General features: G+C 50.6%; 47 protein-coding genes (1 of these 47 only partly in view). 21 read left to right on the top strand and 26 right to left on the bottom strand.

All coding sequences use genetic code 11. The features are described from left to right. From CGZ75_RS11595 to CGZ75_RS11535, 13 genes are all read right to left on the bottom strand, one after another. Window positions 1–660, bottom strand: partial view of a hypothetical protein gene (locus CGZ75_RS11595; RefSeq protein WP_089524296.1) — the beginning only. The gene continues 921 nt to the left of window position 1, outside the view; 660 of the gene's 1,581 nt are visible here — the first part of the coding sequence; its start codon is at window positions 658–660; its stop codon lies off the left edge, out of view. A 210-nt stretch (window positions 661–870) separates the two neighbouring features. Further along, entirely contained in the window at window positions 871–2,445 is a 1,575-nt protein-coding gene (locus CGZ75_RS11590) for a hypothetical protein (RefSeq protein ID WP_089524295.1), read from the bottom strand. A 24-nt stretch (window positions 2,446–2,469) separates the two neighbouring features. Continuing rightward, on the bottom strand, window positions 2,470–3,999 hold the full coding sequence (locus CGZ75_RS11585; protein WP_089524294.1) for a hypothetical protein: 1,530 nt from the start codon (window positions 3,997–3,999) through the stop codon (window positions 2,470–2,472). 138 nt (window positions 4,000–4,137) lie between these two features. Next, a complete protein-coding gene (locus tag CGZ75_RS11580) occupies window positions 4,138–5,706 on the bottom strand; it encodes a hypothetical protein (protein WP_089524293.1) in 1,569 nt (522 codons plus the stop codon). 235 nt (window positions 5,707–5,941) lie between these two features. Then, the gene (locus CGZ75_RS11575) at window positions 5,942–7,495 is read right to left on the bottom strand and encodes a hypothetical protein (RefSeq protein ID WP_089524292.1); all 1,554 of its coding nucleotides are present in this window, start codon (window positions 7,493–7,495) and stop codon (window positions 5,942–5,944) included. A 44-nt stretch (window positions 7,496–7,539) separates the two neighbouring features. Beyond that, complete coding sequence (locus CGZ75_RS11570; RefSeq protein WP_089524291.1) at window positions 7,540–9,090, bottom strand: hypothetical protein; 1,551 nt, start codon at window positions 9,088–9,090, stop codon at window positions 7,540–7,542. A 45-nt stretch (window positions 9,091–9,135) separates the two neighbouring features. After that, window positions 9,136–10,659 (bottom strand): hypothetical protein, encoded by a 1,524-nt coding sequence (locus CGZ75_RS11565; RefSeq protein WP_089524290.1) that lies wholly within the window; start codon window positions 10,657–10,659, stop codon window positions 9,136–9,138. Window positions 10,660–10,679: 20 nt separating this feature from the next. Next, on the bottom strand, window positions 10,680–12,236 hold the full coding sequence (locus CGZ75_RS11560; RefSeq protein ID WP_089524289.1) for a hypothetical protein: 1,557 nt from the start codon (window positions 12,234–12,236) through the stop codon (window positions 10,680–10,682). A gap of 49 nt (window positions 12,237–12,285) precedes the next feature. Beyond that, the gene (locus CGZ75_RS11555; protein ID WP_089524288.1) at window positions 12,286–13,794 is read right to left on the bottom strand and encodes a hypothetical protein; all 1,509 of its coding nucleotides are present in this window, start codon (window positions 13,792–13,794) and stop codon (window positions 12,286–12,288) included. Between the two features lie 30 nt (window positions 13,795–13,824). Further along, window positions 13,825–15,408 carry a hypothetical protein gene (locus CGZ75_RS11550; protein WP_089524287.1) on the bottom strand — a complete coding sequence of 528 codons (1,584 nt, stop codon included), beginning with the start codon at window positions 15,406–15,408 and terminating at the stop codon, window positions 13,825–13,827. A gap of 252 nt (window positions 15,409–15,660) precedes the next feature. Next, on the bottom strand, window positions 15,661–17,244 hold the full coding sequence (locus tag CGZ75_RS11545; RefSeq protein ID WP_089524286.1) for a hypothetical protein: 1,584 nt from the start codon (window positions 17,242–17,244) through the stop codon (window positions 15,661–15,663). 48 nt (window positions 17,245–17,292) lie between these two features. Then, complete coding sequence (locus CGZ75_RS11540; protein ID WP_089524285.1) at window positions 17,293–18,864, bottom strand: hypothetical protein; 1,572 nt, start codon at window positions 18,862–18,864, stop codon at window positions 17,293–17,295. Beyond that, entirely contained in the window at window positions 18,861–20,609 is a 1,749-nt protein-coding gene (locus tag CGZ75_RS11535) for a hypothetical protein (protein ID WP_089524284.1), read from the bottom strand. The genes CGZ75_RS11540 and CGZ75_RS11535 overlap by 4 nt, the downstream gene beginning before the upstream one ends. A 199-nt stretch (window positions 20,610–20,808) precedes the next feature. On the opposite strand from CGZ75_RS11535, the gene CGZ75_RS11530 reads away from it, so the two are divergent. From CGZ75_RS11530 to CGZ75_RS11495, 9 genes are all read left to right on the top strand, one after another. Next, entirely contained in the window at window positions 20,809–22,482 is a 1,674-nt protein-coding gene (locus CGZ75_RS11530) for a response regulator (protein ID WP_089524283.1), read from the top strand. Next, a complete protein-coding gene (locus CGZ75_RS11525) occupies window positions 22,479–24,296 on the top strand; it encodes a sensor histidine kinase (protein ID WP_342745662.1) in 1,818 nt (605 codons plus the stop codon). The genes CGZ75_RS11530 and CGZ75_RS11525 overlap by 4 nt, the downstream gene beginning before the upstream one ends. Further along, window positions 24,293–25,246, top strand: a complete 954-nt coding sequence (locus tag CGZ75_RS11520; RefSeq protein WP_176444775.1) for a substrate-binding domain-containing protein — start codon at window positions 24,293–24,295, stop codon at window positions 25,244–25,246. Before CGZ75_RS11525 ends, CGZ75_RS11520 begins: the two co-directional genes overlap by 4 nt. Before the next feature lie 219 nt (window positions 25,247–25,465). Continuing rightward, entirely contained in the window at window positions 25,466–26,527 is a 1,062-nt protein-coding gene (locus CGZ75_RS11515; RefSeq protein WP_089524280.1) for a galactose ABC transporter substrate-binding protein, read from the top strand. Window positions 26,528–26,652: 125 nt separating this feature from the next. Further along, the gene (locus tag CGZ75_RS11510) at window positions 26,653–28,146 is read left to right on the top strand and encodes a sugar ABC transporter ATP-binding protein (protein WP_089524678.1); all 1,494 of its coding nucleotides are present in this window, start codon (window positions 26,653–26,655) and stop codon (window positions 28,144–28,146) included. Window positions 28,147–28,164: 18 nt separating this feature from the next. Then, entirely contained in the window at window positions 28,165–29,208 is a 1,044-nt protein-coding gene (gene mglC / locus CGZ75_RS11505; RefSeq protein ID WP_089524279.1) for a galactose/methyl galactoside ABC transporter permease MglC, read from the top strand. A gap of 775 nt (window positions 29,209–29,983) precedes the next feature. Then, complete coding sequence (locus CGZ75_RS24550) at window positions 29,984–30,247, top strand: hypothetical protein (protein WP_141136725.1); 264 nt, start codon at window positions 29,984–29,986, stop codon at window positions 30,245–30,247. Window positions 30,248–30,451: 204 nt separating this feature from the next. Next, on the top strand, window positions 30,452–31,372 hold the full coding sequence (locus CGZ75_RS11500; protein ID WP_089524278.1) for an amidoligase family protein: 921 nt from the start codon (window positions 30,452–30,454) through the stop codon (window positions 31,370–31,372). Window positions 31,373–31,426: 54 nt separating this feature from the next. Next, entirely contained in the window at window positions 31,427–32,026 is a 600-nt protein-coding gene (locus tag CGZ75_RS11495) for a hypothetical protein (protein WP_089524277.1), read from the top strand. 38 nt (window positions 32,027–32,064) lie between these two features. On the opposite strand, the gene CGZ75_RS11490 is transcribed toward CGZ75_RS11495, so the two are convergent. After that, window positions 32,065–32,367 (bottom strand): hypothetical protein, encoded by a 303-nt coding sequence (locus CGZ75_RS11490; RefSeq protein ID WP_089524276.1) that lies wholly within the window; start codon window positions 32,365–32,367, stop codon window positions 32,065–32,067. A gap of 175 nt (window positions 32,368–32,542) precedes the next feature. On the opposite strand from CGZ75_RS11490, the gene CGZ75_RS11485 reads away from it, so the two are divergent. Beyond that, window positions 32,543–34,177, top strand: a complete 1,635-nt coding sequence (locus tag CGZ75_RS11485; RefSeq protein ID WP_089524275.1) for a VWA domain-containing protein — start codon at window positions 32,543–32,545, stop codon at window positions 34,175–34,177. 126 nt (window positions 34,178–34,303) lie between these two features. On the opposite strand, the gene CGZ75_RS11480 is transcribed toward CGZ75_RS11485, so the two are convergent. Further along, the gene (locus tag CGZ75_RS11480) at window positions 34,304–35,458 is read right to left on the bottom strand and encodes an MFS transporter (RefSeq protein WP_089524677.1); all 1,155 of its coding nucleotides are present in this window, start codon (window positions 35,456–35,458) and stop codon (window positions 34,304–34,306) included. 288 nt (window positions 35,459–35,746) lie between these two features. Between CGZ75_RS11480 and CGZ75_RS11475 the strand changes: the two genes are divergently transcribed. The 4 genes from CGZ75_RS11475 to CGZ75_RS11460 all read left to right on the top strand — a co-directional run bounded on the left by CGZ75_RS11475 (window position 35,747) and on the right by CGZ75_RS11460 (window position 40,097). Beyond that, window positions 35,747–36,328, top strand: coding sequence for a TetR/AcrR family transcriptional regulator (locus tag CGZ75_RS11475; protein WP_089524274.1), 582 nt, complete (start codon window positions 35,747–35,749; stop codon window positions 36,326–36,328). A gap of 319 nt (window positions 36,329–36,647) precedes the next feature. Then, entirely contained in the window at window positions 36,648–37,445 is a 798-nt protein-coding gene (locus tag CGZ75_RS11470; RefSeq protein ID WP_217900052.1) for a helix-turn-helix domain-containing protein, read from the top strand. 277 nt (window positions 37,446–37,722) lie between these two features. Further along, a complete protein-coding gene (locus CGZ75_RS11465; RefSeq protein WP_089522625.1) occupies window positions 37,723–38,871 on the top strand; it encodes an IS4 family transposase in 1,149 nt (382 codons plus the stop codon). Between the two features lie 629 nt (window positions 38,872–39,500). Further along, window positions 39,501–40,097 carry a TetR/AcrR family transcriptional regulator gene (locus tag CGZ75_RS11460; protein WP_089524273.1) on the top strand — a complete coding sequence of 199 codons (597 nt, stop codon included), beginning with the start codon at window positions 39,501–39,503 and terminating at the stop codon, window positions 40,095–40,097. An 80-nt stretch (window positions 40,098–40,177) separates the two neighbouring features. Here the strand turns inward: CGZ75_RS11460 and CGZ75_RS11455 are convergent, their stop codons facing one another. The 4 genes from CGZ75_RS11455 to CGZ75_RS11440 all read right to left on the bottom strand — a co-directional run bounded on the left by CGZ75_RS11455 (window position 40,178) and on the right by CGZ75_RS11440 (window position 43,987). Continuing rightward, window positions 40,178–41,044, bottom strand: a complete 867-nt coding sequence (locus CGZ75_RS11455) for an NmrA family NAD(P)-binding protein (protein WP_089524272.1) — start codon at window positions 41,042–41,044, stop codon at window positions 40,178–40,180. 36 nt (window positions 41,045–41,080) lie between these two features. Continuing rightward, on the bottom strand, window positions 41,081–41,476 hold the full coding sequence (locus tag CGZ75_RS11450) for a nuclear transport factor 2 family protein (protein WP_089524271.1): 396 nt from the start codon (window positions 41,474–41,476) through the stop codon (window positions 41,081–41,083). Window positions 41,477–41,903: 427 nt separating this feature from the next. Beyond that, window positions 41,904–42,542 carry a nitroreductase family protein gene (locus CGZ75_RS11445; protein ID WP_089524270.1) on the bottom strand — a complete coding sequence of 213 codons (639 nt, stop codon included), beginning with the start codon at window positions 42,540–42,542 and terminating at the stop codon, window positions 41,904–41,906. A 296-nt stretch (window positions 42,543–42,838) separates the two neighbouring features. Continuing rightward, window positions 42,839–43,987 carry an IS4 family transposase gene (locus CGZ75_RS11440; protein ID WP_089522625.1) on the bottom strand — a complete coding sequence of 383 codons (1,149 nt, stop codon included), beginning with the start codon at window positions 43,985–43,987 and terminating at the stop codon, window positions 42,839–42,841. 131 nt (window positions 43,988–44,118) lie between these two features. Between CGZ75_RS11440 and CGZ75_RS26340 the strand changes: the two genes are divergently transcribed. Both CGZ75_RS26340 and CGZ75_RS11430 read left to right on the top strand, forming a co-directional pair. Beyond that, window positions 44,119–44,202 carry a MerR family DNA-binding transcriptional regulator gene (locus CGZ75_RS26340; protein ID WP_342745671.1) on the top strand — a complete coding sequence of 28 codons (84 nt, stop codon included), beginning with the start codon at window positions 44,119–44,121 and terminating at the stop codon, window positions 44,200–44,202. A 259-nt stretch (window positions 44,203–44,461) separates the two neighbouring features. Continuing rightward, the gene (locus CGZ75_RS11430) at window positions 44,462–44,932 is read left to right on the top strand and encodes a GNAT family N-acetyltransferase (protein ID WP_176444774.1); all 471 of its coding nucleotides are present in this window, start codon (window positions 44,462–44,464) and stop codon (window positions 44,930–44,932) included. 545 nt (window positions 44,933–45,477) lie between these two features. Here the strand turns inward: CGZ75_RS11430 and CGZ75_RS11425 are convergent. Genes CGZ75_RS11425 through CGZ75_RS11405 form a run of 5 tightly spaced genes read right to left on the bottom strand, consistent with a single transcriptional unit; the run spans window position 45,478 to window position 50,890 of the window. Then, window positions 45,478–46,329 carry an ATP-binding cassette domain-containing protein gene (locus CGZ75_RS11425; RefSeq protein WP_089524268.1) on the bottom strand — a complete coding sequence of 284 codons (852 nt, stop codon included), beginning with the start codon at window positions 46,327–46,329 and terminating at the stop codon, window positions 45,478–45,480. A gap of 12 nt (window positions 46,330–46,341) precedes the next feature. Then, on the bottom strand, window positions 46,342–47,187 hold the full coding sequence (locus CGZ75_RS11420; RefSeq protein WP_089524267.1) for a hypothetical protein: 846 nt from the start codon (window positions 47,185–47,187) through the stop codon (window positions 46,342–46,344). After that, window positions 47,168–47,758 carry an RNA polymerase sigma factor gene (locus tag CGZ75_RS11415; RefSeq protein ID WP_089524266.1) on the bottom strand — a complete coding sequence of 197 codons (591 nt, stop codon included), beginning with the start codon at window positions 47,756–47,758 and terminating at the stop codon, window positions 47,168–47,170. The genes CGZ75_RS11420 and CGZ75_RS11415 overlap by 20 nt, the downstream gene beginning before the upstream one ends. Window positions 47,759–47,762: 4 nt before the next feature. Next, complete coding sequence (locus CGZ75_RS11410; RefSeq protein ID WP_089524265.1) at window positions 47,763–50,006, bottom strand: hypothetical protein; 2,244 nt, start codon at window positions 50,004–50,006, stop codon at window positions 47,763–47,765. After that, entirely contained in the window at window positions 50,006–50,890 is an 885-nt protein-coding gene (locus CGZ75_RS11405) for an ATP-binding cassette domain-containing protein (protein ID WP_089524264.1), read from the bottom strand. Before CGZ75_RS11405 ends, CGZ75_RS11410 begins: the two co-directional genes overlap by 1 nt. Window positions 50,891–51,257: 367 nt before the next feature. Between CGZ75_RS11405 and pxpB the strand changes: the two genes are divergently transcribed. Further along, window positions 51,258–52,046, top strand: a complete 789-nt coding sequence (pxpB, locus tag CGZ75_RS11400; RefSeq protein ID WP_089524263.1) for a 5-oxoprolinase subunit PxpB — start codon at window positions 51,258–51,260, stop codon at window positions 52,044–52,046. Here the strand turns inward: pxpB and fabF are convergent. Beyond that, window positions 52,039–53,328 (bottom strand): beta-ketoacyl-ACP synthase II, encoded by a 1,290-nt coding sequence (fabF, locus tag CGZ75_RS11395; protein ID WP_089524262.1) that lies wholly within the window; start codon window positions 53,326–53,328, stop codon window positions 52,039–52,041. The genes pxpB and fabF overlap by 8 nt on opposite strands. 120 nt (window positions 53,329–53,448) lie before the next feature. Here fabF and CGZ75_RS11390 point away from each other — a divergent pair, with 120 nt between their 5' ends. From CGZ75_RS11390 to CGZ75_RS11375, 4 genes are all read left to right on the top strand, one after another. After that, window positions 53,449–54,333 carry a helix-turn-helix transcriptional regulator gene (locus CGZ75_RS11390; protein ID WP_089524261.1) on the top strand — a complete coding sequence of 295 codons (885 nt, stop codon included), beginning with the start codon at window positions 53,449–53,451 and terminating at the stop codon, window positions 54,331–54,333. Between the two features lie 183 nt (window positions 54,334–54,516). After that, window positions 54,517–55,656, top strand: coding sequence for a 5-oxoprolinase subunit C family protein (locus CGZ75_RS11385; RefSeq protein ID WP_245850785.1), 1,140 nt, complete (start codon window positions 54,517–54,519; stop codon window positions 55,654–55,656). Window positions 55,657–55,972: 316 nt separating this feature from the next. After that, window positions 55,973–56,740, top strand: a complete 768-nt coding sequence (locus CGZ75_RS11380) for a LamB/YcsF family protein (protein WP_089524260.1) — start codon at window positions 55,973–55,975, stop codon at window positions 56,738–56,740. After that, window positions 56,737–57,147, top strand: a complete 411-nt coding sequence (locus CGZ75_RS11375) for a gamma-glutamylcyclotransferase family protein (protein WP_176444773.1) — start codon at window positions 56,737–56,739, stop codon at window positions 57,145–57,147. Before CGZ75_RS11380 ends, CGZ75_RS11375 begins: the two co-directional genes overlap by 4 nt. Window positions 57,148–57,304: 157 nt before the next feature. Here the strand turns inward: CGZ75_RS11375 and CGZ75_RS24545 are convergent, their stop codons facing one another. Next, window positions 57,305–57,532: a hypothetical protein gene (locus CGZ75_RS24545; RefSeq protein WP_141136724.1), complete on the bottom strand. Its 228-nt coding sequence runs from the start codon at window positions 57,530–57,532 to the stop codon at window positions 57,305–57,307. Between the last annotated feature and the right edge of the window lie 139 nt (window positions 57,533–57,671).

Raw genomic sequence — 57,671 nt, 5'->3', positions numbered from 1 at the left:
GGTGTTGTCGGCCAGTACAATTGAAACATTTTCGACGCCGCCAGTCGTGGTAACGGGAATACCTGGGGACACAAAGCCGATTCCTGCTATCACCCCTCTAGTTGGCAGACCCGTAGTATTATTAAAGCTTAAATCCATAGTTTGATTGCCGCCGTCAAAGACAAGGGTCGTTCCTGAAATAACAGGAGGAACGCCGCTTTCAATTCCAGCCAGATTAGTTTCGGCGAGCCTAACTCGGATGACCCACCCATCCTTGACGGTACTGGATACACATGCGACCAGGCTGAGGGCATACAGGTCTGTGAGTACAATCTGGGTCGAGGCTACAGCGGCCGAGCTCCAGCCTTCCGATTGCTGGTAGGCGTTAATAGCCAGCTCAGTGGCTGCGAGCAGATCGGCCTGAGCGCTCAGCGTGAGAGGCAATTCAACAATGAGGTTTTGCAGCACTTTTAATACAGCCGGGAGAGGTCCTGCTGGCGGGACAAAAGAGTTTTGTATGGCAGCCGCCAGATTATCGAGCAGTCCTTCGAAAATATCCGCCTGAAGGGGAGTAAAGGAGACGAGGCAGGGTTTTTTCGTTTTTTTGCAAGGCTTGCAATGATCGGCATTATGAGGCCTGTTTGAAATTAGAGCATCTTTACTTGAGATGTTAAGGTCCATAATCTTCTAAGCCTCCTCTTGAAGCAACTGTATTATGAGTATGTATTCTGGTCTTGTCTAAAGACGAGGTTGAGTAAATTTTCGAATGCGTAATAGGCATCGTCGTGTGTGCCGCAAATGCTTTTACCTGCAAAGCAAATAATCGCTTCTTTATATGAGAAGGGGCCTGCTGGCATCATGAAGATGACGCCAGCAGGCCCCCTTATGCGTTCAATCGGAATTAAGCTCGATAAAGGCACCTCCGCTCCCCCAGCCCGTTATTGCTCCAGCAATGAAAGTAAAATTCATCGAAAATACGATCAGTAATCGGTCGCCGGCGTTAACAGGAACGTTCAATCCGGTTAGGGTTCCGTGCGAGGCAGGAGATGTTTCCGTGTATGTGCCTGGCGGCAGAATAGATAAATTCGTAATCGCATCAAAACTCAAGACAGCTGCTTGACTGCTTGTATTTGTGAAGCGGTATACTGCGACTACCGTGGCAGGAGATTCCGGCAATATCGATCCGCTTGTCAGGCTAAAATAAGCGGCTAATGAGGTAAGCGTTCCGCCTTGTTGAATCGGGACGGTGAACGCCATGAAGCCGCTCGCATTAACTGGACTAAGGGTCCCTGGGTTAGAATTAATTTGGGTGTTGCTGTTTCCAAAGCCCACGACTCCGAGAGTTAGAGCCTCGGCGGTAGCATTTCCAGACAAATCAACTGTAAGCCGGCTGGCAAACGGTACAATTTGACCGATTGCTACCCCTTGAGTGGGCACAAAGGTTATGGTTCCCTCGAGTGTGCCAAGAAGAACGTCGGGAACGGGGTTTGGTTCGGAAGAAGAGATCGTAAATACGAGGACGAGCCGGTCCTCGGCATCTACAGGGATACTGAGTCCAGTTTGATTGATTTGACATGAAAAATTTTCTGTTATGCTTCCAAATAAACCGGGGCTTAACGAAGCAACCGTTCCCGGGATGGCGACAAAAGGCTGGTAAAGGGAGATGTCCGGCAAAGCCCGGCAAAGCTGGACTTGAACCGTAATCGTGGCGCCTGAAATCGTAGTGGGCAACGGAGAAAAGCTTGCCGTAATAGAGGTAATGGTACTTGATTGAGGCACGGAAAAGGCAAAGTTGTCTTCTCCTAAATTATTGGCAAGTACAATGGATACATTTTGCCCTAAACTGTTTGTCGTGACGGGTATGCCTTCCGATGTAAAATTAATGATCGGAATTGCGCCTTGTGCCGGAAGGCCTGTTAACTTGTTTAAGCTGAGCGAGGTGGTAGTATTCCCACCGTCCAATACTACGAGTGTTCCTGGGGTGGCAGGCGGAACAATATTAGTTATGCCGGCTAAGTTCGTTTCGGCTAATCGGATTCGGATGACCCAGCCGTCTTTAACTGGAGCGGATACGCAGGCCAGCAGACTAAAGGCGTACAACTCGGTGAGCGTCTGCCCCGTAGCGGCAATAAGAGCGTCAGACCAACCCTCGGATTGTTCATAAGCGGTAATATTCAGCTCGGTAGCAGCGAACAGGCCGGCCTGGTCGCGCAGCGAGAGCCGCATGACTTTGAACAGATTTTGCAGAACCTTGAGCACATTGGGCAAGGGCCCGGCAGGAGGGATGTAGATAGATTGAATGGAAGCAATCAAATCGTCCAGCAGCCCCTCGAAGATATCGGCTTGCAGCGGCGTAAAAAGGATGATGCAGTTCCTATGAGGTGGTGTTGGACAAGGCTTGCAATGCTCTTGAGAATGTGGCTTGTAGGAAACAGGTTTTGTTTTTGTACCGGAATTATGGTTCAAAGCGACTCCTCCTCTAATGGAATGTTAAGGCCCAATCGATAGCCCCCCGCTCACCCAGCCCTCAATTATAGCGGCCTGCCCAGAGGTGTTCGCGGACACGGAAAACAGCAGCACCAATTGATCTCCCGAGTTCACATTAATTTCTATGGGGAACATGTTTGAAAGGCCATGTATGCCGGGTGAGCTTTCCGTGTACGTGCCAGCGGGAATATTAATCAAGAAAAACGATAAATTGTTAACCCTTGTAATCGTATTATTTGAAGGGTTATACCGATTCAAACTGACAAATATGGTGAAGGAGTCAGTTAGAATTTGCCCGCTTAAAAGGCCGAAATAGGCCGCAATGGACGTAACTGTCCCGCCGAAAGGGATAGGGATCGTAAAGCTATTTAGTTCGGAAGATACGACAAATGGCGCTCCTTCAGGCGGAAACATCGAGTTTTCGCTGAATCCAAAGCCGACTACCGCGCCAGCACTAGGTGTGCCGCCTTCCATAGTCTCTAGTGAAACCAGCGTTTGACTGGCGAATGGAATAATTTGATCTATTTGAGGGTCGGATGGATTGGCAGGCTCAATCGTTATGGTTGCGCTCAAAGTTCCCTGAATGGTGTTCGGGGGAGAGGGACCGAACGGCGTTTCCGCTACGATTGTAAATACAAGGACGAGCCGTTCCTCCGCAGCAATGGGAACGTTAAGATCGTTCAAGCTACCCTCACAAGTGATCCTCGCGGTATTACCGAACAAGGCAGGTCTTAGTCGAATGAGCGTGTCTGGAATGCCGTCAAATGGCACATACGGCGAGACGTCGGGATCAGCCTGGCATAACTGAGCGCGAACGGCAATAAATACGCCGCTAATTTGGATGTCACTCGGTATGAACTGGGCCGTCATCCCGGTAATCACCGCTGACTGAGGCATGGAAAACGCATAATAAAATGCCTCGGGCTGCTGACCGGTCAATACGACGGACACATCAAGTCCCATATTACTCGTGGTGAACGGTACGCCGGGGGACGTGAATCCAATCCCGGGTATCGCTCCATCAGTCGACAGGAGTGTGACGGGATCATAGCTCAGGAAAGTCTGCTCATTACCGCCATCGAGGGTGAGAACTGTTCCAGATATCACGGGAGGAGTGGAGCCTGACACTCCGGCGAGATTGGTTTCGGCGAGTCTGATTTGGATGACCCAGTCATCCTTGATCGAGCTGGATACACATGCTAACAAACTGAAGGCATACAGCTCCGTGAGCGTTGTCTGAGTTGCGGCAATCAGGGCGGCAGACCAGCCGTCCGATTGCTCGTAGGCCGTAATAGGAAGCTCGGTAGCAGCGAACAGATCTGCCTTGTCTCGTAGAGATAGGGATGTCATGGTTTTGAACAGGTTTTGCAGCACTTTAAGCACATTTGGCAGTGGCCCGGCAGGAGGAATATAGAAGGGCTGGATAGAAGCGGTCAGATCATCGAGCAGTTGTCCAAATAGGTTGGTTTGCAACTGTGTGAAGTGGATGATGCAGCCTTGGGCGGGAGGTTTAGGACAGGGTTCATCGTTCATGGCGACAATGCCTCCTCTTTGTATTATCTGTATGTATTTCAGGCTTGTTTAAAGACGTGCTTAGGGCAATCCGCAAGATCGCATAGATTAGGACCAGCCATAGGTCATAAAGCTAACCTATGGCTGGCCCTTATATGGTTAAGTCGAACTAGGCAAGATGGAAATACCGCCGCTCACCCATCCTGCTATCGATCCACTTGTTGTCCCGAGTCCTAATGCGGTAAACACCATAATTAAGGTATCCCCTGGGACGAGGGGAGGTGATGATGTAATATGGATATTATGAACACCGGGGGAAGTTGTTGTAAATGTTCCGGGCTGCAAAGTAGCAAGTATAAATTGTGTCGATCCAATTGGGGTAGCGGTACTGTTTGCAGGCGTGTAAAGATACACCTCGACAAGGATATTTATCCGGCTTTGGAGGGTTTGATTACTTTCAATACCGAAGTACGCCGCAACTGACGTAATCGTTCCTGCTTCTGTAATGGGAGTGGTAAATCCGTTAATTAACGGATTTACAATGATTGGTGATCCAAACGACTGAAACGGTTCATTATCGCTGAATCCAAAACCGACTATGCCAAAGTTGGTTGGAGTAGAAGGGCCAAAACTCAGATTTACCGGCAAATGACTGGCAATCGGAATAATAGGGCTGGTCAAAGCGGGATTTACTGGTGCAATCACGAGAACACCGATCGCAGTACCCACAATGGTTAGAGGATCGACGGTGGCTGCTCCTTCAGTAAATATCGAAAATACAATAACGAGGCGATCCTCCGGATTTAAGGGAATATTGAGTCCGGTTAGGCTATTTGAACAACCGAATCCGGTCACATTCCCCGATAAGGATGGAATCAGTTGGACTGCTGTTCCTGGAATAGCAACAAACGGAGTATAGGGCGAATCGTCAGGAAAAGAGCGGCACAATTGAGCCTGGATCGTAATGGGCGGACCGTTGACAATAAGGTTACCGCTTGGAAAGAAAATACCGGATATCGCAGTGAGCGTTCCTGCTTCTGGCATGGAAAACGCATAGTTATTTCCCCCCGCATTGTCGGCCAGCACGATTGAAAGATTTTGGGCGGCTGCATCCGTGGTAACGGGGATACTCTGGGACACAAAACCGCTTCCTACTATCGCTCCTTCCGTTGGCAAACCGGTACTTCTATTGAAACTTAAAACCATAGGTTGATTGCCGCCATTAAAGGTAAGAGTTGTTCCAGAAATAACAGGAGGAAGGACGCTTTCAATTCCAGACAGATTGGTTTCGGCGTTCCGAACTCGAATGACCCACCCATCCTTAACGGAACTGGAAACACATGCGACCAGGCTGAGTGCGTACAGGTCTGTGAGCACAATCTGGGTCGAAGCTACAGCGGCCGAACTCCAATCATCCGATTGCTGATAGGCGGTAATAGCCAGCTCAGTGGCTGCAAGCAGATCGGCCTGAGTGCTGAGCGTCAGAGGAAGCTCAACAATCAGATTTTGCAACGCCTTAAGGACAGACGGGAGCGGGCCTGTTGGTGGGACAAATAAGTTTGATATGGCTATTGATAGATCATCCAGCAACCCCTCGAAAATATCCGCCTGAAGCGGCGTAAAGGCGACGAGGCATGGTCTTTTCGTTTTTTTGCAAGGCTTGCAAAGATCGGCGTTATGAGGCCTATGTGAAATCAGAGCCTCCTTACTTGGATTGGTACGATCCATAATTATCTATACCTCCTGTTGAAGCAACTGTATTATTTGTATGTTTTTCAGGCTTGTTTAAAGACGCGTTAGAGTAAATTCGCGAAAGCATATTCGGCACCGTCGTGTATGCAGCATATGCTATTGCCTGCAAAGCAAATAATCGCTTTTTTTACATGATAAAGGGGCCTTGCTGGCGTCATGAAGATGACACCAGCAGGCCCCTTCCTCTGCGGCAGTTCTCACCGGAATTTGATCACGCTCCAACCGATACGCCGCCGCTCGCCCAGCCCAGAACAGAGCCGCCATTAGCGATAAACACCAACACGAGGCGATCCGTCGGAGAGAGTTGAATATCAAGACCGTCTGCGATGCCATATACGCCGGGCGAATTCTCGGTATAAACGCCCGGTTGCAAAACAGGCAGTTGAATAGATGTTCCCAAAAGGGGGGTAGCCATATTGGTGGAAGCGTTAAAAAGGTACATACTTACGTTGATACTGACGGGACCGCTCAAGGTTTGGCCGCTTTGAACACCGAAGTAAGCCGAGAAAGATGTAACCGTCCCGCCATTCGGAATTGCTGTCGTAAATTGATCGAACAGCGTATCCAACGACAGTATGGGATTCGAGAAATAAGGTACGGTTTCCGTAAAGCCGTATCCGATCACTCCTGCTCCATTCTCAAAGGGATTACTGGAGGAAAAGATTAGATTTGCCGGCGTCACGCTTGCAAATGGGATAATGGAATCTTCGGACGGAGGCAAGTCGGCCGATTGTCCGATCGTAATACTTGCGCTGCCGCTTCCCAGAATGGCTGTAGGGTCAGCCTCAGCATTGGAAGAGGTAAAAGCCGTAAAAACGACTACGAGCCGATCTCCTGGGTTAAGCGGAATATCAAGTCCTGCTAAGCTGCCCTGACAGGTCAGGATGGATATATTTCCGGACAACGAAGGAATCAACGGAACGGAAGCCCCGGGAATAGCTGTGAATGGCGAATATGGCGATACGCTGGAGGGCGCTCGGCATAGCTGGGCTTGAATGGTGATGGGCGGACCAACGATGAAGTATGAACCCGTCAGGATAAAGCTGGCGGTAATAGCGGTGAGCGTTCCGCCGCGGGGCATTGAAAAGGCATAGTTGTTTCCGCCGAAGCTGTCGGCCAAGACGATTGAAATTGCAGCGGCGCTATCGGCACTCACAGGTATGGTTCGGGATGCAAATCCATATCCAACGACGACTCCTCCGTTGGGCAGCCCCGATATGCTGTCTAAGCTTAGATCCATGGTGCTGGAGCCGCTGGAAAAGGAAAGTACCGAACCTTCAATTGCCGGCGGAACACCCACGCTTATTCCGGCAAGGTTGGTTTCGGCAAGTCTGATGGTGGTCACCCAGCCGTCTTTGACGGTACTTGAAACGCAGGCGAGCAAGCTAAGGCTGTACAGCTCCGTCAGCGTTTGCTGGGTAGCTGCAATCAGGGCAACGGACCATTCATCGGACTGTTCATAAGCGGTAATATTCAGCTCGGTTGCAGCGAAAAGGTCGGCCTGGTCGCGCAGCGTGAGCCGTATGTCTTTGAACAGATTTTGCAGCACCTTGAGCACATTGGGTAGCGGTCCGACAGGAGGGATAAAGATAGATTGAATGGAAGCAATCAAATCGTCCAGCAGCCCCTCGAAGATATCCGCTTGCAGCGGCGTGAAAGGGATGATGCAGTTCCTCTGCGGCGGTTTTGGACAAGGCTTGCAATGCTCCTCAGAATGGGGTCTGTAGGAATGCAGGGTTACTTTTGTGCCTTGATCATGGCTCATATTAATTCCCCTTTCAAGAGAGTGGGGCTCTCACCGTAGTTTGATCACGCTCCAACTGTTAAGCCGCCGCTCGCCCACCCTGTAACAGGGCCTCCCTTAGCAATGAATACCAGAACTAGGCGACTGGAGGGAGGGTTTGAAATGTTAAGGCCATCCACTACGCCGGATACGCCGGGCGAATCATCCGTATAAGTGCCCGGCTGCAGCACGGGGAGCTGAATGGAGGTTCTTAAAATGGCGGTTGCCGAATTGGTTGAATCGGTAAAGCGATACATAAAAACCTGGATACTCACGGGAGCAGTTAAAGTCTGACCGCTCTTCACTCCGAAATAAGCCGATAAAGACGTAATGATGCTTCCTGCTGGCAGAACGGTTGTAAACTCATTAAACACAGAATTCAGGGAAAGATTGCTTCCGGGAATGTTGGGCTGGGAGACGCTGTAACCGTACCCGACCACCCCTACCCCATTTTCAATTATGCCAATACTGGAATTGATTAGAATTACAGGGGAAAAGCTTGCAAACGGGATGATTTTTTCATTCGACGGAGGTGTTCCTTCCATGCCGCCAATCGTGATGCTTGCACCTCCTGCTCCGAATATGTCTGTAGGGTTTCTTAATGAGTTAGGAGACGAGGAGGCTGTAAACACGACTATTAGCCGGTCTCCGGGATTTAACGGAATATTAAGCCCATCTAAACTGCCTTGGCAGGTTAGGCCGGAAGAGCTTCCGGATAAGGATGGAATAAGCGGGACAACGGCTCCGGGAATGGTTGTAAACGGTGAGTAAGGAGACGCATTGGGAGCAGAGCGGCATAGCTGGGCTTGGATCGTTATGGGCGAACTTATTAAGATAGGCGAGCTTGTTAAGGTGAAGCTGGCGGTAATGGCAGCGAGCGTTCCTCCATGGGACATAGAAAAAGCGTAGTTGTTTCCGCCCAAACTGTCGGCCAGAATGATGGCAATATTCGCTGTGCTATCATCCGAAATGATGGCAATATTTCTGGATTGAAATCCGGATCCGATAATGACGCCGCCGGTAGGCAGCCCGCTTCTACCGTTCAAGCTTAAATCCATTGGGCCGACGCCGCTCGTAAACGATAAAACCGTTCCGATGTCTACTGGCGGTACAGCACCGGTAATACCGGCAAGATTAGTTTCTGCGAGCCTGATTGTGCTGGTCCAGTTATCTTTAACTGCGCTCGAAACACAGGCAAGCAAGCTGAGGTTGTACAGCTCGGTCAGCGTTTGCTGGGTTGTTGAAATCAGGGAAGCGGACCATCCTTCGGACTGCTCGTAAGCGGTAATATTAAGCTCAGTTGCTGCCAGCAGGTCCGCCTTGTCGCGGAGAGAGAGGGACAGACTGTCCACCAGATTTTGAAGCACTTTCAGGATGGAAGGGAGCGGTCCCGATGGAGGATCAAAATTGGACTGAATAGCGATCACGAGATCGTCCAGCAGCCCTTCAAAAATAGTTTCTTGCAGGGAAGAAAAGGGGACAATACAGGGCTTCCCCCTTTTTTTGCAAGGTTTGTTATAATTAGCATCATGCAAAATTGGTTGCGGGTCATTAAGATTCGGAATACGGGAATCCATTATTGACACCACCCCTTGGAAAATTTCATAACCGCTTTTATTTTTTCAAGGAGGACCTGGTGCAATTCTTACGCCACCGCTCGCCCAGCCTTGGATTAAAGTCAGACCTTGCGGAGTAGTGTTCAATATGGTGGAAAACAGCAGCACTAATTGAGTTCCCGGTTCAATCGCGATGGAGAGGCCGGTTGAAATGCCATGATTGCTAGGTGAGCTTTCCGTATAGCTACGGGCAGGCACATCAATAAATACTTCGCCATCTGCGTCAATTAAAGCTATTGTGTTGTCGGAAGAATTGTACCGGTACAACCCGACAATCAGGGTTAGGTTTTGGGACAGAATTTGCCCGCTTAGAGCGCCAAAATAAGCGGCAATGGATTTAACCGTCCCGCCATTCGGAACGGAGACGGCAAAGTTGTTTAGCGCTGGGGTCACTACAAACGGCGTTTCATCAGGCGGGAGAGGCTCGGTATCGCTGAACCCGAAGCCGACAATTCCGCCGTTGGCGGAAAGCCCGGTAGCGTTCGTTTCAAGCGTGATCAGTCCTTGGCTGGCAAACGGAATAATAGGGCCGAGTGAAGCTGGAGAGCCATCTGCAGGTACGATTGTAAGGGTTGCGCTCAAAGTCCCCTGAATGGTAGTCGGGTTAGAATTAGGAGTAGGCTCCTTGGTCGATGAGATCGTAAATACAACGACTAACCGATCCTCCGCAGCGAGGGGAAAGCTAATATTGTTCAGAGTTCCCTGGCAAGTAACTCCGGCAGTACTGCCGGTCAAGGGAGGTATTAGTAGAAATTGTGTTTCCGGAATGCCGGCAAGTGGTTCATAAGGCGAAACGATACCAGTAGCTCGGCATAGTTGAGCGCGAACTATATAGGCAGCGTCTTCGATACGGTAGTTATTTGGCATAAACTTAGCCGTCATTCCGGTAATTGTCCCTGCAAATGGCATCGAAAAAGCATAATAGTGTGCTGAAGGCTGCTGGCTGGTCAAATCGACGGACACATTACGGTCGGTACTATCCGTTGTAACAGGTATACTGACGGATGTGAATCCAATACCGGGTATCGCCCCTTCAGAAGGTAGGAGTGTAGTGACATCATAACTTAGGGCGGTAACTTCATTGCCTCCGTCAAGGGTGAGGATCGTGCCTGTTATGACGGGAGGAACAGCGCCTGAAATTCCGGCCAGGTTGGTTTCGGCAAGCCTGATTTGACCCACCCAGCCATCCTTGACCGGGCTGGACACGCATGCTAGCAGACTGAAAGCGTATAGTTCCGTCAGCGCCGTTTGAGTCGCGGCGACCAGAGCGGAAGACCATCCTACCGATTGTTCATAGGCGGTAATGGGCAACTCGGTAGCGGCAAACAGGTCGGCTTGATCCCGGAGTCCGAGACGCATGCTTTTGAACAGGTTTTGCAGCACTTTAAACACATTTGGTAGTGGCCCTGCAGGAGGAATATTAAAGGGCTGAATAGAGGCGGTTAGATTCTCCAATAAATCAGTGAAGATTTCCTCTTGTAGGGTCGAAAAGGGGATGATGCAAGACTTTTTCTGTTTGTGGCAATCCATTACGGAAGCCTCCCCTCAAGTTAAATCACAGATACGCCGCCGCTCGCCCACCCCGTAACAGAACCGCCCGTAGCGATGAACACCATCACCAGACGCTCATTTGGAAATAGTGTAATGCCAGTAAGGCCCTCTACAACTCCAAAAACGCCTGACGAATTATTCGTATAAGTACCTGGCTGCAATACGGGCAGCTGAATCGAAGTTCTTAAAATAGCCGTGGCCGTATTGGTGGAGTCTGTAAACCGATACAAAACAACTTGAATACTGACCGGGCTGGTCAAAGTCTGACCGCTTTGCACTCCGAAATAAGCCGATATGGACGAAATGGTGGTGCTATCTGCTGGCAAAACAGTCGTGAACTCATCGAATAACGAATTCAGAGACAAATCTGAAGCTGGTATAAAAGGGGCGGTGGCGCTGAATCCGTACCCAACCACTCCTGCTCCATTCCCAAAGAAGTCGCTTGCCGAAAAGACCAGATTTACAGGTGAAAAGCTTGCAAACGGTATGATAGTGTCCTTTGCTGGAGGCATCCCTTCCATCCCGCCGATTGTAAGGCTGGCGCTCCCTGTTCCAAATATGTTCTGAGGATTTGCAAAAGAGTTCGGAGATGAGGACGCCGTAAATACAACTACTAAACGATCTCCTGGGTTTAGCGGAATATCGAGCCCGGTTAAGCTGCCTTCACAGGTCAGGTTACTCAAACTTCCGGACAAAGCCGGAATCAACGGAACGATCGCTCCAGGAATTGTTGTAAAGGGAGTATAAGGCGAAGCGCCGGGGGAGGAGCGGCACAGTTGAGCTTGGACAGTCATGGGCGAGTTTATAAAGATGGCCGGACTGGTCAGAGTAAAGCTGGCGGTCATAGAACTGAGCGTCCCGCCTCGAGGCATGGAGAAAGCGTAATTGTTTCCGCCAAGGTTGTCAGCCAGCACGATTGAAATACTAGACGAGCTATCGTTCGTAGTGACGGAAATAGCTCTGGAGTCAAATCCAAATCCGATGATAACTCCGCCGGTGGGCTGCCCAGATCTGCCGTCAACGCCTAGATTCATGGGACTGGTGTTGCTGGTAAATGAAAGAACTGTCCCATTAATTGCAGGCGGAACAGCGCTGCTTATACCGGCTAGATTGGTTTCGGCAAGTCTGATTGTGCTGACCCAATCGTCTTTGACGGTACTGGCAACGCAAGCGAGTAGGCTTAGGCTGTACAGCTCCGTCAGCGTTAGCTGGGTCGCTGAAATGAGAGCAACTGACCATTCTTCGGACTGCTCGTAAGCGTTAATATTAAGCTCAGTTGCCGCTAGCAGTTCTGCATTGTCGCGAAGAGAGAGGGGCAGACTGTTCACCAGATTTTGAAGCACTTTCAGAATCGAAGGCAGCGGTCCCGAAGGAGGAACAAAACTGGATTGAATCGCCACAACGAGATTATCCAACAGCCCTTCAAAAATCGTCTCCTGCAGAGATGTAAAAGGGACGATACAAGATTTTCTCTTTTTTTTGCAATGGCGGCTGTTTTGGGATTCAGTTAATTTTGGTTTCTGATCATCATGACTTGGAGTGCGAGAATCCATCATTGACACCACCCCTCGGAAAATTAATAAAGCTTACAGCAGCAATACGCTATCAAGAGGAACTAGGTCCGATCGATATGCCGCCGCTCGCCCAGCCCTGCACCAGGCCGCCGCTAACCGTTCCGGCACTTAAGACGGTGAAAACAAGCACTAAGCGATCCCCTTCATTAACGGATATGTTAAGACCTGTTTTTAAGCCATGAACGCCAGGAGTAGCCTCTGTGATGGTTGTCTGCAAGAAATCTCCCACATGCAAAAGTGTATCGGGCATAGGACTGACCTCATTGGTTGAAGGTGAATACTTATAAATCTCGGCAAGAACCGTAATTGGCTGCTCTAGCGATGAGGTCTGGCTTACATCAATACCGAAATAAGCGGCAAAGGCTGTAATGATTCCATCTCCAGCCAGCGGCGATGTAAAGTTGGCCAGTTGCGAGCTCACATTGATTGGAAGCCCAAACGAGAAAAAGTCCTGGTTTTCGCTAAATCCGAAGCCGACAATTCCTGCGCTCGTGCCAAAACCTTCAGAGCTGAAATCTAGATTAACCGGCTGATTGCTGGCAATCGGAATAATCGGCCCCACTGAAGAGGGCGGCGCATTGACCGGTTCAATTGCAATCGTCCCGCCCAATGTGCCTTGAATCGTCGTCACATTGGGGTTGGAGTCGATGCTTGCTACCAGGGTAAAAACAAGGACAAGCCGATCTTCCGGATTCAGAGGGATATTAAGGCTGTTCAAGCTGCCTTGAAAAGTAATTCCGGATATATCACCGGTTAAACCCGGGCTTAGCTGAACCAGGGTTCCTGGAATGGCGGTAAACGGACCGTAAGGAGAAGCGTCGGGAAGAGCCCGGCACAGCTGTGCGAGAGCGACGATAAACGTGCCTGTGATGGTAAGGTCATTCGGTGAAAAGCTGGCGGTTATCGCGGTAAGCGTACCCGACCTTGGCATAGAAAAAGCAAAGTTGTTCCCGCCGAATTGATCGGCCAGCACGATGGAAACGTTCTGTCCGATATCATTTGTCGTAACGGGAATGCTTTTGGACGTAAAGTCGGTAACTGGAATCGCGCCTTCAGTCGGCAAGGCAGTTGTGAGGCTGAAGCTTAGAGCCGTTTCAACTTTCCCGCCGTCAAGGGAAATGACCGTACCGGATATGACGGGTGGAACAGCGCCGGAAATTCCAGCCAGATTGGTTTCGGCAGTCCTGATTTGGCTCACCCAGCCATCCTTGACAGGGCTAGACACGCATCCCAGCAGACTGAAAGCGTACAACTCCGTCAATGCCGTTTGAGTCGCGGCTATCAGCGCAGGGGTCCAGCCGTCCGACTGCTCGTAAGCGGTAATGGGAAGCTCGGTGGCGGCGAACAGGTCGGCTTGATCACGGAGCCCAAGGCGCATGCTTTTGAACAGGTTTTGTAGAATTTTAAACACATTTGGCAGCGGCCCTGCAGGCGGGATAAAGCCGGGTTGAATAGAAGCGATTAGATCACTCAATAAGCCGGAAAATATTTGCTCCTGCAAAGGAGTGAAGGGAATGATGCCGTTTTTGCCGCTATTCAAGGCTAATACCTCCTAGGAAGAAAATAACCTTTAAGATGAACTAGGCCCAACGGATATGCCTCCGCTCGCCCAGCCGCTCACAAGGCCGCTTGGCACCGGTCCGGCACTTAATACGGTAAACACCAGCACATATCGATCCCCGGCACTGGCCGCAATGTTGAGCCCGGTTTTTACGTTATGAACGGGAGGAGTAGTTTGCGTAATGACTGTTTCCAAGAAATCTCCCACATGGAGAAAGGTGTCAGGCAAGGGGCTGACTTGATTCGTTGCAGGCGAATACTTATATATTTCTGCAAAAACGGTAATGGGCTGTACCAGAGCCGAGGTTTGAATGACATTAATGCTGAAATAAGCGGCAAACTCCGTAATGGTTCCATTTGCAGTCAAAGGCGTTGTAAAATTGGCCAGCTGTGAAGTTACATTAATTGGAGATCCAAAATTGACAAAGTCCTGGTTTTCGCTAAATCCGTAGCCGATAATTCCTGCGCTGAGTGTAGAACCATTAGATCCGAATTCCAAATTAACCGAATGGTCGCTGGCGATTGGAATAATCGGCCCTGCGGAAGTGGGAGGCGCATTAACTGGCTGAATGGTTATGAATCCAGCTAACGTACCGGTTAAGGTGGAAGGAGTGACCTTTGGATTGGAGGAGGAGATCGTAAACACGAGCGCAAGCCGGTCTTCAGGACTTAAGGCAATGTTCAGATTGTCCAGGCTGAGCGCGCATCCAACGAACTTTGTATTGCCGGATAAGGCCGGAACTAAAGAAGCAACAGTTCCCGGAATGGCAACAAGAGGCGTAAAAAGAGGAGAGCCGGGAAGAGCGCGGCATAACTGAACCTGAACTGTAATAGATCCGCCTGAAATTGTAGTGTTCGCTGGGAAAAAGCTTACTGATAGGGTGGTAAGCGTACCTTGTCGGGGCATGGAGAAGGCAAAGTTATTCCCTCCGGCGTTATTGGCCAGCACGATGGATACAACTTGCCCTGCACTAGTCGTCGTGACAGGTATGCTTCCTGATGTGAAGTTGATAACTGGAATTGCTCCGTTAATGGGCAAACCGGTCGTGGTGCTTAAGCTGAGAGAGGTTTCAACATTGCCGCCATCAAAGGTCACAACCGTCCCTGAGATAGCCGGGGGAACGGCGCCCGAGACCCCAGCTAGATTGGTTTCGGCCATCCTGATGCGGATCACCCATCCATCCTTGACGTCGCTGGATACGCAAGCGAGCAGGCTGAGGGCGTAAAACTCCGTCAATGTTTGTCCCGTAGCGGCTATAAGGGCGTCTGACCATCTGTCGGATTGCTCATAAGCGGTTATATTCAGTTCCGTAGCGGCAAACAGAGCGGCTTGGTCACGCAGCGACAGCCGCATCTCCTTGAATAGATTTTGGAAAACCCGGAGCACACTGGGCAATGGTCCGGCAGGGGGGAGAAAAGAAATTTTTATAGAAGCGATCAGACCGTCCAGCAGATCCTGGAATAGGTCGGCTTGATCGGGTGTGAAGATAATAAGGCAATTTCTTTTTGGTGGTTTTGGACAAGGCTTACAGTGCTCTTCCGTGTGAGGTTTGTAGGAATGCAGGTTTACTTTTGCGCTTAGATCATCGCTCATCTCGATTCCTCCTTCAAAAGTGTCGGTTTTTAACCCGTGGACTCCAGGCGTACTTTGCGTGATTGTGCCGCTCATAACTGTTCCCACATTAAAAAAAGTGGCCTGTTCGCGAAGCTCTAGACGCATGCTTTTGAACAGATTTTGCAGCACTTTAAATACGTTAGGCAGCTTCTCCCTTTTCTATAAGTTATTTTCAAATGGAATAAAAAAAGGGCCAAGGCCAGAATATGACTTTGGCCCATCTTTTACCTTTTATGATGAGCTCGGCCCTATCGATATGCCTCCGCTCGCCCAGCCTCGCACCAAACCTCCGGCTGGCGTTCCGGCGCTTAAAACGGTAAACACAAGCACTAAGTGATCCCCTTGGTTTACAGCTATGTTTAGTCCTGTTTTTAAGCCATGTACGGGAGGAGTAGTCTGGGTGATATTTGTCTCAAGGAAATCTCCTACATGGAGCAAGGTAGCGGATAGAGGGCTAACCTGACTCGTTGTGGTGGAATATTTATAAATTTCGGCATAAACCGTAATCGGCTGCTGCAGGACCGAGGTTTGGCTGACATCAATGCTGAAATAAGCGGCAAAAGCGGTAATGATTCCAGCTCCAGCTAGAGGCGTTGTGAAATTGGCCAATTGCGGAGTTACATCAATCGGAGCTCCAAATGAGACAAAATCCTCGCTCTCGCTAAATCCAAAGCCAATAATGCCTGCACTAGTTCCAAAACCGGAAGGGCTGAAATCCAGGTTAACCGCACGATTGCTGGCGATTGGAATAATCGGTCCCACGGAAGTCGGCGGTGCGTTGACCGGCTGAATCGTGATATTTCCGCCGAAAGTACCGGATAAGGTCGCAGGAGTGACCTTCGGATTGGAAGAAGAAATCGTAAACACAAGCACAAGCCGGTCTTCAGCGCTCAAAGGAATGTTGAGATTCTGCATGCTGACCGCGCATGAGATGCCCGCTGTGCTGCCGGATAAGGTAGGAGCTAAAGAAGCAACGGTCCCTGGAATGGCGACTAAAGGCGTATAAAGAGGAGAGCCGGGGAGCGCGCGGCATAGCTGAACCTGAATCGTAATCGACCCACCTGAAATCGTGGTGTTCGCGGGGATAAAACCTGCCGAGAAGGTGACGATTGTACCTTGACGGGGCATGGAAAAGGCAAAGTTATTTCCTCCAACGTTGTTGGCAAGCTCAATGGATACAACTTGCCCGGAGCTAGTCGTCGTGACAGGTATGCTTCCGGATGTGAAGTTGGTAATGGCAATTGCCCCGGTAGCAGGCAAACCGTTCGAGGTGCTTAAGCTGACAGATGCTGGGACATTGCCGCCGTCAAACATAAGAACCGTCCCTGAAATTGCCGGAGGTACGGCGCCTGATACTCCGGCGAGATTTGTTTCGGCCATTCTGATGCGGATCACCCATCCGTCCTTTACTTCGCTGGATACGCAGGCGAGCAGGCTGAGGGCGTACAGCTCCGTCAGCGTTTGACTCGTAGCGGCTATAAGAGCGTCCGACCAATCGTCGGACTGCTCGTAAGCGGTGATGTTCAGTTCCGTAGCAGCAAACAGAGCGGCCTGGTCCCGCAGCGACAGCCTCATCTCTTTGAACAGATTTTGCAAAACTTTGAGTACACTTGGCAATGGCCCGGCAGGAGGGATGAAGGAGTTTGATATGGAGGTGATCAGACCGTCTAGCAAACCCTCGAATAAGTCGGCTTGAGCGGGCGTGAAGATAATAAGGCAATTTTTTCTCGGCGGTTTAGGACAAGGCTTGCAATGATCAAGAGAGTGGGGCTTGTAGGAATGCAGCTTTACGTTTTTATTTAATTCTTCCTTCATGTTTAACTCCTCCTATGTTAGAAATGCTCGTTGTTCACGGTTTTCGGTTCATGAACCGTTTGGAATTACGGAAATTCCTCCGCTCGCCCAGCCGGTAATGCTGTTGGCGATGACTGTGTTGGAAAGGGCGAAAAAAACGAGCAGTATGTGGTCGTCTTCCCCGATCTCAATGTTGAGTCCGCTAACGATGCCGTGGGCTCCGGGCGAATTTGCCGTGTAGGTTCCTTCAGTGAGAGCCGTAAGTCTGACAAGCACGTTGCCAAAAGCTGTAGCAGTCAAATTCTCGTTTGTGTACCGATATAGGAGAGCTTGCACATTGACGGTGCTGTTTGCCGGAATGACCTGGCCGCTCTTTACTCCGAAATAAGCAGCTACGGATGTAATTTTTCCGCCTCCTGGCACAGTGGCGGTGAATTGATTAAACAATGGATTTACCGCAAAGGATTGGGGCAGTGTGACCGATTCGGTTTGGCTGAAGCCAAATGCGACTGCGCCCCCGCTGATCGGAAGCCCGGTTTCATTAAAGCTCAAATCGACGGTTGATACGCTGGCAAAGGGCAGGATTGGAGCATTGGAAGCAGGGGAACTATCCAGCGCAACTGTAAAGCTCGCGCTGCCTGTGCCAAGAATGAACGTAGGCGTTGTGCCAACATTGCCAATCAAGGTAAACACAACAACCAGCCGATCCTCTGCATTTAAAGAAATATTAAGCCCGTTCAGACTGCCTGTGCATGTAATTCCCGATACGCTCCCGGATAAAGAGGGGATGAGCAGTAAGACAGCTCCGGGGATTGTGACAAAGGGCGTATACAGGGATGTAGTAGGAAGAGCCCGGCATAGTTGGGCCTGGATTATAATCTGCTCTCCCGCAACCATAGTCGGAATCGGAGTAAAGCTGGCGGTTATAGCGTTTAGCGTCCCTGATTGCGGCATGGAAAAAGCATAGTTGGTTCCTTCAGAGCCGGACGCCAGCGCAATGGACACGGTGCTGCTGGAGCCATCTGTAGTAACTGGGATGCTTTGGGATACAAATCCTTGGCCTACTACAACTCCTGTGGTCGCGAAGCCTGTGGTCGGATTGAAGCTCAGGCTAATTAGATTCGAACCTCCGTTAAAGACAAGTGTTGTCCCGGAAATAACGGGCGGCACAGTATTTTCGATTCCGGCCAAGTTGGTTTCGGCCATCCTGATTCGGATTACCCAGCCGTCCTTGACGGAGCTGGATACGCAGGCAAGCAGGCTGAGGGCGTACAGCTCCGTCAGAGCCGTCTGGGTTGCGGCGATCAGCGCTGTAGTCCAGCCTTCCGATTGTTCGTAGGCAGTAATGGGAAGCTCGGTGGCGGCAAACAGATCGGCCTGATCGCGAAGAGAAAGACGCATGCTCTTGAATAGATTTTGCAGCTCCTTGAACACGTCGGGCAACGGGCCGGACGGCGGGGTAAAGACGAATTGAATGGAATCGATCAGATCGTCCAGCAGCTCTTCAAAAATATCAGCTTGAAGCGGCGTAAAGCGAATCAGACAGTTTCTAGGCGGAGGATTAGGGCAAGGCTTGCAATGATCTTCGCAATGCGGTCTAAAGGAACGAAGTTCGACTTTGGCAGAGCGACTATCGTTCATAGCAATTCCTCTTCAATTGGAATGGCAGTTGGGAGTGACGGCGAATCCGCCAAGTCGTCTTGATTGTTTGGAAGGGCGGAGACGGCGATCCCTCCGCTCGCCGAGCCGGTGACCGAGTTGGTGCTTCCTATAGAGCCGCTGAAAGATGCGGTGAATACGAGCAATACCCGGTCATTGGGTCCAATTTCAATGTTGAGATCGGTTGCGATGGCATGAATACCCGGAGAACCGTCCGGGTAAGTTCCTGTGGCCAGGCCAGGCATTTGAATGGCGAAGTCGGGAATTGGGCTTGCTGTCATATCCGGGGCAACAAAACGGTATAGCATAACTTCAATATTGAGGAAGCCATTCCCAGTGATGACCGTATTGGCTGGAACGCCGAAATAAACGGCAACAGATGTAATTACGCCGCCCTGCGGCACTGAAGTAGAAAATGGTGTGAATGACGGATTTAAAGTTAACGATTGGCCTGGCGAAGAGGGAATAGATTCGCTGAGCCCGAATCCAATGACTCCCGAACTGGTGGGCGCCCCGTTAGTTGTCGCATAGTCCAAATCAAGCAGGGTAGCACCGGCAAAAGGCAAAACAATTGTTTCCAGAATTTCGAAATTAGGTAGTTCCAGGGTAAGGTTTGCGCCAATAGTGCCGGAAATGGTTGTTGGGGATACATTAGCGCCCGTTGATGATGCTGTAAATAAAATGATGAATCGATCTTCTGCATCCAGAGGAATATTAAGTCCGGTTAAGCTGCCGGCGCATGAAAATCCGGAAATATTGCCGGTCAGAGTGGGACTCATGGGAATGACGGCTCCAGGAACCGGCTCAAAAAACGCATCGGGGGCAGCAGAGGGCGAAGCACGGCATAATTGGGCCTGGATCGAAACGCTGCCACCCTCTATCGTGATGTCGCCCGGAATAAAACCGGCGGAAAAGGCGGTAATCGTGGCCGCTTGAGGCATGGAAAAAGCGTAGTTAGTATTAGGAAACAAAGCAGTCGAAACTCCAACGCTTGAGAGCGAGATTACGGGAATGCTTTCAGAAATGAAGTCTGAGCCCACGATAACCCCCAAATTAGGCAGCCCGGATAAATATTTTAAGTGGGCGATACTCGAGCCGCCGTTAAATGCTAGGAGCGTCCCAAAAATAACGGGAGGAACAAGATTTTCAATTCCAGCCAAATTCGTCTCGGCCTCTCTGATTCGGATTACCCAGCCATCCTTGACCGGACCGGACACGCAGGCAAGCAAACTGAGAGCATACAGCTCTGTCAGCGCCGTTTGAGTGGCGGCGATAAGCGCCGTACTCCAGCCTTCCGATTGCTCGTAGGCGGTAATGGGAAGCTCGGTGGCGGCAAACAGATCGGCTTGATCGCGGAGCGACAGGCTCATACTTTTGAACAGGTTCTGCAGCACCTTGAACACGCTGGGCAGCGGCCCCATAGGCGGGGAAAAGGCAGGCTGAATAGAAGCGATCAGATCGTCCAGCAGCTCTTCAAAAATATCCGCCTGAAGCGGTGTGAAGCGAATCAGACAGTTTCTAGCCGGAGGCTTCGGGCAAGGCTTGCAGCACTCTTCCGTATGAGGTTTAAAGGATCGGAGTTCTGCTTTTTCATAACGCTCATCGTTCATAATAGCTCCTCTCAAAAAAAAGAATTTATGGGCAATTAAAGTAGATGCCCGAAAAAAATCGGGAATAATAACGGTTATGCTGGTGACGCCGATCCGAGAGGCAACCTGTTCATGCATACCTCCTTTAAAAGCTGTATTATTTGTATGTTTAGTCAGGCTTGTTTGAAAACCGAAGATTTGAAATAGCGATGATCGTATAGGACAATCAGGATAAGGACTAGCAATGCGCCCTCATTGTCAATAAGTATGCGTTTACATTGCTAGATGAAGCTGATAGTGTAGTAGTTCTCTATAGATTGTCTGGGGAGTGGATGATATGTATCGCGTGCTGCTGGCCGATGACGAGGCCGACGTAAGAGAGGGGCTGCTGGCGGAAATCGACTGGGAAGCTTGCGGCTTTTCGGTGGTCGGCACGGCTGAAAACGGGCTGGAGGCGCTGGAGCTGGCCGACCGGCTGCAGCCGGATGTTGTGCTGACTGATATCCGCATGCCGTTTGTAGACGGACTGGAGCTGGTGAAACGGCTGCAAACGGAGTTGCCGCTCGCTCGCACCGTTATTTTGACGGGATATGACGAATTCGACTATGCGCGCCAGGCGGTGTCGCTTAGCGTTGATGAATATCTGCTCAAGCCATTCACGGCTGCAAGCCTGACGGAGCTGCTGCTTGGCTTGAAGGAGAAAATGGACCTTGAGCGGGCGGAGCGCGAGGATGCGCATAAGCTGAGGGAGCATTATCGGCTCAGCCAGCCGCAGCTGCAAGGGCAGTTCCTCAGCTCGCTACTGTACCGCCAGTACGACGAGGGGTTAATCCGCAGCCGTGCAGGGCATTACGGCCTGAATCTGGCCGGAGGAGGCTGCTCGGTGTCGATCATCCGGCTGGATTCGCCGGAGGGAGAATCAGCAGGGACGGTGGAGAAGCCGGGAGAGATGCCGACCTCCAGCGGTTCGTTGTCCCGTTCCTCGGATATGGAGCTGAAGCTGTTCGCCATCCTTAATGTAGCAGAGGAGATCTGGGCTTCCCGTGAGGATCGGCTTGCCTTTCTTCATCAGGACAGCATCGTGCTGATGGACTTCGGCGTAGGCGAAGCAGGCTGGCGCGAGCGCTGCCAGGCGACGCTGGAACATTTAGCGCGGAGTGTTGGCTTTTATTTGCGCATGGAAATTATGATTGGGACAGGTCTGCCTAAGGACAGCCTATCCGGCATCAAGGAAGCCTATGAGGAAGCGTTGCTTGCTTTGGATTACCGTATCGTACCCGGTATGGATCGGCTTATTTTCCTGCAGGATCTGGAACGGCGCAATTCCGCGCCGCTGCGTTTTGACGAACTGAGGGAGCAGGCGCTGTCGCGCTGTCTTAAAGTAGGGACGATGGAGGAATTGTCAGACCTGCTGGCGTCGATTTTCGGGGAAATCGGCGAGGGACATACGTATAGCAGCATTCAGCTCTATTTGATGGAGGTGCTGACCTCCGTCTGCCGGACGGCTCAGTCGGCCGGCGTCGAGCTGGAGCAGCTGCTCGGTTCGGATGCGAGTCCCTATGCGGAGCTGGCTCGGCAAAACGGGCTTTCTGAGGCAAAGCGCTGGCTGAAAGAGCTGTGCGTTGCACTCACGGGACATATCGCTGGAACGAGGCAGCATGCCTACAAAGATTTGGTGGAGGAGGCGCTTCGCTTCACGCGGTCCCGCCTCCATGATCCAGATCTGTCCATTGCAACATTATGCTCCCATCTGCATATAAGCGCTGGATATTTTTGCGGCCTGTTCAAGCGCGAGGTCAAGCTAACCTTTCTCCAATATGTGATGCAGCTGCGCATGGAGCTGGCTCAAGAGCTTTTGCGTACGACCGAGCTGAAGGCGTTTGAAATTGCTGAACGGATTGGCTTTTCTGAGCCGAACTATTTCAGCTTTTGTTTCAAAAAACATATGGGAGCCACGCCCAAGGAATACCGCAGCAAATGGAAGGAAGCGGAAACAGGAGCTCAGCCGTGAAGAGGCTGGCCGCCGCAGCTTGGAGCCGCTTGAGGCAAAGGCTTCGCTATTCCCGTTTCAGCAGCATCCAATCCATTGTTGCTTGGTCGTTTTCCATTATGATCGTGCTCACGATCGGCATTGTCGCCTTGTTGCTGCACGAAAAGTTTTCAGCCTCGGCAGAGCGAAGTGCATTCACCTCCTCCGGTCAAATCGTCGCCCAAGCAAGTTATAACCTGGAGGATTACGTGCGAGGATTGTCCAATTTTTATCGGGCCATTGAGAAAAATATGCTCGCCGGGGGGCAGTGGGACGGAGCCGAAGTGGATAAACAGCTCGATACGCTGATGGTTAGCCGGGATGACATTGTATCTATTGCTTTATTCAGCGAGGATGGAGCTCTGCTTAAGAATAGGCCGGCGGCAGAGCTTCGTTCAAGCGCGAATCCGACCGGTCAGGGCTGGTTCCAAGCCGCGATTCGCGTGCCGAATCACCTTGGATTTTCTTTGCCGCATATTCAAAATCTGTACAAAGGCAGCTATAAATGGGTCGTCAGTATGAGCAAGCGGGTTACCGTCATAAGGGACGGACAGCCGCAGGAGGTCATTCTGCTCGTCGACATAAACTTCAAGCAGATTGACGAGCTAAGCAGCCGAATCAGCCTTGCTCGCCGAGGGTATGTCTACATCATCGACGAAGGGGCCGGGAATATCGTGTATCACCCGCAGCAGCAGCTGATGTATATGGGGCTTAAGCGGGAGAGCATTGAGCGCGCGCTCGTCGCGGACGGCAGCTATATCGAGGAGCTGGATGGTGAGCGAAGGCTCGTAACGGTGCAATCCGTAGGCAACATTGGCTGGAAAATCGTTGGCGTCAGCTATATGGACGAACTGATGACGACGCGCGAGGAAGTGAATGCTTATCTAATTCGCGTCGTTGCGGTTGCCTTAATTATTGTGCTGCTTGTTGGTTTTCTCCTCGCCCGGTCGATCATCCGTCCGCTCAAGCGGGTCGAGAAAATGATGCGCTCTGTAGAGAGAGGACAGTTCGACGCAGAACTGCCTGTAGGCGGGCCGCTGGAGGTCGAGCGATTATCGCGGCGTTTTAATCTCATGATCCATAAGATTCGGGGGTTGATGGAGCAGATCGTCGTTGAACAGGAGTCCAAGCGCAAACATGAGCTGGAGGCGTTGCAGGCTCAAATCAATCCGCATTTTCTGTACAATACGCTGAACTCGGTCGTACGCATGGCGGGCATGAGCCGGGGCGAGGAGGTTGTCACGATGATTACTTCCTTGTCCAAGTTGTTCCGCATCAGCCTCAGCAAAGGCAGGACGCTTATTTCCGTACACGATGAACTGGAACATGCGCATCATTATTTGACGATTCAGCAAATGCGCTTCGGACGCAAGTTTAACTTCAGCATTACGGCGACAGAAGAGGCGGGGCAATGTTTGACACTCAAACTGGTGCTGCAGCCTCTGTTGGAAAATTCGATTGAGCATGGCCTGGAATATTCCGTCGACGAAGGGTGCATCGCGGTTGACGCCCGTGTTGAGGATGGTGTTCTCGTGCTGCGGGTGGAAGATAACGGCGTCGGCATGACGCCGGAGAAGGCGGCATCCCTGCTGCGCGGGCCTTCGCTGGAAACCGCCGAGCAGGAGCTGTCGCGAACGGGCAAAGGGTCCGGGGTTGCGCTGCGCAATATTCATGACCGAATCAGACTTTATTATGGCGCTGCTTACGGCCTGGAATTCCAAAGCGAGCTGGAGGAAGGAACGACGGTATGGGTGCGAATTCCGGCGCAGCAGCAAGCGGAGGGGGAACAGCCATGAGATTATTAGCACGAGGTTCGCTGCTTTGGGCGGCGCTTGCCGTCCTGCTGCTGCAAGGCTGCTCTGAGAGAGGGCAGCCGCCTGCCGAAGACGGTATAATCGGCCGAGTTGCCCTAATTGCCCCGCAAATGGATGGAGCTTTGGCCGATTCCATCCGGCTCGGAGCGGAAGCAGCCGCCAAGGAGTTCGGCTGCGAGCTGATTTATATCGAGGAAGTAACGGGACAGCAGAATGCCGCTGAAAAAGCGTTGAAGGAAGGTGCGTCGGTATTGCTGCTTGACCCTGACAGCAGCGGGCAGCTTGAGGCGGTCGTGGAGATGGCGCAGAATAACGAAGCCGCTGTTATTACGTTGAACGATGTTTATCCGGTTAAAGGTGTGGCCAGCACCGTGACGATTAACAATTTAGAGGCTGGCCGGCTTGCCGGGAGCGCAATGGCGGAGCTGCTGCGCGGCAAAGGAAAAGTTGCCTTGCTGGGCTCGGATTCGCGTGCTCCCGGTTATGCGGAGCGAGCTCAAGGGGTGCTGGAGGAGCTGGGCCGCCAGCCGGGCATTACGGTCGACGACGGTTATTCCTGTGGTACCTCCCCGGATGGCTGCGCCGAGGCTGCGCGTCAACTTATCAATGAGGTGGACGGCATTATTGCCGTGCAGGAGCAGGGCGCGCTGAGCGCAGCAGATGAATCGTTACGCCGGGGAGAGGGCTCTCGTATTCGTATCGTCGGGTTTGGCAGCGAAACGCCGCAGCTAGAGCTGCTGCAGGACGGAATTATCGATCGATTGATTGTGCAGAGCGGTTTCAACGCCGGTTACCTTGGCATGAAGCAGGCCGGTATGGTGCTGCGCGGCGAGAAGCCTGAAGTCAAGCTGACGCTGGCAACAAAGGCGGTCACGCCGGATAGCATGTTCTGGATGGACAATCAGAAGTTGTTGTTTCCGTTTGTGAAATAGGCCCGAGAGGGCCTATTTTTCATGATTGGGATCGCTTATGAACATCCTAATAAAAATCGAGCTACTGTAATGAGGAAGATTTCGATAGAACGGGTGAAGATTTTGCATTCGAAAAAATCGTAAGCCCTTTCATAATAAAGACATAAGAACGACGCGCCAATTCGCTCAGGCGGCACGGCGCCAAGTTAACATCATTCATTCTCTGGGGAGGTCATTTAGATGAAAAAACAAGCAATTCTCGCGGCAGCGCTGGCAGCCGTAATGGTAACGGCGGCAGGCTGCAGCTCGGGCAATGGTGGAGGCGACAACAGCGGAGGAGATTCCGGCGGTGCTTCCGGCGGCGGAGAACAGCCGAAAGTCGGCGTTGCCATCTACAAATTCGATGACACTTTCATGACTGGCGTACGCAACGCAATGACGGCGGCAGCGAAGGATAAAGCGGAGCTGGACATCGTAGACAGCCAAAACGCCCAGCCGACGCAGAACGAGAAGGTTGACCTGTTCATTTCGAAAAAATACAAAGCACTGGCTATTAACCCGGTGGATCGCACCGCTGCTGGCGTCATTATTGATAAAGCCAAAACCGCTAACATTCCGGTTGTGTTCCTGAATCGCGAGCCGGTAGCCGAGGATATGAACAAATGGGATAAAGTGTACTACGTCGGCGCCAAGGCTGAAGAATCCGGCACGCTGTCCGGCCAGATCGTCGCCGATTACTGGAAAGCGAATCCGAAAGCAGATAAAAATGGAGACGGTATACTGCAATACGTCATGCTGCAAGGCGAGCCGGGACATCAGGATGCTGAGCTGCGTTCGAAATACTCCATTCAGGCTATTGAAGATGCCGGCATCAAGGTTGAAAAGCTGGAGCAGGATACAGCGATGTGGGATCGTGTCAAAGGCCAGGACAAAATGCAAACTTGGCTGGCAGCACGCGGAGACAAAATTGAGGCTGTGTTGGCAAACAACGACGATATGGCACTTGGCGCCATCGAAGCTCTCAAAGCGGCAGGTTACTTCTCGGGAGATAAATATATGCCGGTTGTCGGCGTAGACGCTACCGCTCCTGCTATCCAGGCGCTGCAAGACGGCACTATGCTCGGCACCGTGCTGAACGATGCCAAAAACCAAGGCGGCGCTACCGTTGCGCTCGCAGCAGCACTCGCTAAAGGCGAAACCCCGACGAAAGAAAACACGGGTTATGACATTACCGATGGCAAATACGTCTGGATCGCCTACAAAAAAATTACGAAAGACAATGTTGCCGACGCACAGCAATAAGCGATTTAACAGAAGGGAGCCCGCAGCCCGGGACGCGGCGGGTTCCTTTTTGCTTCCCGCCTGCGCAGGCGTGGAAAGGATGACATAAAGGAGGCGCAGCGGTGAACACACCTTATCGTCTTGAAATGCGTGGAATATCAAAAGCTTTCCCCGGCGTTTTAGCTCTGAACAAAGTATCACTCCAAGTCAGACCAGGCACAGTTCATGCTCTTATGGGCGAGAACGGCGCGGGTAAGTCAACGCTGATGAAATGTTTGTTCGGCATCTATAAGCCCGACGAGGGCGAGATTTATCTGGACGGCGAAAAGGCCGACATTACGAATTCCCGAGACGCCTTGGCTCTCGGCGTGTCGATGATCCACCAGGAGTTGCATCCCGTACCGTTCCGCTCCGTCATGGAAAATTTATGGCTCGGACGTTTTCCGACTTTTGGTTGGGGGCCGATCCGCTTTGTCGATCATCGTAAAATGCTGCGTGAAACCAAAGCGATTATGAGCGATTTAAAACTGGATATCGACCCGGAGGCTGAAGCTGGCACTCTATCGGTATCCAAGATACAGTCCATCGAGATCGCCAAAGCTGTTTCGTACAATTCTCGAATTATCGTCATGGACGAGCCAACTTCCTCGCTGACCGGCAATGAGGTAGAGAAGCTGTTTGAGATTATTAACGAGCTGCGGGGCCGCGGCGTCTCAATCATCTACATCTCGCACAAAATGGAAGAAATTCTGCGTATATCGGATGATGTGACGATTATGCGCGACGGTAATTATGTGGGCACTTGGCCAGCAGGCGAGCTGACGATGGATATGATTATTAGCCGAATGGTCGGCCGCGATCTTACAGAGCGGTTCCCGGAGCGGACCAATGTTCCGTCCTCAGTTATTTTAAAAGTGGATCAGTTGACCTCTGTAAATCCAATGTCGTTTAAAGACGTCAGCTTCGAGCTGCGGCGCGGCGAGATTCTTGGTCTTGGCGGACTTGTTGGAGCTCAGCGGACAGAGTTGATCGAGTCGTTGTTCGGATTACGCAAATTGGCGTCGGGCAGCATCGAAATCGACGGCCGCAAAGCCAAAATCCGCAATCCGGCCGATGCGAAAAAATACGGCATGGCACTGCTGACAGAGGAGCGGCGGACGACGGGTATTTTCCCGGTACTATCCGTGTACGAGAATACGATCATCGCCAATTTGGGCCGTTACCAAAACATCTTTGGCTTGATCAACGAGGCGAAGGGTCGCCGTGAGGCGGCGGAAAATGTAGCGCGCTTCCGCACAAAAACGCCGGGAGTGGACACCTTGATCCGCAATTTATCCGGCGGCAACCAGCAAAAGGTGCTGCTGGCGCGCTGGCTGCTGACCGATCCGGAAATTTTGTTGCTCGATGAACCGACAAGGGGGATCGATGTCGGCGCCAAGTTTGAAATCTACTCCATCATCGTTGAGCTCGCCAAGCAAGGACGGAGCATTATTATGATCAGCTCCGAAATGCCGGAACTGCTCGGCATGTCCGATCGCATTATGGTCATGAGCGAGGGTAAATTGTCGGGCATCGTGGAAGGTGAAACAGCGACAGAGCAAGAGATTATGAAGCTGGCAGCTCAGCAGCGAATGGCTTAACCGAAAGGAGAATTTACTATGAATGAATCGGCTCAAAAGCCGGCTGGCCGCGATTGGGCGGCCTGGGCTAAGGATTATGCTTCTAAACGAGTTATTTTTCTGGTCCTGATATTACTCGTTATCGTCATTGCCGTTATGGACCCTAATTTCCTTGCTTATTCTACGCTTAAAAATATTCTGGAGCAGAACTCCACCCGTGCAATTATCGCGCTCGGTGCAGGTTTCGTCTTGATTGCTGGAGGCACGGACTTGTCCGCCGGCCGCGTTGTGGGACTTACAGCCGTTATCTCGGCTTCGATGCTTCAGACGGAAAAATACGCTGCTAAGTTCTTTCCGAATCTCGAACAATTACCGGTTTACATTCCGATTATTATAGGCGTTCTTGCCGGTGTTATCGTCGGCGTTATAAACGGTATCATAATCGCGAAATTCAAAGTACCGCCGTTCATTGCGACGCTCGGTACGATGGTTGCGGTATACGGCATCAACTCCCTTTACTTTGATATGGAACCAAACCAATCTCAACCGATCGCAGGATTGCGAAAGGACTTCACGATGTGGGGCTCAGGCTACTTCAATCTGGGCGGCGGTTATACAATCCCGTATATCGTGCTGATTGCCATTGGGGTAGCGTTTATCGGCTGGGGCATTTTCAACAAAACACGGCTTGGCAAAAATATGTACGCGATCGGCGGCAACGTCCAAGCGGCACATGTATCCGGCATCAATGTAGCGCGCAACCTGATCTTCATCTACGCAATTGCTGGTGGTCTGTACGGACTCGGCGGCGTTCTGGAAGCAGCGCGTACCGGCGGAGCAACGAATAACTACGGCAATATGTATGAGCTTGACGCCATCGCAGCTTGCGTAGTCGGCGGTGTGTCCACGGCTGGCGGCATTGGTACCGTTCAGGGCATTATGGCTGGCGTACTGATTTTTGGAGTCATCAACTATGGTCTGACATTTATCGGTATAAGCCCTTACTGGCAGCTGATCATCAAAGGTTTAATCATCGTTTCGGCAGTTGCGTTCGACATGCGCAGATTTGCAGCAAAAAGCTAGTTGAAGCGGAGCAATTGAGCTTTAGATTATCATTTGTTCAGCTAGATCATCCCAACATTAAACAGTCCATTCCACGTGAATGGGCTGTTTTTGTGTTTGGATAGTCTCGTACAAGAGTTTTATGCAACGCTAGTGATTTTGGAGCTATTCAATAGTCAAAAAATATTGTAATAGAGAAGTAGTTTCTTCGTTCTGGATAGAAATCTCCCAATCCCTTGTAAAGGTCTTTGTGTAAGAATACGAGACAAAGAGGGTAGTTCATAATACCTGTTTTAAATTTTAGAAATCAAAAATTAGGTATAATGGATCAGGTTATATATGTAATTATATTAATTTAATACACATATATAAGACTTATCATCACTTCATACCTTAGGGTAGAACTACGATTTTCACGAAAATGGATTTATTAAAATTAAAAAAAGTTTAAATAATACCAAATTTTTGTATACTATAAATAGAGTGTCGATTTGGCGATATTACCCTAATATTGTAATAAAATTTTAAAAAAGAAGGGGAGAGAATTTTTGTGAAAAAGGATATACACAATCAGTTGGTTATCTTCGTCCTTTTTCTGTACATAACCTTTGATCGTTTTTTTATCAAAAACGAAATTTTGTTGGAGATAGCGCCTGTTGTTGCTTTTTTCATCATATTAATTTTGTTCCTTATGAAGAGATATAGAAAAGAAGAAGAATAGCCTCTAAAAAGGAGAAAAACTTATTATGAAAAGTTTCTTGAATAGCGCTAAAGTTTATAGTAACTATTATTTCACTTGAATCTGAATCTGACCAATGCCAGTAACGTGGTCGTGACGGGCAACAAGTTTCTGCGTACGCATTTGGACACTCCGAACAATAATGGCGCTGATAAGGGAATAGACGCAAAGTCCGTCATCTGGGTGAAAAATGCGATGAACGTGACGTTTACTACTAATACGATTGATCGTATGGGGCCGTTTTCTAGCTTTGCTGTCAATGTGCAGCCGCCGACTAGTGGAATTAATGGAGTCAATACAGGAGTCACCGTTGTTAATTAACTTTGATGATCGGAGGTTGAAATTAAGCTTTAAGAGAGGATGAATATGGTAAAATAGCGATAAACCTGTGTAAAACAAGAAAGCCATTTGAATTTTGAAAAGGAGACTATTTCATGAACAGAGACAAGGTTCCCCGTTAGTCCCGTGCTCCTCCTCCCTTAATTGAATCGAGGTTGTTCTAAAATAAGGGAGGAGCGATATAAGATGAATTTGCTTGAAGATTGGAAAACGCTGCGCTTCGGAGTAGAAATCGAGTTTATTGGCGGCGAGCCGGAAAAGCTGGAGCTGCTGCCGGGCTGGAATATGGCGCTGGACGAAAGGCAGATTGATGAGAGCGGGGCGGAGTCAGGAAGCGAGTTGCAGGCGCCGCCGCTTCGCTGGGAAGAACGAGACCAGATCCGCGAGATGCTGGAGCGGCTGCGGCAGCAGGGAGCAACGGCCAATTGGAGCTGCGGACTGCATGTGCATGTTGAGTTGGCTCGATACGGCGAGTCGATCCTAATTCCGCTGCTGGAGGCTGCTTTGCAGAGTCAGCATGCTTTAAGTACTTTGCTGGATATGAGTCCGCATCGTCTCTTATTTTGTCCGATGCTTCCTGCGGATAGAGTAGATGAGTTCCGTTTAACCGGGGATCCAGCGGCAATTCGAAACAGCGGTCGACCGCAGTCCCATCGATTCGGCGTCAATATTAGGCCATGGTTCGAGATCGGAACGGTGGAAATTCGCTTTGCAAACGGCTCGATGGAAGAGGAAGAGGTTGTTCGTGTAGTTGAGCTATGTCTTCGTTTCGTAGCGGCCGTCGGAGCTGGAATTAAGCTGCCAGATGAGCCAGTTATGCTGGCGGCGGCTTTGGGCGCGCCTTTTCAAGGATACCCGACTCGTACTGATCCGCCCCGCTGGCAGCAGGAACGAATATGGCTGGAGGAGCTGTTGATTCCGCTTCTGGCCCCGCTGGTAGAACCGCTCGTTCCAGGCGGAGAAATCCATCATATTGTTCCTGAACCCGCAGGCATAGCCGTTTATGTGGAGGCGAAAGATGACTCTTTGAGCCGGTTTCATTTTCGGCCAGTGTCGGGAAGTTGGGAGCTGTGTCCTGAAGTGGAGATCGATGAGAGCCTGGGTTGAAGGAAAAGCGGGGACCTGACCTGGGATTGAAAAACTTGCAGAGGAGTGGAGTGAATGGAGATTAGGAGCATTGAGTCCTCGCTAGAAAAAATCCGGCAAGAGATTCTGCTACAACGGACTGGGAATCGGCTGCCACTCGGTCCTGTCGGAAGTGCGGACAGCTCCGAGCTGGAGGCGCGGCTGGATAAGGTATCAGCCGATTTGCAGGAGCTCCAGCCACTTTTGGATCAGGAGCTGGACCGTCGACAGAGAATGTTGGGGCTAGTTTCCGGGTTGTATCTGCGGAACGGCAGCCTGGACCGCTCTCATGAGCTTTCACAGGAGTTGGACAGTCGTGAAGGCAGCTATTTGCACGGCATGATGCATCGGATAGAGGGTGACTATTCCAACGCCAAATACTGGTTCCGTCTCGCTGGCGCACATCCGTATGCGGAGGAGCTCCAGCGTCGGGCAGTGGAGCTCGTTGAAGGAACACCAGAGGCTGACGCAGCTTTGCTGCGTAAGTTGAAGCGAGAGCCGGAGTGGAATGCAGCGCTGTTTTCAGACCTCGCCGCTGCCTCGGCCTTGACCGGACATAACAGTTTGGACACGACGCTGCTAGAAAAGCTGCATTCGTTGGAGTTGGAGCTTCTTCTTGAGCATTTGTCGCGTTGAAGGGTTTACGATTCGTTAGATCTGAGATACAAGCTAAGCTATACTCCAGCAAGCTCGCCATCGCCGCGCAACGCGGCCGCATGGCGGGCTTTGTTGGCGTGGAAATAAGCAGTTCCAGCCAGATTTGCGCCGTCCTTTGTGATTGCGTGAATTTCTACCTGAATATTAGAAGCGGTGTAGAAATAGTCCAACAGATCCTCATCCGCGATTCCGTTTATATCAACATACCATAACCTAGAGCCAGCCTCCGTCACGAGCACAAGCTCAGCGGACTCCATTCGCAGCTCTCGGGTCCAGCTTTCATGTGTTAGTTCCAGAGAAGCCAGTTGATAGATTTCCATTTCTTAAAACCCCTCCGTATTTCTTACTTTGGTCATTCAGAATCTTTTCCGATTGTACGGGGAGCTTGTCTATAATGCAACATTTGCACATCTCTCCACGTCACACTCATCAACATACAAAACAGGATGAATTATCCATATGTAACGTTTAATTACTCAACTGAGGAGGGAAGGGATGGAATTAGAAGGGCTTCAGAAGGTGAACAAGCCAGAAATGAAGCGACTGAGAAGGGGATCACGAAATAGGAGGAGAAGGGATTTTTTCCATCCAGCTATGGAAAACGGCTTACGAGCCGCGTTGATGCTTGGCCTAATTGTATTGGCTGCAGCAGCTTCTGGTTGTGGCAACGAGAATGTCGTTGGGGACAACGAAAATTCTTCAAAACTCGGACAGACTGAAGCAGCTTCTGAACTGCCATCAGCTAAAGGAGATGGAAACGGCAAAGGGGCTGAGACTAACGGCGCTGCCTTAGGAGAAAGCTACGCGCCTGTTGGAGCAGAAGAGATTCGCGTATTTAATGGAGCAGTTGGAGAAAATCTTGCACCTAGTGGAACAGAAGAGAGCAATGGCTTTACTGGGGAAAACGACGAGGGTTCGAAGCCAGCTAAAGGCAGCGAGGACCGCAGCTTTCACAAGCCAGAGATACAGCCTCAGCAACCGAAGCCGCAAGCAGGCATGCTGACAGCAGGAGAATGGGATGACCATTTCTCATGGAATAACTGGTTGAAGTTGATGCGAGATGGGCGTGGAACTAGAATGACGCAGGCTTGGGGTTTCGAGTCCTATTTTCGCTTGACGGTGGAGCTGACGAATGGCGGTGAGCCCGCACGCGATGTGGAAGTACAGCTGCAATGCAAGAGCACCAAGGAGTGGACGGCACGTACGGACAGTTCGGGAATCACGTATCTATTTGCCTCGTTGCTCGGTGGCGGAGAAATGTCTGGGCAGAGCGGCAAACCGAATCCCGAGCCTGCGAAGCCGGACTCGTCCGAGCAGAAAGACCCCCAAAGTTCCGTAGAGAATGCAGAACGGAGCAAACCTTCGATTCCACAAGATTGTACGATTCAAGTACCTGCAGATAAAACAGATTTGTCCTCTTACGTTGTTCAGGATAAGGAATGGAACGGGGAAACGATAAAAATCAATGTTGCGGGCAAGCTGACGCAGCCGAAAAAAACACTGGACCTTATGCTGGTTGTCGACACGACTGGCTCGATGGCAGATGAATTGAAGTATTTGTCCGAAGAACTGACGAATGTTGTGTCCAGCGTTAAAATGAAAAATGGGCAGAATCTGAATATCAGGATCAGCCCGAATTTTTATCGTGATGAAGGGGATGAATACGTCATCCGATCGTTCCCGTTCCAGGAGGATGCGGCAAAGGCGCAAGCTCAAATCGCCGCGCAGGAAGCCGATGGGGGCCAGGATTATCCCGAAGCGGTTGATGCAGCATTGTTGAACGCTATCAACGAGCATGACTGGAACGCAAGCGCCACGGCTAGGTTGATGCTGCTTGTGCTCGACGCTCCTCCTCATCGCGGCCAAAAAGAGCTGGAACGTATTGGGCAGATGACACAAACCGCTGCGGAGAAGGGGATTCGCATCATTCCAGTCGCTGCCAGCGGCACGGACCTGGAAACGGAGATGTTAATGCGCTCTATTGCCATTGCCACCGGCGGAACTTATGTGTTTCTCACAGATGATAGCGGCATCGGTAACAGTCACAAAAAGCCAGAGGGCATCGAGCCGCAGATTATGCCGCTGAACGACTTGCTCGTAGGGTTGATCAGCGGTTACGTATCACCATAGATTGGTGTATCTTTGCTATACAGCATTACGCCTCAAGGGGGCAGTCAATGAACAAAACAGATCGTTTATTAGCCATCGTGCTAGAGTTGCAAGGCAGGCAAGTGGTGCGTTCCCGACGCAATACTTTCATTTAAGGCGATGGGTCAATGCCCAGAATAGAAGAGCCAAAGCACTGACAATTGCACCTAACAAGCAAACTCCATTCCAGCCTGAGTAAGCATAGATACTGGTGGATGCGATTGACCCGGTGGCGCTACCAATGGAATAGAAAATCATGTAACCAGCAGTAAGCCTACTGCGTGCCTCAGGGCGCAAAGTAAGGATCATGCTCTGATTAGTGACATGTACGGCTTGTACTGCCAGGTCAAGAAGGATAATGCCGACGATTAATGCGAGAAGCGAATGTTGAGTATAACTTATTGGCAACCATGATATAAGCAGCAAAATTAATGCCACGCCTGTGGTCTTCTGCCCTAAACCTCGATCGGCAAGACGACCTGCTCGTGCTGCTGCTAATGCCCCAGTAACTCCAGCGAGGCCAAAAGCTCCAATCGCAGTATGTGAAAGAGAAAGCGGTGGAGCGCTGAGAGGCAGCACTAGGGAAGTCCATAATATACTGAAAGCGGTAAAAATCATCAGGGCTAGTGTACCACGGATTCGCAGAATTCGTTCTTGTGCGAACAACGTGAGCAGCGAACGAATCAACTGTAGGTAGGATAATGATTCTCTTTTGTGCTCATCATGCGGCAACACCCGAAATAATACACAGGCCATGATTAGCGTTAATACAGCAGAGACAAGGTAGACAGAGCGCCAACCGGCTAAATCCGTTAATACGCCAGCGAAAGTTCGCGCCAGTAGAATACCAATTACAATTCCACTTGTCACAACACCCACGGCACGCCCACGTTCGGCTGGGGCAGCCAAAGTTGCCGCGAACGCAACGAGCGTCTGTGTCACAACGGCAAACAATCCAACCGCAGCTATGCCTATGAATAACACCATGCTGGTGGGGGCGGTGCCAACCACAATTAAAGCCAACACGGATACTAACATCTGTCCAGTGATCAGCCAACGTCGATTTAATAAATCTCCGAGGGGCACTAACAGTAGCAGTCCAAGTGCGTAACAAACTTGAGTGATTGTAATAATAATGCCGACGGATGAATGAGTAATACCGAACTCGTTTGAAATAGCGTCTAGCAACGGTTGCGCGTAATATATGTTGGCGACTGCCAGTCCGCAGGCGATTGCAAATAAGAGTGCAACCTTGCGAGACATTAAAGATGTGGGCACTGATTCTGATGTTAGGAGCGCTTCTTGAGCTGGTTCAACGTGTTTGTCTGTATAATCCACGGTAATGACTTTCGGTTCTTCAACAAACTTCCTCAAAGGTGACGCCTCCTTAGAATAAATAAAATACCGTTTGGTATGAAATTTATTGATAAATATAACTCTGGAAAAAGATAACTGTCAAGATCATCTTGTAAGGACTTAATATTATTGACAGTATGATCTTCATACAATAAAATCATAATGTACCGTTCGATATGAAAATAGGGGGTTGCTATGGCTCGACAACGCGAATTTGATGAGGAAAAGGCATTGGATGCAGCTATGCAACTATTTTGGGAAAAAGGGTTCGAAGCAACCTCTTTAAGCGACTTGACATCAAGAATGGGCATTCAGCGTCCAAGCATATACTCCACCTTTGGAGACAAAAAAGGATTATTCGAAGCTGCGTTACGAAAATATACGAGTTCCCATGCTGCCTATGTTCGCACCAATCTTCAAACTAATTCTTCTGTTAAAGAGGCATTCCGTGCCTTTTTTGAAAATATGGTGGCAAAAGAATATGAGGAAAGTCCGAAACGGGGGTGCTTTTGCATCAATTCGATGGTGGAACTTGCGCCTCATGATGAGAAATTTGAAATTCTCACAAGAGAACATCAGATGTATCTCTCGGTAATATTCCAAGAAACGATTGAACGAGGTTTACGCTCAGGTGAGCTTGATCCCGGTATTAACGCAAAGGGTTTAGCGCAGACGCTACTCATATCGTTAATAGGACTTACCGTGTTCATGAAATCTCGTCCTGAACGACCATTTGTTGATAATTCTGTAAAAGAAATACTTACATTGTTAAGATAGAGAGAAGTTCCATTAACAAAGCCACTCCATTGTCTGGAGTGGCTTTGTGTCTATATAGAAATGTGAATTTATGGTCTAATCGAACTCCTCTTGCGCTCCGGCCCCCGTGAAGAACCGGTTTTTAAGCTAACTGGAGACCAGGTTGAATTCCCCTCAACTATAAGTAGGAAAAATCAACTTGTGGTTGTATATATAAAGCACACCTCTATACCCCAAATATTCCCATGGAACTATAATCAAAACGAAAGCGAGGGAATCCGGTTTAACCGCTCCCTAGAGCGTTTTAAGATTACTAGTCTTGAAAAGAGGTGTTTTGAGATTGGCTAATGTAACGGGGATGGGAAAACGAATCGTTGTACTTCGACATCGCAGAGGGATGACACAGGAACAACTAGGACAACAATTGAATGTATCAGGTCAGGCTGTTTCAAAATGGGAAAATGGCGATTCCCTACCGGATACTACGCTCCTAGTAAATCTTGCTCTGGCTCTTGAGTGTACAACTGATTTTTTACTTGGGGCTGACAAAATTGGTGGTATAAATCGCTATCTCCCATCTCTTGAATCTGAAATGCGGGAGCTGGAACCAAGCAGAAAAATCGATTTAGCCTTTAAACTCTTTCATTTAATTGATGACATGTCTTTGGAGCCTAACAAAACAACATTAGAAAATGACTCTACTGAACTGGGGTTGCCTTTTGTACACGCAGGTCCTGATGGGGCCACAGTTTGGTGGAGGGGAAAGTTTTTTTGTAATGTTTCTATCGAGGCCTTAAGGGAAACTGAAACAATTTGGAAGGACCAGTCGTTACCATTCGACCTATTCCCGGAAGAATGGGATTCTCTATTTACGGCTTTGTTTACCCAAAAACATTATTTTGCTTCAGATATCGCGATTAGCGAAAGTTCGTTAAAAAACGATTCCGCATTGGATGCTGATTTTGATCTAACCGTAAATAAACTGATTGACTTGGGTCTTTTAGAGAGGGGTAAAGGAGGGTTTAAGGTAGGAATAAAAGTAGAGGTACTTCTTCGATTGTTAGGGGTCCTTCTTATAACTATTGGTAAACCAGGCATTACTTCCCAAATGTGTACGTTCAAAAATATAGAAGAGTAAGGATATTTTCTGGTACACTATACGGAGCTTGCAGCTATGGGGCTCCTATTTTCGTTTTAAAACTTGCCGTTACAGACATTGCGGAGAACCTTATCACAAGTGATGGTACACAAAATCAGAAAAGAAATCGTATTTGATAGTAGATATCACTAGCGTTGCATAAATGTTTTCGAAACTTTCGAAATATTGAGTTATCTCATCGTACATGCACAAAAAAATCCTTTACAATAGATATGGGAGGTAGTACCTGTCCATAATCCACTGAAAGGATTAGCGCATGGATAAGGATACCCTATTTTCTTCATTTGGTAAATGGATTGCACCCATTTTTACGAAAACGTTCACAGATCGAATCGCCGAAACTCGCCAGGATGCGTATGTTAAAAAGCTCACGACGACTGCATATCTCAAGCTGTTTTTGCACGCTCAACTGCATCAGCGGGAGGGCCTTAGGAGCATTGCAGATGATTTGCTGAGTCAAGCCTTCCAGCACGAACTCGGATTTGAGTCCATCTCGTCCAGCCAACTTTGCCGGAAAAACAATGGGGTCGATCCGGAGCTGCTTCGGCATGTTTTCGAGCAATTGGCCAAGAAGATCGTATCGAAATACACGGCTCTTGGAGACCGGCATGCGATCAAAATCATCGATTCTACGACGGTTTCGCTTTGTCTGCAGACGTATAAGTGGGCGCAATTTCGCAAAACGAAAGCGGGCATCAAGCTTCATCTGCGTCTAGCTTTTGTTGGCGAAGACGACGTTCTTCCTGAATTCGCGACGATTACACCCGCCAAGAAAAATGACCGGACCCAAATGGACTCGCTCATCGATGAGGAAGGCGTCACTTATGTGTTTGACCGCGGTTACGTGGACTACAAGGCGTTTGACTCGTACAGTGAGCGCGGGATTCATTTCGTGACACGGCTGAAAAACAACGCTGTTATTGAGCCGATCGAGTCATTTGAGATCCCAACTGGCAGTTTGGTGACAATGGACGAACGTGTACGGATCGGCTCCTCACAAAAGCGAGCCAAACATGAATTCCGCATGATTGAAACTTCCGATTCAGAGGGAAATCAGCTGATTCTCGTTACGAATCATTTTGATCGGACAAGCGATGAAATTTCGGCGATGTACCGGAGCCGTTGGGTGATAGAAACGTTCTTTAAATGGATGAAGCAGCATCTGCGAATCAAGCGGTTTTACGGAACAAGTGATCGTGCTGTGCACAACCAGATTTGGATCGGGCTGATTGCCTTTTGCCTGCTGGTGCTGGTGAAACAGGACACGAAGACGCCACATTCTCTGCTGCAGTTAAGCCGGTGGCTAAACGTATTGTTGTGGAAACCGAGTGAGCACTGGCTGAATCGAATCCATCGTCCACCGAGTCGGAAGTCAACGGGTCGTAAACGAAGCGAATCGTCGTAATCGCAAGAGCCAGAAAACAGGTTTGTCGGAACTCATTTCGTATATACATAAATTACCAAATGGACAGAGCTACCTCTAAGGAGAGTTCGACCTTTTGGTTTTGTTGACATCGATAGTGTGTTTGAATATTCAATTTATTTTATAGTGAAGGTTTATGCAACGCTAGTGAGTAGATATATTGGCAGATTAAACAATAGTGACTGTAAGCGTCAAACCCAGCACACCTTCAACATTAAGTGTAGAACCGTACCACAAATAGTGGTAAAGCGGAGAGTAAAGGTAGTCGTAAACCTAAGGGACTTAGTATCGAAGTAGGTGTATGATATAACACGTTATTAAAGAAATGGCCGAATAAATCTGGAAGTAATCAATATATCGAAAGCAGAATAAATCGATTGTAGCCGTGCGAAGGATCATCCGTACGGTTAAAAAAGCTATTCCGACGTAGAAAGGTCGAGTGTCTTGTCAGAAGGCGTCGAAGCGGCTGCCTGCGGCCACGCCCTTTGGGGATATAAAAAGGTGATCATAGGTAAAGTGCTGAAGCACCGACAATCAGGCCGTTGAATTCTTAACTATCGTTGCAGCTTTTCGTTGTTTGCCCTATGATAAAATTAAAAGGGGCACTGAAGGTGGCAAGAACAAAAGCATTTGATACGAATGAAGTACTACATAAAGCCATGAGCGTCTTTGGAAGCCGGGGCTATGAAGGAACCTCGCTGCCAGACTTAATAACTGGGCTGGGTATTGCCCGCCAGAGTATATATGACACATACGGCACTAAGCGTGATTTATTCCTTACGGCGGTCAAATACTATATGGATCAAAAAAATCATGACCTGCAGCAACTGTTGGATCAGCCGGGAACGGTCACTGACAAAGTGGAGCAGGCTTTCTCCACGATGATTAGGATTCTCACAGACCCGGAGTTGCGGCAGAAATGCTTCATCATCAGCAGCGCGATTGAGCAGGCACTTCATGACGAGGAGTTGGCTGCATTTTTACATGCGAATACCGAACAGGTAGAGCATGCTTTTTATACGATGCTGGAAAAAGGGATGGAACAGGGAGAATTAAGTATAGAATTGAATATCAGAGACTTGTCCCGGTTTCTTGCGAATGAAAGAATAGCCTTGGTATTTGCGGCAAAGCTAGGAATGGATGAACAGAAATTGGTCAGTATTAAGCAGATTGTGCTGTCCATCATGAAGGCAAGTAAAGTAAATTGAGTTGTATAAAAAGAAGGGCTTCCCCTTGTTCATCTGCGATGACGATTGGGAAAGCCCTTCTATGTAATTGCTACGGGCTGTTAAGCGGAATGGAACCAGGTTCTATTGTCCTGGATGAAATCCTCAAATGAGCGCGGCTTTCGTCCGGTAACACGGAGTACAGTGTCTGTAACCTGGTCTTCTGAACCTTCCAGACGGATACGGACATCCAACACTGCAAGGAATTCGGCATAGGTCGCAGGTACGCTTGCAGCAGTAAGCGCTTCTGCATATTGTTCTTCTGTAATGAGGCGATGATCGACGGTTAGGCCGGTAAGCCTGTGGATCAAAGCGGCTACTTCATCATAAGAGAGTGATTGAGGCCCTGTAATAATATGCTCCCTGTTGTGCGGCTCCTTGTCAGTTAGCGCATGAAAACCGACTGCGGAAATATCTTCTGCATCTACGAATCCTACTTTGCCGTCACCAGTAGCGGTAAAGATTTGCCCTTGCTGACGCAGGGTATGCCCGTGTCCGCCTTCAGTGAAATTTTGCATGAAATAAGAAGGACGCAACACAGCCCATTCAGGTGCGTGCTCTTGCAGGTACTGATGGACGGGGCCAAAAACCGGTCCATACTCTGAGACGGATGCGCTGGACAGCAGAACGAATCGGCGAATAGAAGCGTCGAGTGCTCTACGGATGAAAGGAATCATGACTTCTTCGGGATGCATATCCGGCGGGGCAACAAGATAAATTGCGCTAATGCCTTGCAAAACGATTTCATGGTTGGAGTCATCGTACCAGTCAAAGCGTACATGGTCAGCCCCTGCATCGTCCATATTAGATGCGCTACGCCCGGCACTTCGGATGGGATAGCCTTGGTTAATTAAAAGTTGCGCAATACGGGAGGAAGTTTTCCCTTGTCCCCCGGTGAGCAGAATTCGAGTTGATGGTTCGATATGCATGAGAGCAGCTCCTTTATCATTGATCAAATCTTTACATCAAAGCGCTAACGGGTTCCAGTAGTCTTGATACCTTATAATCTTGTCGTCTTTAACTTCTACTACAGAAATGTATTGTTGTTCATAAGGCATACCTTCCGCCAGTACGGTGCCGCTTCCTTCAAACTGTGCAATGAACACCGGGGTATCGGCCGACACATGAACGATCGGTGTCGTAAAAGAAGTAATCTCAAGCATGTCTTCCAACATGTCAAGGTGCTGCTTCAGCGCCGCTTTGCCTACCAATTGTTTTGGATACGGTTGAGGGGCATAAGGAAATTCAAAAATTACATCTTCATCAAACAAATCGAGCATTGAATCATAATCTTTACGAATAAAACTGATTGTGAAAAGACTCATGATATGTACGGCCTTTTCGGAGGAAATGGTACTCATTCAGATGCCTCGCTTTCTTTGGTGGAATAGACCTCTTTACGAAAAAGTATGGACCTACCATAGTTTATTCGGACCGAACGGTCAAATATGCTTAGGTCTACCATAGCATATCCGGACCGAACGATCAAATATGCTTAGGTCTACCATAGCCTATTCGGACTAAATGATCTGTTTCTCGCTGTTACGGCGATACGGTGAACCTTATCATAAGTAACGGCAAGTTTTTCGGCAATTCCTGCTGTAAGTTAGGAAAGACATCTTGCCGGACATAGGCATAATAATAGACTTGGATGAAGGTATTAAAATAATCCCCATGAAAGAAGATGCGGCAGCTGTGGACGGGAAATAAAGCCCTGGGCTGCCACTGTTTTTAATAAACTATTGGTCCCTGTATTAAGCAACTGTGCTATACCTTACGAATAAACGGTTAGCTCCAAAATATAATCTTGTCAGAACTTAATCGAACGGATTCATATCCTTCTTCCTTGGCTTTTCCTATTGAAATAATCATTACTGGAACATAGCGTTCTTCATCTAAATCAAATGCTTTAGCTACCTGGTCAACTTCAAAGCCTGCCATTGGATTCGTATCATACCCGTGTGCACGAGCTACTAACATTAACTGCATGGCAAAGAGGCTGCTATCGACCTTGGCAACTTCAACTTTCATTTCCTTTGGCAGGGTTGGAAACATGGATAGAATGGTTTTGAGTTGACTATCGCGTACTTCAGCGGGCATGTTTCCTTGTTCCACGGCAGTATTGTAAATTTCCTCAGCATATAAATAGCTCTGGGTATCACCAAAAATTAATAACATGGCAGATGAAGTATCGTTTTGTAAAGTATTGAAACGCACAAGAGGTCTTAGCTTCTCTTTTCCTTCCGGCGTATCAACCACAAGTACACGCCAAGGCTGCATATTTGCAGAGGACGGAGCCAGACTGGCTTCCGAAATGATTTCGCTTATCTCTTCTTTTGATATTTTAATGTTCTCATCATAATTACGGACTGAACGCCTTCCCTTGACTATACTGGCGAAATCGTTGTTCAGAATACCGTTAAACATAGAATCTCTCCCTTTGATAACGGAAAATTTTTTTGACATTGTTTATGTCGATCGTTATCATAATCGCATTATGAACTATAAACCGAGGTTTATAGCAAATGAATAAAGAGAGGCCAAATGATAAGAATCACTAGCGTTGCATAAACCTTCACTATAAAATAAATTGAATATTCAAACACACTATCGATGTCAACAAAACCAAAAGGTCGAACTCTCCTTAGAGGTAGCCCTGTCCATTTGGTAATTTATGTATATAAGAAATGAGTTCCGACAAACCTGTTTTCTGGCTCTTGCGATTACGACGATTCGCTTCGTTTACGACCCGTTGACTTCCGACTCGGTGGACGATGGATTCGATTCAGCCAGTGCTCACTCGGTTTCCACAACAATACGTTTAGCCACCGGCTTAACTGCAGCAGAGAATGTGGCGTCTTCGTGTCCTGTTTCACCAGCACCAGCAGGCAAAAGGCAATCAGCCCGATCCAAATCTGGTTGTGCACAGCACGATCACTTGTTCCGTAAAACCGCTTGATTCGCAGATGCTGCTTCATCCATTTAAAGAACGTTTCTATCACCCAACGGCTCCGGTACATCGCCGAAATTTCATCGCTTGTCCGATCAAAATGATTCGTAACGAGAATCAGCTGATTTCCCTCTGAATCGGAAGTTTCAATCATGCGGAATTCATGTTTGGCTCGCTTTTGTGAGGAGCCGATCCGTACACGTTCGTCCATTGTCACCAAACTGCCAGTTGGGATCTCAAATGACTCGATCGGCTCAATAACAGCGTTGTTTTTCAGCCGTGTCACGAAATGAATCCCGCGCTCACTGTACGAGTCAAACGCCTTGTAGTCCACGTAACCGCGGTCAAACACATAAGTGACGCCTTCCTCATCGATGAGCGAGTCCATTTGGGTCCGGTCATTTTTCTTGGCGGGTGTAATCGTCGCGAATTCAGGAAGAACGTCGTCTTCGCCAACAAAAGCTAGACGCAGATGAAGCTTGATGCCCGCTTTCGTTTTGCGAAATTGCGCCCACTTATACGTCTGCAGACAAAGCGAAACCGTCGTAGAATCGATGATTTTGATCGCATGCCGGTCTCCAAGAGCCGTGTATTTCGATACGATCTTCTTGGCCAATTGCTCGAAAACATGCCGAAGCAGCTCCGGATCGACCCCATTGTTTTTCCGGCAAAGTTGGCTGGACGAGATGGACTCAAATCCGAGTTCGTGCTGGAAGGCTTGACTCAGCAAATCATCTGCAATGCTCCTAAGGCCCTCCCGCTGATGCAGTTGAGCGTGCAAAAACAGCTTGAGATATGCAGTCGTCGTGAGCTTTTTAACATACGCATCCTGGCGAGTTTCGGCGATTCGATCTGTGAACGTTTTCGTAAAAATGGGTGCAATCCATTTACCAAATGAAGAAAATAGGGTATCCTTATCCATGCGCTAATCCTTTCAGTGGATTATGGACAGGTACTACCTCCCATATCTATTGTAAAGGATTTTTTTGTGCATGTACGATGAGATAACTCAATATTTCGAAAGTTTCGAAAACATTTATGCAACGCTAGTGGATAAGAATAAATGATTTTTCAAAATTAACGGGACTGCCAATATCAACCTTGAGATTCTATGAACGTAAAAATCAAAGAAATTGAAGATATTCAGAAGCGATTGAGAAAGTCGAAAAAATTCTTGCATGCAACTTTGGAAGGAAAAGCTAATTTTCAAACAAAGTGTTAAGGCTTGCTGTTACAAATAGAGGGAGTTTCTACTCTACAGCTAAAGATATGACGAAGTATCTTATTACACACACGTTAGGACGGATTATGCTAATTCGAATTTCTATGAAGTATTAATGTGGACAGAGTCTGGCATATGGCTAATACATTTTTCAAGAGAGGAGCGTTGCATTATATGGAGTTTAAAATAAGACGTGCGAAACATTCTGATTTAGAAAATCTTCTTGAACTTCGAATTGAACTACTTCAAGAAGTAGGAAATATAAAAAATAAGGAGGAGATGGATAAGATCAGAAATGCTAACAAGATGTATTATGAAAAACATTTGAATAATGGAGAGTACATCTCATTTGTTGCAGAATCCCAAGGGAAAATAATTGGAACATGCGGATTAATTTTAATCATGCGCCCACCATATTTACATAATCTCTTAGGAATTGATGCTTACATAACGAATGTCTACACTATTCCTAATTATAGGGGAAAGGGAATCGCGACGGCTTTAATGGATAATTGTATTGAATTTGCAAAAAGCAATAATGTCGGTCGTATAATTTTAAACGCTTCTGCAGATGGGAAATCAGTTTATGAAAAAAGAGGATTTATACTTAGAAATTCAGCAATGGAATTGGTGTTGAACGGATAACCGTTAAAATTCCGATGCATCTGGCAGAGGAAAGTTAAGCTCGAAGCACCCGGCTTGTTCTTGCACATCCTAACGGAACTGAGAGAGCCTATACCCCCTCAAAACAGCAAATGAAATGGCTAACGAAACTGAGCGGCGTTATTTGAGTCAAAAAGGTTGATTTTACCACACGACTCCCTGAATAACGTCTCTCAGTTCCGTTACGTCTCGAAACCCCCTCATTTTGCTGAAATAAGGCTTCTGAGTTTCGTTACGCATGAGGGTGCTCAAGTTCATGTACACGAACAAAGCTCAAAGAGCTTCAGCTTCAAAACCAACTCAGCGCCATCAGCCTATATTGTACTTGCGATCTAAGCCGAGAAGACCTCCCCATATAGAAGAGGGAGTCTTCTCGGCTATTTCAAAACAAATTAAAGGGGCAGCCCTAAGTCATCATCTACCAATGACTTTTGGGGCGGCCCCTTAATAAACTTACAATGTCAAACCAATGAGTGACGAGAGGAGAAGTTCATCAACCGCTTCATATTACCCAAAACGAACGACTTCTATTTAGCCCGGGAGCGGATAAAGTAAGCATCCTCGAGAGTGGCCTCCTGACGGGAGAATTCCCGTCCGGGACTGCTCTCGGCCAGCAGCCGCACACTCCAAAGCTCCTGCTCCGGCCGAACCTGGAGCAGCGTCTCGGGAGGAAGCTCCAAGTACCGCTCATGGGTTACGGCTCCGGCCCAGACCGTATTGGGCAGCCCTGCTGTCCAATACTGGGGCGTACCATGGAACAGCGGTTTGCCTTCGTCCAGCCACAGGATGCGGGTGGCCCATGCTTCCCATTCATTCAGCTCATGGGTAGAAACAACGACGGAGCGTCCACGGGCATAGGAGGCCAGGAAGCGGATGAGCCGCAGCCTTTCGATGGAGTCCAGCGCGTTGAGCGGCTCGTCCAAAAAGAGATAGTCAGGTGAGCCGATAACGGACTGAGCCAAGGCGATGCGCTGACGGACGCCTTGAGGCAGCGTTTTGATTGCTCGCCGCCGGTACGGCTCAAGTTGGAATAGCGTTATGACACGATCCGTCTCGGTTTTTCCGGCCTCGCCTTTCAGTTCGGATAGGTAGCGCAGCAGCCTTTCCGTTTTCATATCCTCGTACAGTTCAAGCCCAGTCGGCACATAGCCGATTGAAGCCCGAATCGCTGCCAGATCGCGGTCGCCGCTCATAGTGCCGTAACGGATACCGCCTTGATCCGGGAATTCTGCTGTTGCGAGCAGCTGTAGCAGCGAGGATTTACCAGAACCATTCGCACCGGCCATCACCGTGATGCCCTCGCGCAGCAGCAGACGGGGAACATCCAGCGTGAATACGCCAGCACGCCGTTCCCAGCGAACTCCGCTAAGCTCGATCATACTTGCAGCCCCCTATACGACGCGTTTGATCACAAGGCTGCGGCGGTAGGCCATCCAGGTCATCATGATGCCGGCGCCAAGGCAGAGCCAGTAAATCGCGGTGCGAATTGCTTCCGGCGCGGAGCTACCGTTTTCCGGCATGCGCAGTACATATTCCATTACATTCCAGCCCATCCAGAACAGAGAACCGACGACGAAGGAGCTTTTGACACCTGCTCTAAGCATGACATATGCGGCTCCGCCAGCAATGAGCAGAATGAGCGACATCCATTGCAGGATAAACGGCAACACCGGGAACTGCTCGAGCCGTGAGGCCATATACAGCGAAGCTGCCAGACCAAACAGCACGTTGAGGCCGCCGACAATCATGACCCGGGCCATTAATAGCAGCGCAGGCGGATAGGGGGTGATACTTTCGATCGTACGCATTTCCCGGTTCCAGCTGCGGAAGCTATATAACAGACCAGAGAGGAACATCATCGGCAGGAAAAGCGACAGCTTGCCGCTTACCTCGCTGAGCATGGAGGAGCCTTCTTCCCCCGAGCCGTAAGGCAAAATGTACATCAGCATCAAAAAAACGCCGAGGCTAGCCAGCCAGTAGGCCCGGGAGTAAGCCCCAAGCTGCGTACGAAGCAGCTTAAGCAATGTTGGGTGCTTGGAGCCAGTCTGATTGTCCTTCATCCAGTCGGGTATACCGCTTCCCGCCAGTTCCGGCCGCAACCCTTCGAAGGCTGGCTGTAGAGCAGCGAGCAAGCGTACTGTGTCGGCCGCTTTAACGGGAAACACTTGTATGGATGCCAGGGGAGCGCGAAGCTCGTCTTCCAGCTGTTTCAATTCTTTATCGTTCGGCAATTCCATCTTTTTTGCCTCCTCTCGCGGGTAGTGGAACTTCCTGATCCTTGCTCAGCTTGGACTTGAGTCGGCGGAGCGCTTTGTACAGATGCGTCTTTACCGAACCAAGTGGTAATTGGAGCACATCAGCGATGTCTTGCAGCTTGAGATCCTGATAAAAGCGGAGCAGCACAACCTCTCGCTGCACCTTAGGGAGCTCGTCGAGCGTCTGCCGGATTTCGCGGCGTGTCTCCTGGCGCTCGGCCAGCTCCACAACGGAAGTCCGTTCGTCCTTACGCTCCGGCGGCTCGCCAAAGCGGTTGCGGTCGGTCTGATAACCGGAACTTTTCCAATAGTCACGGCACTGATTCATGGCAACCCGATACAGCCAAGCCTGGACGTTATCGGGATTACGTTTATCTTTGAGCTGGCGGATCAGCTTGAGGAATGTTTCCTGCACGATATCCTCCGCTCGTCCGGGATCCTTTAACTGGCGCTGCAGGAACCCTGACAAAGGGGCATGATAGCGGTGAACAAGCGCTTCAAAACAGGCCTGATCGCCGTTCATCATTCCCTGGACCAATTCTTCATCCGTCACGGTATTAACCTCCTTCGTCTTGGGGCATCGCTGGCAGCTTATCATCCGGCATTAATTTGCGCCATTCTCTCATGAAATCGTCGATTGTTATATAAGGAACAGCATCCGCGGCAAGCCACTCTCCGGCTGCGTTGCGCGGCGGCTCCGGCAATGTCAGTCCGGACTTGCGGAAGCCTGCTAACACTTCATGAATTAGGCCAGCATGGCCACGGGCATAAGCCGCGTCAATTAGCGTCTGGATCGCCTTCCATTCCGGCGTTTCATCGGCTTGGAGCCGGTATGGGTCCTTATCCCCGCTCTCTTTATTATACAGATAAGCATAAGCGGAGCGGATCTCCAAGGCAACGGATGGTTTTGCCACTGCTTCTTTACGGGCATTTTCAGCTCCACGACCGGTATCTCCGAATAAGAGTAATGTGCTCAGCGCATCTTCAGCGTAGCTATCAAGATTACGATGTTCCGTCTGCGGAATGAACAAAGTGTCGTTCTCGGCATACCAGGAACGGGTGATAGATGGTGTCGCCATTGGAGTTCCAATCAGATGCATCGGGAAAAAGAAAATCTGCCGAACGGAGTTCAGTGGTGTTCCGGTCAGTGTCTCCAGACCCCTGCGGCGTTCTGCAAAACGCTTCAGAAATTCATTGGCCTCATCGGCATTGCCCGGAGTTGTCACGATCTCGATCGGCTCGCTCGGGAGCTTGATGCGTTGGAACCGGCCGCCCACTACCGTTAAACCGCTATCCGAGACGCCCTGGAAGCGAGTAGATGCTGATGATATTTCTTCATTTTGAATCGTCCCGAACAATTGCGTATCGAAGCCAGACAGAACGACCTCGTACTCCGTATTCGGCGTAATATTGGATGCAGGTCGATCTAGCAGATGCTGATCTTCGCCCAGTGCAAGCAGCGTATCGCCGCCCGGCAGCGGGTACCAGCCTAGTGATGCGGGCAGATAAAGGGCGTTTTTGCGTGTGAATGCGAGATAGCTTTCACTGCCGCCCGCTCCGCTCAGCCATTCGTCCAGCTGGCCGTTATAGGTGATCTCTACTGTCTGTGTGTACTGATAGTGATTGAGCAGATCTTCGGAAAATTGGATCCTATCACCTTGGCGTTCCCAGGTAATTGGCACGCCATTCAGCTCCACCGAGCGCACCTCGAGCGAAGGATAAAGTAATAGTGAGACGGTATTTTCTTTGCGATAAAGAAGGACGTTTCCTTCAGCGGGAAGCAGTTTGCCGTGGACGGTAGGGATGTCCAAGGTAGCCAGAGCTTCGAATCCAGTTTGCTCCGGCAACGAATCCACCTGTAACTTCATTCGGTCCAGTTGGAAACGGTAGGGAGCTGGTTCCTGCAGCTCGCCAGGCTTGGCAGCCGCTGCTTCCAGCTGTTGACGATGCTCATTTCTCTCCATGTTGAGCGAGGAGAAAGGCAGGAAAGCCGCTGTTGCTGCAAGCAGCGCTGCCAGCGTCAGCAGCCATGGACGCCGCCGATTTAGCGGCGGTTTGCTGCGTCCAAGCAAGGCGGCTCCTGCTGTCAGCAGGAATATCGCGAATATAGCACCGAATAGAAGGATGCGCAGCAGTTCACCTTTGGCCAAAATAAAGGACCAGGCCTCGTTACCTATAAGACTATTGTTGAACAGCGGCTGCAAGTAAAACGCCTTCAACCAACCTAGTTCATAAACCGGCCGAATATAGGTTTGCAGAAATAAGGAGCCGAACACCCAGGCGCAGAACGCGGCCGGCAGCGAGAAACGGAGCGGCAGCAGTACACCCAGAAATAAGCCGAGCGCCAGCGACAGGGCAAAAGCTTGCTCGTACATTAGCGCATACAGGCCGATCTGCCGCCAGATTGAATAGAGGGGCACGCCGTGGCGAAGAGCGGAAGCGGCATAAGCGGCGCTGACTGCTGCTGTGTAAAGAGTCATGTAAGCAAACCCGGCCAGCCATTTGGAAGCCATCCAACCGCCGGCCGAGACGGGCAGCCGGAACAGCCATTCTGCAGAAGGATGAAGCAGGTCGCGCCGGATCAGGAGTACGCCGAGCAGCAGTGGGATGGCTGTTGTGAGCATGAGCAGCATGATATGGGTATCTGCAGCGTACAGGTTGACGTCCTGAGACGATTCCGGGCGCAATCTCCATGTGTGCAAAATCATCCAAACTGCAGCAGCGGCGGGCAGCAGCAGTGTCCAGCGCAGCAACATTAGCGATCTTAGCTCCATCGCTGCTTGTCGCAGCATGATGTGCATCAGAACAGCCCTCCCGCTTCCTGGTGATCCTGATGTCCCATCAGCGCTAGATAACCTTCTTCCATTGTCGGCTCGACACGCTGTGCAAAAGGTGACGGCGAGCGCTCCGACAAGGCGCGGCATAAAATGCCCTCGTCGGTTTTGCGGGCAGAAAGCAGACCGTCCAGCGGCATCCGCCGCCATTCATTCTCAGACGTTTCCCAGGCCCAAGTGCGGTCTTCGGCAAACCCTGCCAGACCCTGCGTGCTGCCATGGTACATCAGCCGTCCACGGCCGAGCACGATTACTTCGCGGCAGCTGGCCCCGATATCACCGAGTACATGCGTTGAGAGCAATACAACTCTCGTCGCTGCCGCTTCGGCGAGTACTCGGCGGAGGCGGATTCTTTCCTCGGGATCGAGCCCGGCGGTCGGCTCGTCGACGATCAGCAGATCGCTAGCCGATAGCAGTGCCTGCGCGACGCCCAGACGCTTGATCATGCCGAAAGAGTAGGAACGGGCCGGCACATCAGCCTCGCTCCGCAGATTAACCTGTTCCAGCACATCGTCGACGATCAGCATCCGCTCCTTGAGGCTGGCTTTGCTTTGCAGCGAAGCTGCATGAAGCAGCCACTGGCGAGCGGTGAATTGGGGCAGCACCCGCATATTCTGCGGAAGGTAGCCGATCCGGCCCCCATTGCGGCGGAAATCCCGCACCGAACTGCCACGCAGCAAGGCGTCGCCTGTAGTTGGCGCGAGCATTCCGGCGAACAGCCGCAGCAGCGTCGATTTACCAGCGCCGTTCGGGCCAAGCAGTCCGTGCAAGCCGGTCCCTAGCTGAAGGGTTAGCGGTCGCAGTGCCCATTCTGTTTTATATTGTTTTCCCAGCATGTGGGCGGTAAGCATGATGTTGTAGCCTCCTGTGCAATCAACGACTGCCTCCAGCAAAAAGTTTTTATGGAAAAGCTGGAAGCTGCGAAATCTGTTTAGCTTGCTGGCAGAGCATCTCGATCCAGTGGGCAAAGCTTGCAGAGCAGCAAATGAAAGATAGCAGAAAGCAGCCCCGCGACTTGAGCCGCGGGGCTGCTTGAGCTAGCGAAATACCGCAGCACAAGCATTAGTGAACGCTTGCCGGATAAGTCATTTCATACCTATGTGGATACAGTTTAATTGAAGTTAGATGAAGCACTAACTATAACAAATAGAGTTTCTTCTTTTCAAGTTAACTATGCTTAGGAGGTGGTAAAATAGAGAGAAGAAAGGAGAGGGAATCATGGAGCAGAATGAAGGAACTAGAGGAGCGGGAAACAGCGAGCTTGATAATCCCGCAGGCCGTCCATTGCTGATGAGCTTGCCGGCAGGTGACAGAGCAATTATGATCCGCTCCAGCGAGCCAGCGCTGCAGGGGGAGCGTTTGCAACGGCAGATGGCTCACGCAGCTGCATGGCTGGAGGCTAGCGGCTGGGAATGGCTTGAGGATGCCGTGCCGGGATATGATTCGGTGCTTGCTGTATACGATCCGATCAAGCTGTTCAAGTCCGACAGGAACGTTTCCAAGGAAAGCAGATCCAAGGAAAATAAGGAAGCCCCTGCTCTTTGGCAATCGGCCAAAATTAGGATAGACAATAGGCTCAGCCTGTTGCCTCCGCTCGAAAAAGTGCTGGAACGGCCTCCTATCGAGATTCCCGTCTCTTATGGCGGGGATGGAGGTCCGGACTTGCTGGAAGCAGCCCAGCGCAGCAGCATGTCGCCAGAGGCTTTTGTCAGAGCGCATTCATCGCCGGTTTATCGGGTTGTCATGATCGGTTTTTTACCCGGCTTTCCTTATCTCGACGGCTTGCCCCCCGAGCTTGCACAGCCCCGCAGGGAGACGCCGCGAACTCGCGTGCCTGCAGGCTCGGTCGGTATTGGAGGAGCGCAGACGGGTATTTATCCGTCGGAATCGCCCGGCGGCTGGCAGCTAATCGGCCGCACGGACACGGTGCTGGTGGATATTTCGAGAGAACGGCCTTCGCTGCTGACGGCGGGAGATCGGATCCGTTTTGTTCCTTTATTTAGTTGAAACGACCAAGCGCGATAACCGCGTTATGCCCGCCGAAACCGAAGGAATTGGATAGCCCTACCCTCAGTTCCGCATGGCGGGCTTGAAGCGGTACATAATCCAGATCGCAAAGCGGATCCCGCGTTGTCCGGTTAAGCGTCGGAGGGATGAGCCCTTCGCGTAGCATGTGCACAAGAGCTATGGCTTCTGCTCCACCCGCGGCACCGAGCATATGGCCGGTCATAGATTTATTTGCTGTCACTGGGATACGATCCGCCCCTTCGCCGAACACGCTGCGAATGGACCTCGTTTCGGAAAGATCGCCTACAGAGGTGCCGGTTGCATGAGCGCTTATAACGCTGATATCACCTTGGGTCAGGCCACCGTCCTCCAGAGCCAGCCGCATGGCTGCTGCTGCGCCTTTTCCGCTTGGATCGGTGGCGACCATATGCCAAGCATCGGAGGTGGCGCCGTATCCAAGCACCTCGGCAAGCGGCTCTGCACCTCTGCCCATCGCATGCTCCAGAGATTCAAGCACGACGATGCCGGCGCCTTCGGCGATGACAAACCCGCTGCGATCGGCGTCAAAAGGGCGACTGGCTGCGGCAGGATCGCCTTTGAATGAAGCAAGTGCGGTTGCATTGCCGAACCCGGCCAGCGCGACCGGTGACACAGCCGCTTCAGCACCTCCGGCGATGACAACGTCGGCTCCTCCGTTGCGAATGAGGCGCATCGCTTCTCCAATAGCCGTATTGCCGATCGAGCAAGCGGTAACCGGGGCTAATACGGGACCGGTTATGCCAAAGCGAATGCTGATCATCGCGGCCGCCATATTGGCAATCATCATCGGAACAAGCGTCGGGCTGACACGGGAGCGGCCGCGCTTGAATAGCACATTTGCTTGCTCCATCAAGGTGCCGATGCCCCCGATGCCGGAACCGACATAAACTCCGGTTCGTTCCGGGACTAGCTTGCCGTTGTCCAGTCCGGACTGCTGTAACGCCTCCTCGGCGGCGGCCAGGGCAAACTGGACGAAGCGATCCATTTTTCGCGCTTCCTTGCGTCCGAATCGGGCTTCTCCGTCCCAATCGGGTACGAACCCGGCAATCGCGTCCCCATCCATTTGCTGCAGGAGTTCGGGGGAGATACCGCTGTCTCTGATTCTTCGAATGCCGGAGCGGCCGGCAGCCAGCCCTTCCCATAGGGAGGAAACGTTATGCCCGAAAGGGCTGACGGCTCCCATGCCGGTAATGACAACGCGATGTTGGGGTTTCGGCTTGTTGAGGCTGCGGTGAATATTCATCTGCACTTCAGCTCCTTGTTGATCCGTTATGGTCTTGAAAGCATTTTGCCACAGGTCTTATGCTGGTACAAGTTGTCGTTTATACTAGTATAAAAGGTAACAGGATAAAGGAGGAACGGCATGAACCGGCAGGCTAGGCTTCAAGCTCTATCGAATTTTCTCCGGTCGCGGCGCATGGCGCTGAATCCGGAAGAGCACGGCTTCCCAGCCGGAGGACGCAGGCGTACGCCTGGGCTTAGAAGGGAAGAGGTGGCGCAGCTGGCTGGCGTCAGCCCGACTTGGTATACCTGGCTGGAGCAAGGGCGGGACATCCGCGTATCGGCTTCTGTTTTGGAATCAGTAGCCAAGGCGCTCAGGCTGAGCGGGGATGAACGGAAGTACCTTGCTTCGCTTGCGAGTGATGGCGGCAATGCTCCTACGGGAGAAGCAGAAGGAAGTGCGGCGGATGCTCCGCCGCTGCCTTCGGCGGCGCTGCAGCTCATTGTGAGTGAGCTATCCAGCTGTCCGGCGATCATCTCGGATAGACGCTGTCGAATCGCCGGATGGAATGAAGCGGCTGCACGCGTATTTCTGGACTTCGGTACTGTGCCGCCGGAACAGCGGAATATGATTACTCTGTTGTTTACTCGCCCCGAACTGCAGCGGCTGGCGGTCAATTGGGAGCAATTCGTTCGCGGATATTTGGCGATTTTTCGCTCCTATTATGGTCAATATGCAGACGATGACTGGTATGAAGCTTTTATTGAGGAGATGGAGCTTCACCATCCGCGCTTCCGCAAATTATGGGACGAGAGCCGGGTTAGCACGGCTCCGGAAGTTATTTTGGAATTCCGCCACGCCAAAGCTGGAAAAATGCAGTTTCAACTGACAAGCCTGCAGGTGCAGGGAGATCAGGATCTTCGTTGCAGCATTTACACACCTGCGCCCGATACAACGACAACCCGCAAGATGCGGCGGCTGATGAGCGGCAATGACGACGGGGCCGGGCGGAGAGCGGATGGGTAGTGGGTGGTGAGTGAATGTTATTAGTGAGTGTTATCGATTCTATATAAGTTGAACTAGAGAAACAAGCGAGGAAGCGGAGCGAACCGACCTTCTGGAGAAGCAGCGAGATCGCATTTACAGGTGGATTCTCCCCTATAAGGGATAGGAATCAAGGAATCGGACTGCCAGCGATCGGAAGAAGGATTGGTTCGCGGAGGGATTTTTTCTGTTAAGTTTTTAAGTTCAACTTATAGAGCAGAGCAGAGCAGAGCTAAGTTAGGTTCGGGAGGAGGGAAAGGAAGGATGTGGAAGATCGCTTTTCATGTGCTCCATCCTGGTATGATGATGGAGCTGCAGGATCTGGGCCGATCGGGCAGGCGATCTCAGGGTATGCCAGCTGGTGGAGCGATGGATGCCATAGCTTTGCAGACGGCAAATCTGCTTTGCGGCAACGAGCGCGGGGCTGTCGCGCTGGAACTGACGCTGAGCGGGCCGCAGCTGCGGGTCGAAGCGCCTGAAGGGCTGCTCGCCGCTCTATGCGGCGCAGATATGGAGGCGGCCGTGGACGGATGGCCGCTGCCGACCTGGCGCGCCGTCTACTTGCCGGCAGGCAGCATCGTTGCTATCGGCCGCGCGCGTAGCGGCTGCCGCGCTTATTTGGCCGTCGCCGGAGGTGTCGGCGGCCTGTCGGAGCCCGGCGGCGTAAGCGCCGGGCCGCCTGCGGCTGTCGCCCGGCGCTTCGCGGCCGGCGATGCCCTTGCCTGCGGCGAGCCTTCGGCGCGCGCCGCAGCATGGACGGCGGCGCTCGCGCAGCGCGCCGCCATAGGCGCCTCCGGCGGCGGGCTATGCCCCGCCGCCGCGCCGTGGCTCGCGCCGCGCCTCATGGCGCGCGGCGCAGCCGGCCCCGGCACCGTGCTTCGCGCGGTGCCGGGGGCCGCATACGGGCAGCTCAGCGAAGCTGCCCGTATGCGGCTTTGGCGGGAGCGGCTGACCGCCTCTCCCGTCAGCGATCGGATGGGCGTCCGCTTGCAGCCGGACGGCCCGCCGATCATGCTGGAGCACCGTGCGGATATTCTCTCGCACGGTGTCCTGCCGGGAGCCGTGCAGCTGCCGCCAGGCGGCGCCCCCGTTGTGCTGGGGGCGGGCTGCCAGACGACAGGCGGCTACCCGGTCATCCTGCATGTCGTCTCCGCCGATATGCCGCTGCTAGCGCAGGTTCGGCCGGGCGACAAAGTGCGCTTCGCATCTGTGGAGCTTGAGGAGGCGCAGCAACTCCAATTGCAGCAGGAACGGGAGCTTAATCTTTTAGATGCAGCCCTGCGATTGAAGGTTTTTCCGAGTTAAACTCGTCAGGGGTTTGATCTGCTAGATGCAGCTCTGCAATCGAAGGTTTTTCCGACTTAAAGCGGGCAGCCGCATCCAGAATACCTTAGTTTGACTTGGCGCTGTGGAACAAATGAAATATAAGCCCGCTCTCGCGCCCTTTATTCAACGGTATTAGACTTCAATTGTATATTCAATCGTTTTTCATTCGTCTCAATTATTTGCTTAATCATCTCAATAACCACTCAATCAATAACCACTAAACACTCAATAACCACTCAATCACTAATCACTCACTCACCGATCACTCAACCAAACAATCCAGGAGGTGTCTCCCATGCAAAATGCAACGATTGATCTGAACGCTGACTTTGGCGAAGGTTACGGTGCTTATTCATTTGGTGCGGATGAGGCGCTCCTAAAGAGTATCACTAGCGCTAGCATCGCCTGCGGCTGGCATGCGGGTGACCCGCGAACGATGCGCGAATCCGTTGAGCGCTGCTTAAAGGCGAACGTTGTCATCGGAGCCCATCCGGGCTACCCGGACCGTCAAGGATTTGGACGCAGGCCGATGGGACTTACGGCCGAAGAGGTTTATGAAGCAGTGCTGTACCAAGTGGGGGCGTTGCAAGCTTTCGTTCGCGCCGCGGGCGGACAGCTGCGTCATATTAAGCCACATGGTGCGCTTTATCACCAGTGCGGCAGTAGCTTGGAGCATGCGTTAGCTGTTGCTCGGGCGGCTGCGGACCTTGGAGGACTGACCATTTATGGCCAAACAGGCAGCAAACTACTGGAGGCCGCAGCTTCACTTGGTCTGCCAGTTATAGCAGAAGGCTTCGCAGACCGGGGCTATTTTTCGGATGGTAGCTTGGCCGGTCGTGATGTGCCAGGTGCGGTGCTGCATGATCCTGATCGGGTGCTCCAACAAGCGCTGTCGATTGCGCTTCGCAGCGAGGTTATAGCGATCGGCGGAGGTATGGCGACAGTTCGTGCTGACACTTTATGCCTGCATGGCGACGGTCCGGGAGCGGCCGAAGCAGCTGGGATGATTCGAACCGGTTTGGAAGCGGCTGGTGTCTCGGTTGCCGCGCCGAGGTTCACATGAGTAGGGTGCAGGAGCAAATCTGGCTGTTTGTTTATGGCTCTTTGCAACCGGGCGAACGCAATTACGGAGCTGTATCGGGCTGGGTGCAGGAGGCCGTACCCGGTATCGTCAGAGGACGTCTTGTAGACGCGGCTAACGGAGCTTATCCTGCCTTAGTACGCGTTCCGCGCGAATACGACATCGAATTGAATGAAGCAAAAACGCAAGGCTGGTGGCTGCGCATTGATCGGGATGGACTTGAGTCCGCCGACCGTCTGGAGGAATTCAGCGGGGTAGAAGAATTGAATGATTATGAGCGAATCTGGACGGTGGATCTCCAGGATCTATCCCAAGCAGGTTGGATTTATGTATGGCCGAATGAACGAGGATGCCCGTACCTACACAGTACAAAATGGCCGCCAAGCTGACCTTTGTCAGCGAGAGCGGCCATTTGCCGGTATAAATCAAACAGACTCTGACTTGTTCTCCGCGGGCTCGAATGCGATTAATGTGACGGGATGACCAGTTTCTTTGGATAACTTATCCTCTAAACCGCGGATTTGCTCCAATGCTTGCTGAAACCCACTAAGATCGGCATAGCGATAAGGTTCGAATGGCTCTGACATTAACTAACCTCCTCGATGTAGTAAAAGTTCCGCAGAGCAGAGCGTTCAAGTAGCTTTTGCTACTTGGTGCGTGAAAAGCGAGCATCGCCGCGGCATTCAAGTAGCTTTTGCTACTTGGTGCGTGAAAAGCGAGCATCGCCGCGGCGTTCAAGTAGCTTTTGCTACTTGGTTTGTAAAAAGCGAGCACCGCCGCGGCGTTCTAGTAGCTTTTGTTACTTGGTGTGTGAAAATCGAGCCCCGCCGCGGCATTCAAGTAGCTTTTGCTACTTGGTTTGTAAAAAGCGAGCATCGCCGCGGCGTTCAAGTAGCTTTTGCTACTTGGTTTG

It is taken from the genome of Paenibacillus herberti, assembly GCF_002233675.1.
Lineage (GTDB): Bacteria > Bacillota > Bacilli > Paenibacillales > Paenibacillaceae > Paenibacillus_O > Paenibacillus_O herberti.
This window is presented reverse-complemented; position numbering and strand designations above follow the sequence as displayed.

What these genes read in the sequence shown, in the direction of transcription:
- CGZ75_RS11445 (WP_089524270.1), bottom strand. Translation starts at nt 42,542, where the DNA reads ATGTTTAACGGTATTCTGAACAACGATTTCGCCAGTATAGTCAAGGGA.
- CGZ75_RS11390 (WP_089524261.1), top strand. Translation starts at nt 53,449, where the DNA reads ATGAACCGGCAGGCTAGGCTTCAAGCTCTATCGAATTTTCTCCGGTCG.
- CGZ75_RS11455 (WP_089524272.1), bottom strand. Translation starts at nt 41,044, where the DNA reads ATGCATATCGAACCATCAACTCGAATTCTGCTCACCGGGGGACAAGGG.
- CGZ75_RS11495 (WP_089524277.1), top strand. Translation starts at nt 31,427, where the DNA reads ATGGAGATTAGGAGCATTGAGTCCTCGCTAGAAAAAATCCGGCAAGAG.
- CGZ75_RS11425 (WP_089524268.1), bottom strand. Translation starts at nt 46,329, where the DNA reads ATGATCGAGCTTAGCGGAGTTCGCTGGGAACGGCGTGCTGGCGTATTC.
- CGZ75_RS11430 (WP_176444774.1), top strand. Translation starts at nt 44,462, where the DNA reads ATGGAGTTTAAAATAAGACGTGCGAAACATTCTGATTTAGAAAATCTT.
- CGZ75_RS11440 (WP_089522625.1), bottom strand. Translation starts at nt 43,987, where the DNA reads ATGGATAAGGATACCCTATTTTCTTCATTTGGTAAATGGATTGCACCC.
- CGZ75_RS11515 (WP_089524280.1), top strand. Translation starts at nt 25,466, where the DNA reads ATGAAAAAACAAGCAATTCTCGCGGCAGCGCTGGCAGCCGTAATGGTA.
- CGZ75_RS11540 (WP_089524285.1), bottom strand. Translation starts at nt 18,864, where the DNA reads ATGAACGATAGTCGCTCTGCCAAAGTCGAACTTCGTTCCTTTAGACCG.
- CGZ75_RS11490 (WP_089524276.1), bottom strand. Translation starts at nt 32,367, where the DNA reads ATGGAAATCTATCAACTGGCTTCTCTGGAACTAACACATGAAAGCTGG.
- CGZ75_RS11575 (WP_089524292.1), bottom strand. Translation starts at nt 7,495, where the DNA reads ATGAGCCATGATCAAGGCACAAAAGTAACCCTGCATTCCTACAGACCC.
- CGZ75_RS11520 (WP_176444775.1), top strand. Translation starts at nt 24,293, where the DNA reads ATGAGATTATTAGCACGAGGTTCGCTGCTTTGGGCGGCGCTTGCCGTC.
- CGZ75_RS11480 (WP_089524677.1), bottom strand. Translation starts at nt 35,458, where the DNA reads ATGTCTCGCAAGGTTGCACTCTTATTTGCAATCGCCTGCGGACTGGCA.
- CGZ75_RS11405 (WP_089524264.1), bottom strand. Translation starts at nt 50,890, where the DNA reads ATGCTTACCGCCCACATGCTGGGAAAACAATATAAAACAGAATGGGCA.
- pxpB (WP_089524263.1), top strand. Translation starts at nt 51,258, where the DNA reads ATGGAGCAGAATGAAGGAACTAGAGGAGCGGGAAACAGCGAGCTTGAT.
- CGZ75_RS11475 (WP_089524274.1), top strand. Translation starts at nt 35,747, where the DNA reads ATGGCTCGACAACGCGAATTTGATGAGGAAAAGGCATTGGATGCAGCT.
- fabF (WP_089524262.1), bottom strand. Translation starts at nt 53,328, where the DNA reads ATGAATATTCACCGCAGCCTCAACAAGCCGAAACCCCAACATCGCGTT.
- CGZ75_RS11465 (WP_089522625.1), top strand. Translation starts at nt 37,723, where the DNA reads ATGGATAAGGATACCCTATTTTCTTCATTTGGTAAATGGATTGCACCC.
- CGZ75_RS11585 (WP_089524294.1), bottom strand. Translation starts at nt 3,999, where the DNA reads ATGAACGATGAACCCTGTCCTAAACCTCCCGCCCAAGGCTGCATCATC.
- CGZ75_RS11560 (WP_089524289.1), bottom strand. Translation starts at nt 12,236, where the DNA reads ATGATGGATTCTCGCACTCCAAGTCATGATGATCAGAAACCAAAATTA.
- CGZ75_RS11570 (WP_089524291.1), bottom strand. Translation starts at nt 9,090, where the DNA reads ATGGATTCCCGTATTCCGAATCTTAATGACCCGCAACCAATTTTGCAT.
- CGZ75_RS11485 (WP_089524275.1), top strand. Translation starts at nt 32,543, where the DNA reads ATGGAATTAGAAGGGCTTCAGAAGGTGAACAAGCCAGAAATGAAGCGA.
- CGZ75_RS11380 (WP_089524260.1), top strand. Translation starts at nt 55,973, where the DNA reads ATGCAAAATGCAACGATTGATCTGAACGCTGACTTTGGCGAAGGTTAC.
- CGZ75_RS11500 (WP_089524278.1), top strand. Translation starts at nt 30,452, where the DNA reads ATGAATTTGCTTGAAGATTGGAAAACGCTGCGCTTCGGAGTAGAAATC.
- CGZ75_RS11545 (WP_089524286.1), bottom strand. Translation starts at nt 17,244, where the DNA reads ATGAAGGAAGAATTAAATAAAAACGTAAAGCTGCATTCCTACAAGCCC.
- CGZ75_RS11550 (WP_089524287.1), bottom strand. Translation starts at nt 15,408, where the DNA reads ATGAGCGATGATCTAAGCGCAAAAGTAAACCTGCATTCCTACAAACCT.
- CGZ75_RS11530 (WP_089524283.1), top strand. Translation starts at nt 20,809, where the DNA reads ATGTATCGCGTGCTGCTGGCCGATGACGAGGCCGACGTAAGAGAGGGG.
- CGZ75_RS11450 (WP_089524271.1), bottom strand. Translation starts at nt 41,476, where the DNA reads ATGAGTACCATTTCCTCCGAAAAGGCCGTACATATCATGAGTCTTTTC.
- CGZ75_RS11375 (WP_176444773.1), top strand. Translation starts at nt 56,737, where the DNA reads ATGAGTAGGGTGCAGGAGCAAATCTGGCTGTTTGTTTATGGCTCTTTG.
- mglC (WP_089524279.1), top strand. Translation starts at nt 28,165, where the DNA reads ATGAATGAATCGGCTCAAAAGCCGGCTGGCCGCGATTGGGCGGCCTGG.
- CGZ75_RS11535 (WP_089524284.1), bottom strand. Translation starts at nt 20,609, where the DNA reads ATGCATGAACAGGTTGCCTCTCGGATCGGCGTCACCAGCATAACCGTT.
- CGZ75_RS11580 (WP_089524293.1), bottom strand. Translation starts at nt 5,706, where the DNA reads ATGGATCGTACCAATCCAAGTAAGGAGGCTCTGATTTCACATAGGCCT.
- CGZ75_RS11510 (WP_089524678.1), top strand. Translation starts at nt 26,653, where the DNA reads ATGCGTGGAATATCAAAAGCTTTCCCCGGCGTTTTAGCTCTGAACAAA.
- CGZ75_RS11410 (WP_089524265.1), bottom strand. Translation starts at nt 50,006, where the DNA reads ATGCACATCATGCTGCGACAAGCAGCGATGGAGCTAAGATCGCTAATG.
- CGZ75_RS11420 (WP_089524267.1), bottom strand. Translation starts at nt 47,187, where the DNA reads ATGGAATTGCCGAACGATAAAGAATTGAAACAGCTGGAAGACGAGCTT.
- CGZ75_RS11565 (WP_089524290.1), bottom strand. Translation starts at nt 10,659, where the DNA reads ATGGATTGCCACAAACAGAAAAAGTCTTGCATCATCCCCTTTTCGACC.